The organism is Sphingomonas sp. CD22, assembly GCF_034556155.1.
GTDB lineage: Bacteria > Pseudomonadota > Alphaproteobacteria > Sphingomonadales > Sphingomonadaceae > Sphingomonas.
On record NZ_JAYDYX010000002.1, the window covers coordinates 498,937 to 556,607 of the forward strand.

Annotated in this window: 44 protein-coding genes (2 of these 44 only partly in view); 16 read left to right on the forward strand and 28 right to left on the reverse strand. The window is 69.1% G+C overall.

What is annotated here, in order from left to right; genetic code table 11:
- The 3 genes in view from SFC76_RS05720 to SFC76_RS05730 are tightly spaced (at most 5 nt apart) and all read right to left on the reverse strand, a layout consistent with a single transcriptional unit that may run on beyond the window.
- Positions 1-461: the start of a tryptophan halogenase family protein gene (locus tag SFC76_RS05720; RefSeq protein WP_322848499.1), read on the reverse strand. Its footprint begins 1,054 nt before the window's first position; only the first 461 of its 1,515 coding nucleotides appear in the window; it begins with the start codon at positions 459-461; its stop codon lies off the left edge, out of view.
- Positions 458-1,189 carry a DUF6445 family protein gene (locus SFC76_RS05725; RefSeq protein WP_322848500.1) on the reverse strand — a complete coding sequence of 244 codons (732 nt, stop codon included), beginning with the start codon at positions 1,187-1,189 and terminating at the stop codon, positions 458-460. Before SFC76_RS05725 ends, SFC76_RS05720 begins: the two co-directional genes overlap by 4 nt.
- Positions 1,190-1,194: 5 nt before the next feature.
- The gene (locus SFC76_RS05730; protein ID WP_322848501.1) at positions 1,195-1,770 is read right to left on the reverse strand and encodes a hypothetical protein; all 576 of its coding nucleotides are present in this window, start codon (positions 1,768-1,770) and stop codon (positions 1,195-1,197) included.
- 191 nt (positions 1,771-1,961) lie between these two features.
- Here SFC76_RS05730 and SFC76_RS05735 point away from each other — a divergent pair, with 191 nt between their 5' ends.
- Positions 1,962-3,362 (forward strand): family 43 glycosylhydrolase, encoded by a 1,401-nt coding sequence (locus SFC76_RS05735; protein ID WP_322848502.1) that lies wholly within the window; start codon positions 1,962-1,964, stop codon positions 3,360-3,362.
- 116 nt (positions 3,363-3,478) lie between these two features.
- Here the strand turns inward: SFC76_RS05735 and SFC76_RS05740 are convergent, their stop codons facing one another.
- Entirely contained in the window at positions 3,479-6,268 is a 2,790-nt protein-coding gene (locus SFC76_RS05740; RefSeq protein ID WP_322848503.1) for a TonB-dependent receptor, read from the reverse strand.
- Positions 6,269-6,457: 189 nt separating this feature from the next.
- Here SFC76_RS05740 and SFC76_RS05745 point away from each other — a divergent pair, with 189 nt between their 5' ends.
- The 5 genes from SFC76_RS05745 to SFC76_RS05765 all read left to right on the forward strand — a co-directional run bounded on the left by SFC76_RS05745 (position 6,458) and on the right by SFC76_RS05765 (position 12,428).
- Complete coding sequence (locus SFC76_RS05745; RefSeq protein ID WP_322848504.1) at positions 6,458-7,135, forward strand: FadR/GntR family transcriptional regulator; 678 nt, start codon at positions 6,458-6,460, stop codon at positions 7,133-7,135.
- 68 nt (positions 7,136-7,203) lie between these two features.
- A complete protein-coding gene (locus SFC76_RS05750) occupies positions 7,204-8,823 on the forward strand; it encodes a DUF5597 domain-containing protein (RefSeq protein ID WP_322848505.1) in 1,620 nt (539 codons plus the stop codon).
- Positions 8,820-9,836, forward strand: coding sequence for a glycoside hydrolase family 43 protein (locus tag SFC76_RS05755; RefSeq protein ID WP_322848506.1), 1,017 nt, complete (start codon positions 8,820-8,822; stop codon positions 9,834-9,836). Before SFC76_RS05750 ends, SFC76_RS05755 begins: the two co-directional genes overlap by 4 nt.
- Positions 9,837-9,840: 4 nt before the next feature.
- Positions 9,841-11,208 (forward strand): family 43 glycosylhydrolase, encoded by a 1,368-nt coding sequence (locus SFC76_RS05760; RefSeq protein WP_322848507.1) that lies wholly within the window; start codon positions 9,841-9,843, stop codon positions 11,206-11,208.
- Between the two features lie 503 nt (positions 11,209-11,711).
- Positions 11,712-12,428 carry an alpha/beta hydrolase gene (locus SFC76_RS05765; protein WP_322848508.1) on the forward strand — a complete coding sequence of 239 codons (717 nt, stop codon included), beginning with the start codon at positions 11,712-11,714 and terminating at the stop codon, positions 12,426-12,428.
- A gap of 132 nt (positions 12,429-12,560) precedes the next feature.
- On the opposite strand, the gene SFC76_RS05770 is transcribed toward SFC76_RS05765, so the two are convergent.
- Positions 12,561-14,036: a glycoside hydrolase gene (locus SFC76_RS05770; RefSeq protein WP_322848509.1), complete on the reverse strand. Its 1,476-nt coding sequence runs from the start codon at positions 14,034-14,036 to the stop codon at positions 12,561-12,563.
- Positions 14,033-16,444, reverse strand: a complete 2,412-nt coding sequence (locus tag SFC76_RS05775) for a glycoside hydrolase family 127 protein (protein WP_322848510.1) — start codon at positions 16,442-16,444, stop codon at positions 14,033-14,035. Before SFC76_RS05775 ends, SFC76_RS05770 begins: the two co-directional genes overlap by 4 nt.
- A 208-nt stretch (positions 16,445-16,652) precedes the next feature.
- Between SFC76_RS05775 and SFC76_RS05780 the strand changes: the two genes are divergently transcribed.
- Complete coding sequence (locus SFC76_RS05780) at positions 16,653-19,880, forward strand: glycoside hydrolase family 2 TIM barrel-domain containing protein (protein WP_322848511.1); 3,228 nt, start codon at positions 16,653-16,655, stop codon at positions 19,878-19,880.
- A gap of 243 nt (positions 19,881-20,123) precedes the next feature.
- On the opposite strand, the gene SFC76_RS05785 is transcribed toward SFC76_RS05780, so the two are convergent.
- The 4 genes from SFC76_RS05785 to SFC76_RS05800 form a co-directional block, all read right to left on the reverse strand.
- Positions 20,124-22,538 carry a TonB-dependent receptor gene (locus tag SFC76_RS05785; RefSeq protein ID WP_322848512.1) on the reverse strand — a complete coding sequence of 805 codons (2,415 nt, stop codon included), beginning with the start codon at positions 22,536-22,538 and terminating at the stop codon, positions 20,124-20,126.
- A gap of 69 nt (positions 22,539-22,607) precedes the next feature.
- On the reverse strand, positions 22,608-24,185 hold the full coding sequence (locus SFC76_RS05790) for an alkaline phosphatase D family protein (protein WP_322848513.1): 1,578 nt from the start codon (positions 24,183-24,185) through the stop codon (positions 22,608-22,610).
- Positions 24,186-24,262: 77 nt separating this feature from the next.
- A complete protein-coding gene (locus tag SFC76_RS05795; RefSeq protein WP_322848651.1) occupies positions 24,263-25,006 on the reverse strand; it encodes a hypothetical protein in 744 nt (247 codons plus the stop codon).
- Positions 25,007-25,043: 37 nt separating this feature from the next.
- Positions 25,044-25,871: a glycoside hydrolase family 16 protein gene (locus SFC76_RS05800; protein ID WP_322848514.1), complete on the reverse strand. Its 828-nt coding sequence runs from the start codon at positions 25,869-25,871 to the stop codon at positions 25,044-25,046.
- A gap of 118 nt (positions 25,872-25,989) precedes the next feature.
- Between SFC76_RS05800 and SFC76_RS05805 the strand changes: the two genes are divergently transcribed.
- The 7 genes from SFC76_RS05805 (at position 25,990) to SFC76_RS05835 (ending at position 31,965) form a co-directional block, all read left to right on the forward strand.
- Positions 25,990-26,760, forward strand: a complete 771-nt coding sequence (locus SFC76_RS05805; RefSeq protein WP_322848515.1) for an AcvB/VirJ family lysyl-phosphatidylglycerol hydrolase — start codon at positions 25,990-25,992, stop codon at positions 26,758-26,760.
- Between the two features lie 69 nt (positions 26,761-26,829).
- Positions 26,830-27,261, forward strand: a complete 432-nt coding sequence (locus tag SFC76_RS05810) for a DUF2147 domain-containing protein (protein WP_322848516.1) — start codon at positions 26,830-26,832, stop codon at positions 27,259-27,261.
- The gene (gene mprF, locus SFC76_RS05815) at positions 27,258-29,816 is read left to right on the forward strand and encodes a bifunctional lysylphosphatidylglycerol flippase/synthetase MprF (RefSeq protein ID WP_322848517.1); all 2,559 of its coding nucleotides are present in this window, start codon (positions 27,258-27,260) and stop codon (positions 29,814-29,816) included. The genes SFC76_RS05810 and mprF overlap by 4 nt, the downstream gene beginning before the upstream one ends.
- Before the next feature lie 23 nt (positions 29,817-29,839).
- Positions 29,840-30,679 carry a CoA ester lyase gene (locus SFC76_RS05820; RefSeq protein ID WP_322848518.1) on the forward strand — a complete coding sequence of 280 codons (840 nt, stop codon included), beginning with the start codon at positions 29,840-29,842 and terminating at the stop codon, positions 30,677-30,679.
- A 39-nt stretch (positions 30,680-30,718) separates the two neighbouring features.
- Positions 30,719-31,033, forward strand: coding sequence for a metalloregulator ArsR/SmtB family transcription factor (locus SFC76_RS05825; RefSeq protein WP_322848519.1), 315 nt, complete (start codon positions 30,719-30,721; stop codon positions 31,031-31,033).
- Positions 31,030-31,344, forward strand: a complete 315-nt coding sequence (locus tag SFC76_RS05830) for an SRPBCC domain-containing protein (RefSeq protein WP_322848520.1) — start codon at positions 31,030-31,032, stop codon at positions 31,342-31,344. Before SFC76_RS05825 ends, SFC76_RS05830 begins: the two co-directional genes overlap by 4 nt.
- Before the next feature lie 21 nt (positions 31,345-31,365).
- Positions 31,366-31,965, forward strand: a complete 600-nt coding sequence (locus tag SFC76_RS05835) for an ATP-dependent Clp protease proteolytic subunit (RefSeq protein ID WP_322848521.1) — start codon at positions 31,366-31,368, stop codon at positions 31,963-31,965.
- Here the strand turns inward: SFC76_RS05835 and SFC76_RS05840 are convergent.
- The 16 genes from SFC76_RS05840 to SFC76_RS05915 all read right to left on the reverse strand — a co-directional run bounded on the left by SFC76_RS05840 (position 31,962) and on the right by SFC76_RS05915 (position 52,807).
- On the reverse strand, positions 31,962-34,052 hold the full coding sequence (locus SFC76_RS05840; RefSeq protein ID WP_322848522.1) for a PAS domain-containing protein: 2,091 nt from the start codon (positions 34,050-34,052) through the stop codon (positions 31,962-31,964). The two genes, SFC76_RS05835 and SFC76_RS05840, sit on opposite strands and share 4 nt — an antisense overlap.
- A 96-nt stretch (positions 34,053-34,148) precedes the next feature.
- On the reverse strand, positions 34,149-35,513 hold the full coding sequence (locus tag SFC76_RS05845; protein WP_322848523.1) for an efflux transporter outer membrane subunit: 1,365 nt from the start codon (positions 35,511-35,513) through the stop codon (positions 34,149-34,151).
- Positions 35,514-35,899: 386 nt separating this feature from the next.
- Positions 35,900-37,060, reverse strand: a complete 1,161-nt coding sequence (locus tag SFC76_RS05850; RefSeq protein WP_322848524.1) for an HlyD family secretion protein — start codon at positions 37,058-37,060, stop codon at positions 35,900-35,902.
- The gene (locus tag SFC76_RS05855; protein ID WP_322848525.1) at positions 37,057-38,715 is read right to left on the reverse strand and encodes an MFS transporter; all 1,659 of its coding nucleotides are present in this window, start codon (positions 38,713-38,715) and stop codon (positions 37,057-37,059) included. The genes SFC76_RS05850 and SFC76_RS05855 overlap by 4 nt, the downstream gene beginning before the upstream one ends.
- A 90-nt stretch (positions 38,716-38,805) precedes the next feature.
- A complete protein-coding gene (locus SFC76_RS05860) occupies positions 38,806-39,813 on the reverse strand; it encodes a glycosyltransferase family 4 protein (protein WP_322848526.1) in 1,008 nt (335 codons plus the stop codon).
- 9 nt (positions 39,814-39,822) lie between these two features.
- Complete coding sequence (locus tag SFC76_RS05865) at positions 39,823-41,385, reverse strand: alpha-amylase family glycosyl hydrolase (protein WP_322848527.1); 1,563 nt, start codon at positions 41,383-41,385, stop codon at positions 39,823-39,825.
- Positions 41,382-42,494 carry a glycosidase gene (locus SFC76_RS05870; RefSeq protein WP_322848528.1) on the reverse strand — a complete coding sequence of 371 codons (1,113 nt, stop codon included), beginning with the start codon at positions 42,492-42,494 and terminating at the stop codon, positions 41,382-41,384. The genes SFC76_RS05865 and SFC76_RS05870 overlap by 4 nt, the downstream gene beginning before the upstream one ends.
- A gap of 174 nt (positions 42,495-42,668) precedes the next feature.
- Positions 42,669-43,514: a TorF family putative porin gene (locus SFC76_RS05875; RefSeq protein WP_322848529.1), complete on the reverse strand. Its 846-nt coding sequence runs from the start codon at positions 43,512-43,514 to the stop codon at positions 42,669-42,671.
- A 161-nt stretch (positions 43,515-43,675) separates the two neighbouring features.
- Positions 43,676-45,193, reverse strand: a complete 1,518-nt coding sequence (locus SFC76_RS05880) for a SulP family inorganic anion transporter (RefSeq protein ID WP_322848530.1) — start codon at positions 45,191-45,193, stop codon at positions 43,676-43,678.
- Positions 45,190-45,885 (reverse strand): carbonic anhydrase, encoded by a 696-nt coding sequence (locus tag SFC76_RS05885; RefSeq protein ID WP_322848531.1) that lies wholly within the window; start codon positions 45,883-45,885, stop codon positions 45,190-45,192. Before SFC76_RS05885 ends, SFC76_RS05880 begins: the two co-directional genes overlap by 4 nt.
- Positions 45,886-46,029: 144 nt before the next feature.
- Complete coding sequence (locus tag SFC76_RS05890; protein ID WP_322848532.1) at positions 46,030-47,340, reverse strand: ATP-binding protein; 1,311 nt, start codon at positions 47,338-47,340, stop codon at positions 46,030-46,032.
- Positions 47,341-47,383: 43 nt separating this feature from the next.
- Positions 47,384-48,094, reverse strand: coding sequence for a response regulator (locus SFC76_RS05895; protein ID WP_038663855.1), 711 nt, complete (start codon positions 48,092-48,094; stop codon positions 47,384-47,386).
- Positions 48,095-48,145: 51 nt separating this feature from the next.
- Positions 48,146-49,693 carry a DHA2 family efflux MFS transporter permease subunit gene (locus SFC76_RS05900; RefSeq protein WP_322848533.1) on the reverse strand — a complete coding sequence of 516 codons (1,548 nt, stop codon included), beginning with the start codon at positions 49,691-49,693 and terminating at the stop codon, positions 48,146-48,148.
- Between the two features lie 74 nt (positions 49,694-49,767).
- The gene (locus SFC76_RS05905) at positions 49,768-50,934 is read right to left on the reverse strand and encodes an efflux RND transporter periplasmic adaptor subunit (protein WP_322848534.1); all 1,167 of its coding nucleotides are present in this window, start codon (positions 50,932-50,934) and stop codon (positions 49,768-49,770) included.
- On the reverse strand, positions 50,931-52,337 hold the full coding sequence (locus SFC76_RS05910) for an efflux transporter outer membrane subunit (protein WP_322848535.1): 1,407 nt from the start codon (positions 52,335-52,337) through the stop codon (positions 50,931-50,933). The genes SFC76_RS05905 and SFC76_RS05910 overlap by 4 nt, the downstream gene beginning before the upstream one ends.
- Positions 52,334-52,807 (reverse strand): MarR family winged helix-turn-helix transcriptional regulator, encoded by a 474-nt coding sequence (locus SFC76_RS05915; RefSeq protein ID WP_322848536.1) that lies wholly within the window; start codon positions 52,805-52,807, stop codon positions 52,334-52,336. The genes SFC76_RS05910 and SFC76_RS05915 overlap by 4 nt, the downstream gene beginning before the upstream one ends.
- Before the next feature lie 257 nt (positions 52,808-53,064).
- Between SFC76_RS05915 and SFC76_RS05920 the strand changes: the two genes are divergently transcribed.
- The gene (locus SFC76_RS05920) at positions 53,065-55,551 is read left to right on the forward strand and encodes a DegT/DnrJ/EryC1/StrS family aminotransferase (protein WP_322848537.1); all 2,487 of its coding nucleotides are present in this window, start codon (positions 53,065-53,067) and stop codon (positions 55,549-55,551) included.
- Positions 55,548-56,609, forward strand: a complete 1,062-nt coding sequence (locus SFC76_RS05925) for a glycosyltransferase family 2 protein (RefSeq protein ID WP_322848538.1) — start codon at positions 55,548-55,550, stop codon at positions 56,607-56,609. The genes SFC76_RS05920 and SFC76_RS05925 overlap by 4 nt, the downstream gene beginning before the upstream one ends.
- Before the next feature lie 164 nt (positions 56,610-56,773).
- On the opposite strand, the gene mmsB is transcribed toward SFC76_RS05925, so the two are convergent.
- Together mmsB and SFC76_RS05935 are read right to left on the reverse strand one after the other, a co-directional pair.
- Positions 56,774-57,646 carry a 3-hydroxyisobutyrate dehydrogenase gene (gene mmsB / locus SFC76_RS05930; RefSeq protein WP_322848539.1) on the reverse strand — a complete coding sequence of 291 codons (873 nt, stop codon included), beginning with the start codon at positions 57,644-57,646 and terminating at the stop codon, positions 56,774-56,776.
- A gap of 9 nt (positions 57,647-57,655) precedes the next feature.
- Positions 57,656-57,671: the 3' end of an acyl-CoA dehydrogenase family protein gene (locus tag SFC76_RS05935; RefSeq protein WP_322848540.1), read on the reverse strand. 1,130 nt of this gene lie beyond the right edge of the window; the window shows 16 of its 1,146 coding nt (coding positions 1,131-1,146); its start codon lies beyond the right edge, outside the window — the gene reads right to left on this strand; it ends in the stop codon at positions 57,656-57,658.

The following is a 57,671-nucleotide window of genomic DNA, read 5'->3' on the forward strand; positions in this document are numbered from 1 at the left end:
GGCGTGTTGCCGGGCTGCGGCCGCATGAATTTGCCCGCGGCCGCGGCGGCCGCGCAGATCGAATAATCGGATAGCGGACCCGCTGCGCCCTCGGCCTGGAGCCGTCGCCACAGCGCCTCGAACGGCACCGCGCCGAGATCGATGCCGTAGACGCCGAACGGATGGAAATAGCGGTGCCCCAGCGCGCGCCAGTCGACGAATTCGATGCCGAGCTTGAACGTGCCGCCGGTCGCGCGGACGAAATCGTTCTCGTCGATACCGAGCAACGCGTTGAACGCCTGGATCGGCGGGATCGTCGCCTCGCCGACGCCGACGGTGCCGATCTCCTCCGATTCGACCAATGTGATCGCCGGACCGTGCGGGCCGAGCACGCGGGCGAGCGCCGCCGCCGCCATCCAGCCTGCGGTGCCGCCGCCGATGATCGCGATGCGGCGGATCGCGCCGTCATCCTCCCCGCTCATGCGCCCGCCCGGCATTGCAGGAATAGATTGCCGGTCAGCCGTCCGCGCCGCGGATCGGCGGCGGCGTCCGGCAAATGCGAGATTAGTCCCGAATGGAGCAGTGCCGCGCGATACAGCACGAGCCGGTCGTGGCGCGCCGCGACCGCGCCGATCCGCTCGAAGCGCGCGTCGGAGTCGATCCGGTAGCCGGGCGCCGGCGGCGCGGCGAGCTCGCGGTCGAGCGCGGCGCGATACGCCGGCAGGCGCTCGGCATCGATCGTCTCGAACCCGGTCGCGCAATGGCGGAAGAAGCCGGTGCCGTCGGCATTGTCCGACAGGAAGTGGACGGTGGCGAATTGCAGCCGGTCGGCGGTATCGACATGCGGCACGCATTGGTCGGCGCTCAGCGCCTCCGCCGGCGTGGTGACCAGCGAAAAATTACCGCGCGCCCGCGCCGGCACGACCGGGCCGGTGCCGAAATGCGCGGCGATCAGCGGCAGCACGAAGCGTACCATCGCGTCGAGATACGCGACGGGCGCGGGACCGAGCAGCCCGGGATAGCCGCTGCCCGCACGCGCCGCGGCGGTGAACGGCACGCGCGCGGCACTTTCGATCAGCGCCGCGGGATCACCGCTGGCGCCGTCGATCACCACAACCGGCTCGCGCTCCTCGCCGACGTGCAGGATCTCGATCGCGCCCGGAGCGGCGAACCAGAGCGGGGCGGGGGCGTGCGGCGCGGCGGTCGGCATCGGTCTCAGAACTCGTTGTTGATATAGAAGACGAAGCCGCGGCTGCCGTCGCCGGCATCGGCGACGAGCACCGGCCCCGGCGTATAGCCGCGGGCGAGCAGATCATGCTCGAACTGCTTGTCGCGAAAGGCGGTCACCATCGTCGCCTCCGTCTGCCCCGCCGGCAGCGGCCCCGCAACCTCGCAGGCGGTGCGCACGCAACTGACGTGGACGGGCGCGGCGGCGGCGAACACCGGCAGGCGCGCGACCGCGGCGGTCATCGCCGCCTCCACCGGAGCGGCGGCGGCGAGCGGTGGCGGCTGCGTCGTCATCACCGCCGCCATCATCCGCACGTCGCCGCCGCGGCGATCGTGCTTGGCGAGCGTCTCGACCAGCTTGCGCTCGGGCCGCTGCCGCGCCGCGGCGGGCGCGGGCGGGATATTCGGCGTGGCGATCGGCCGCACGACGGCGACCGGCGCGCTCACCACCGCGACCGCGGCGGGCGGCGAGGCCCCCCGCCGATCTTCATGCTGCACGGCATAGCCGCCGGCGAGCGCCAGCACCGCGGCGGCGGACACGGCGGTCCAGCCTTTCCTCTCCATCGTCCTCTCCCCAGGCATGATCGTTCCGCCTGTTGTCCGACATGATAGAGGATGGTCGGGGACTGTAAAGGCATCGAAATCGGCAGAAATCCTATGGTAGCGCTAGCGTCGGCGGCTGCGTCTATTCTCAACATGAAAATCATATGTCATACATAATCGCCGACGGAGATCGGCTGATGAGGAGAGGAATGATGTTCAGGAAAACTCTGGCGCTGGGCGCCGCGATGGCGGCGCTGGCGCTGCCCGCGACCGCCTGGGCGAGCGCGCAGACCGTCAACAACGGTTCGCAGTTCGTCACCACGACGGGCGGGCAGATCGACGCGCACGGTGGCGGCGTCATCAAGGTCGGCGGCTATTATTATTTCCTCGGCGAGAACCGGAACCCGGATTATTCCTTCCGCGCGGTGTCGATGTACCGGTCGACCGATCTCAAGACCTGGGAATTCCGCAACGACGTGCTAAAATCCTCGTCGGCGACCGAATTGAACGGCGCCAACATCGAACGGCCCAAGATCCTCTACAATGCCGCGACCCGCAAATACGTGCTGTGGGCGCATTGGGAGAACGGCAAGGACTATGGCGAGGCGCGCGTCGCAGTGGCGACGTCGGACACCGTCGACGGCAATTACACCTATCTCGGCAGCTTCCGCCCGCTCGACTATGATTCGCGCGACATGACGGTGTATCAGGACAGCGACGGCACCGGCTATCTGATCTCGTCGTCGAACGTGAACTACGATCTCAATGTGTACAAGCTGAGTGCCGACTATACCAAGGTCGACTCGCTGCTCACCGTGATCAAGGGCTATCACCGCGAAGCCCCCGGGCTGGTCAAACGCAACGGCGTCTATTTCCTGATCACCTCAGGCGCCACCGGCTGGAATCCCAATCGCGCCGCCTATTTCACCGCGACCAGCCTGTCGGGGCCATGGACCGGGCCGACCTATTTCGGTCACGACACCACCTACAATTCGCAATCGACCTATATCCTGCCGGTGCAGGGATCGAGCGGCACGTCCTATCTCTACATGGGCGATCGCTGGGGGCCGGCGATCGGCCAGATCGTCAACGATTCGACCTATGTCTGGCTGCCGCTGATCTTCCCGTCGAACACGTCGCTCGATTTCACCGGCACCGCGTCGCAAATCACGATCGACGCGGCGGCGGGCACGATCGCGCTCGGCTCGCCCAATACGCAATTGGTCAAGATGCAGGTCGCGCACAGCGGCCAATGCGCCAACATCAGCAACGATTCGCCTTACTATAACGGCACGGCGATCCAGTGGACCTGCGCCAACACCAGCAACGAACTGGTCGAGCGCCGCCCGATCGGCAATTACACGCAATATGTCGTGCAGCGCAGCGGGCTGTGCCTCGCCCAGGCGGACGACAATGGCAGCGGCGGCGCGGTGGTGCAGACCTCCTGCTCGATCGGCGACAAGTCGCAATGGACGTATAACGGCACGACGATCGTCAACCGCGCCTCGGGCTCCTGCCTCGACGTCAACGAAGCCTCGACCGACACCGGTACCAAGCTGATCGTCTGGCCGTGCAACGGCGGCGGCAACCAGCGCTGGACGATGATCAACTAGGCACCACGCGAACGGACCGGCCGCGGCATCCCAGCCGCGGCCGGTTTTTCATGCCTGTGCGCCGGGCGCAAAAAAGCCGGCGCGATCCGAAGACCGCGCCGGCAGTGGGGAACCGATTAATAGGTGGCGCGCAGCGACAGGCCAAAGCGGCGGTCGTTGAGCTGATATTGCAACGGCTGCGCTGCGGTGCCGATGTACGTGACGTTCATCCGGTTGGTGAGGTTCACCGCATCGGCCGACACCGCGACATGATCGGTGACGTTGACGCTGATCGACGCATCGAGCGACGCATAGGGCTTGGCATATTGCGGAATGCCGTTGGCGCCGGCGCCGGTCGTCTGGTCGAGGTAGCTCGACCGCCAATTGTAGGCGAGGCGGGCGGTCAACGGTCCCTTCTCATACAGGCCGATCAGGTTGTAATTGTGCTTCGACAGCTTCTCGAGCGGCACCTGCGTCGGGATGTTGGACCCGGCCGTGGCGAACGGGTTGCTGACGTTCGAATCGACATAGGTGTAGTTCGCCTGGATGCCGAAACCGCTGAGCAGACCCGGCAGGAAGTCGAAGAACTGCTGATAGCCGACCTCGGCGCCCTTCACCGTGCCATCGCCCGAATTCAGCACCGTGTTGACGTCGTAAGCGCGACCCTGGAAGTTCTGGACTACCACACCGCTGGCGAGGAAGCCGTCGACCTTCTTGTAGAAGAGGCCGGCGGTCAGCGATCCGGTCGGGGCGAAATACCATTCCGCGGTCAGGTCGTAATTGTCCGATTCGATCGGATTGAGACGCGGGTTGCCCGAGTTCGCGCTCGGCCGCCCGGTGATTGGGCTTACCTGATTGGGATTGTTGAGCGTCAGGTTCGTCGACAATTGGTCGAAGTTGGGCCGCGCCAAGCCCTTCGAATAAGCGAAGCGCATCTGGATTTCGTCAGTGAAGCGTGCACGCAGGTTGAAGCTGGGCAGCGCCCGCGTGTAGCTCTTGTCGATCGAGAGCGGAGAGATCGTCCCGTCCGCGTTGAAGAGCGTGCCCGACGAGACGACCTTGGTCTTCACCAAGCGGACGCCGGCACCGCCGTCGAAGCGGATGCCGCCGACATCGAAGGCGTAATCGGCGATGCCCCAGGCCGTATAGGTCTTCTCGTTCTGCAAATTGAGGTCGCCGGGCGTGAATGCGTCCTTGGTCTTGGCACCGAACAGACCATAAAGCGCTTTGGTCTGCGCCCAGACGCCGTTGCCCTGCGGGAAGGCGGGGTAGAGCAGCCCGCCGGTGACGCTGTTGCCGTCGAAGAAGTTCTTCGAAGGCCCGGGCATCGCGAGCTGTGGATTCTGGCTGAGCGGGATGAACGGCGTCCCTGCCGGAGCCGAGCAGCTGCCGTCGGGGCCGGTCTGATACAGGCAGACGCCGTTCCAGGTGCCGCGCAGATCGATCGAATTGTCCGAATAGCGTGCGCCGCCGCGCAGTTTCTTCAGGAAGCCGCCCTCAAGGTCGTATTCAAGGTCATAGGACAGAGCGAGCTGGTCGGCGTCGTTGCGCTGTAATGAATCCGCGATGAAGGTCGTCGCATATTTGCTGGGATCGGTCAGCAGCGCCTTGTTGCGCACGTCCCAGCGCGGCCGGCTGCCACGAAGATCGAAGTCGACGATCTCCTGGTTCGGCGCGTTGGCCTCGGTCTGGCCGGCAGCGGTGAACAGCGACAGCACGTTGCCGTTGCGATCGGCGCTATAATAGCTCTTGAGATATTGCGCATCGAAATGGATCTTCGCGCGATCGGTCGGGCTCCAGTCGGCACCGAAGGTGAAGTTCTGGCTCTGGCTCCACAGTTCCTGGTCGAACCGGCCGGTCTCGAACAGCTGGTTCTGCAGCGCGCCCGAGGTGGCATAACCTTCGTCGTTGAAGGTGAAGGTAGCGCCGGGCAACGGCCGCGACTGCGATCCGCCATTGACCGAATAATAATAGGCGCCGCGACGGTTGAACCAATATTTGGTATATTGATACTGACCGGTGAGGAGCAGATTGTCGGTCGCCTGCCACTGGAGGGCGCTCGCGATGCCGAGCCGGCGGCGGTCGCCGAGATCGTCATACACTTGGAAGCCGAGCGGTACCTTGGCATTCGCCGGTGCGCCCGTGATCGAACCCGCGGGAATCGGCTGCTGCTGGTTGGCGAGGATGCCGTCCTGGCGATATTGGCTCTTCGAATAGACCGCGTTCACCAGGAAGCCGATCTCGCCGATGCCGGTGTCGAAGCGGTTGCTGTAAAGACCGGAAACCGAATAGCCCGGCTTGTCGACGCGGTCGTAGTAATTGCCGCGCGCGGTGAGACTGACGACCTGCTTGTCCGAATCGAACGGCCGACGGGTGCGCAGATTGACCGCGCCGCCGACGCCGCCTTCGATGATGTTGGCAGGCGCGTTCTTGTAGACGTCGACGCCCGACAGCAGTTCCGGCGGAATGGCTTCGAGGTCGAAGGCACGACCACCGGAAGCCGAATAGACCGCACGGCCGTCGAGGAAGTTCTGCACCTGGGTGAGGCCGCGCACGGTGATCGCGGGCGAGGTACGGTGATCGAAGTCGGTCGCGCCTTCGCCGTAGCGGCGCTGGATCTGCACGCCGGTGACGCGCTGGAGCGCCTCGGTCGTGTTCACGTCGGGCAGCTTGCCGATGTCCTGCGCGCTGATCGAATCGACGATCTGATCGGAATTGCGCTTGATTGCCTGCGCCGAGCGCAAGCTGGCGCGCACGCCGGTGACGATGATGTCCTGATCGCTCGCGGGATCACTCGCCGCCTGATCGCTGGTCTGTGAAACAGTGCCGGTTGCTTGTGCGGCCGGTATCGCCGTCTGTGCCTGCGCTGCGCCGGCCAGTGCGACGAACGATGCGCCCGCGAAAAGACGCACGTATGTGCCCTTCATGGTCCCTCTCCCCAATGATACCGACATGAGTGCCGTGTAATGTCCTACATATAACCCAAGCTCTTATGCCGGACAAATGAAATTTGCAGGCCGGTCGGTTGCGGCCTATCGATGGTGCGGCGATTCTTCGCATACCCTTGGTAAGGCTCGAAAAAATTGGCGAAACGCGAACGGGTCAGGCCAGCGCACGTGACGATCGCACGGACGCTCGGCGTCGCGATCGTCACCGGCGACTATACGCCGGGCGAGACGATTCCCGGCGAATTCGACCTCGCCGATCGCTTCGGGGTGGCGCGCAACGTCATCCGCGAGGCGCTGCGGATGCTGACCGCCAAGGGGCTGATCGAAAGCCGCCGCAAGACCGGCACGCGGGTGCGCGAGCGCGTCGACTGGAACCTGCTCGATACCGAGATGCTCGGCTGGATGTTCGAGGGCGAACCGCCGGTCGGCTTCGTCAAAAGCCTGTTCGAACTGCGGCTGATCGTCGAACCCGCCGCCGCAGCGCTTGCTGCGACACACCGTACCGCGCGGCAATTGTCGCGGCTCGGCCACGCGCTGGAGCTGATGACGCACCATGGCCTGGAGAGCGTCGCCGGGCAGGCGGCGGACGAGCAATTCCACGCCGTGCTGCTCGAAGCGACCGCGAACGAGCTGCTCGGCAGCCTGTCGAGCAGCATCTCCTCGGCGGTGCGCTGGACGACGTTCTTCAAATATCGCGTCGTCGCCGATTACATCGATTCGATCCCGCAGCATCAGGCCCTGTTCGATACGATCGCCCGCGCCGACCCGGCGGCGGCGCATGCGGCGGCGACCGCGCTGATCGAACAGGCGCGGCGCGACACCGAACAGGCGATGCGGATCGCCTGATCCAAGTTGCAACTTGACCGTTTTCACGGCGCCAGTCATGTCCTACATATAGAATAGGGCAGGAGCGGATGATGGAGCGACGGTCGGTGACGCAGCGTGCCCGGACGTCCGGCATCGGTCGCGTCGCTGCCGCGCTGCTGCTCGCGGGCAGCGCGGTGGCGACGCCGCTGGCGGCGCAGGACAGCCGCTTCGTCGCTACCGCCGCGGGCAAGCCGACGCTGCGCGTCGATGGCCAGCCGTTCTTGTTGCTCGGCATCCAGCTCAACAATTCCAGTGGCTTCCCCGACGAGATGCGCCGCCTCGCGCCGGCGATCGCGCGCAGCCATGCCAATATCGTGATGGCGCCGGTCGGCTGGGAAACGGTCGAGCCCGTTGAGGGCCGGTTCAATTGGGCGGTAGTCGACGGGCTGATCGCCGAGGCGCGTCGGCAGCAGGTGCGGCTGGTGCTGTTGTGGTTCGGCACGTGGAAGAACGCGAACATGAGCTACACGCCCGCCTGGGTGAAGCGCGACACCGCGCGCTTCCCGCGGGTGGTCGGTGCCGACGGCAAGCCGGTCGAGGTGCTGTCGCCGATCGCCGCCGCCAGCCGCGACGCCGATGCGCGCGCCTTCGGGGCATTGACGGCACATCTGAAAGCCGTCGACGGGCGGCGCACCGTCGTCATGGTGCAGGTGGAGAATGAGGCGGGGACGCTCGGCGCCGATCGCGATCATTCCTCCGCCGCCGAGTCGCTGTTCCGCGCCGCGGTGCCCGCCGACATGCCGGGCGCCAGGCCCGGCGACTGGACCGCCAATTACGCCGAGCGCGCGCCCGAGGCGTTCATGGCCTATCACACCGCGCGCTATATCGGCGCGGTCGCGGCGGCGGGGAAGCGCGCCTACGACCTGCCGCTCTACGTCAACGTCTGGCCGCGCGAGCAGCCCGGTCTGCTGCGGCCGGGGGACAGTTCGCCTTCGGGCGGCGCGGTGTCGTGGCTGCTGCCGCAATGGCGCGCGCTGGCGCCGGCGATCGACGTCGTCGGCGTCGACAATTACGACACCAACGTCGCGCCTTATACCGAGATCGCGCGCGCTTATGACGTGCCGGGCAATCCGCTGTTCGTGCCCGAGACGGGCGGCAGCATGGCGCATGCCCGCCACGCCTTCTGGACGCTGGCGCAGCCCTATGCCGTCGGCATCGGCAAATTCGGCATCGGCGAGGGCTTCGGCCTCAAGGACGGGCAGCCGGCGGAGGAGCCGATCGCGCTCGACTATCGCCTATTGCGCGAGGCCGGCCCGTTCCTGCTGCCGCTGCGCGACGCGGGGCAGGTGCGCGTCGCGGTCGAGGAAGACGGTATGGCCAACGTGCCGCTCGTCTTCGGCGACGTGGATCTTGTCGCGCGCTTCGGCGAGGTGCGCGACGGCTATGGCGGGCCCCGCGGGCAGGGCAACAAGGACCTCTCCGGGCGGGTGATCGTCGCGCGCGCCGCGCCCGATCGTTTCCTGCTCACCGGGGCGAGCGCCAATGTGACGTTCGCGCCGAGGCTCGGCGCGGCCGGCAGTGTCCAGCTCGTCACCGTCGAGGAGGGACATTTCGACGGCGGTCGCTGGGTGCGCGAGCGGTTGCTCAACGGCGACGAGACCGCGTTCGGGCTGATCCTGCCGCCGGAGGGCAGATCGCTGATGGTTACCGTGCAGGAGAATCGATGATGTGGCGTGCTGTCCTGGCGCTGACGCTCGCGCTGCCCGTCGCCGCCGCGCCGGCGCCCGCCCCTGCACCGCTGACGATGCCGGCGATGCCGCTGCACGATCCGTGGATCGTCGCCGATACCGCGACGCGCACCTATTGGCTGTTCACCACCAATCAGGCGGAGATGACCGGCGACCGGCGCCTCGGCATCATGGCTTATACCAGCCACGACCTGCAGCATTGGACGCGCCCGACGATCGTCTTCACGCTGCCGGAGGGGACCTGGGCCAACGATGGCGCCTGGGCGCCCGAGGTGCATCGCTGGCGCGGCCGCTGGTATCTGTTCGCGACCTTCCACAACGAAAGCGCTGGGCTCGCCAAGCCGGGGACGCATCGCCGCGGCACCGTGCTCGCGGTGGCGGACCGGCTCGGCGGACCGTTCACGCTGCTGCGCGACGGCGACCCGATCGCGCCCAAGGAGTTGATGACGCTCGACGGCACGCTCCACGTCGATCGCGCCGGCAAGCCGTGGCTGGTCTACGCGCACGAATGGGTGCAGGCGCGCGACGGCACGATCGAGGCGCTGCCGCTCGACGCGACGCTCAAGGCGGCGGGCAAGCCGCGCTTGCTGTTCCGCGCCTCGGAGGCGCCCTGGGCATCGGGCCGGCCGCAGCAGGAGGGCGACAAGATCTACGTCACCGACGGGCCGGAGCTGTTCCGCACCCGTACCGGCCGGCTGCTGATGCTCTGGTCGAGCTATGACGATCGCGGTTCGTACGTGCAAGGCGTCGCCCGCTCGCGCAGCGGCGATCTCGCGGGCCCGTGGGAGCAATTGCCGCCGTTGGTCCGCGCCGACAGCGGCCACGGCATGATCTTCCGCCGCTTCGACGGCGGCCTGATGATGGTGCTGCACCGCCCGTTCCACAATGCGCGCGGCAAATTGTACGAGATGCGCGACACCGGCGACAGCGTCGCGGTGGTGCGCGAGGCGAGCGAACTCGATGGCGAGACGCACCCCACCCATGGAGGCTGACCCGATGACGATCCGATCCCTCGTCGCACGCGCGCTGCTGCCCGCCGCGGCCTTGCTGGTCATGGCGGCGGACGCGCCGGCGCGCTGGGACGCACCGGGGGCGGGCAATCCGCTGCTGCCCGGCTATTTCGCCGATCCGTCGATCGTCCACGATCGTGGCCGCTGGTACGTCTTCGCGACGATCGATCCGTGGGGCGGCGATACGCTGGGGCTGTGGACCTCGGACAATGGCCGCGACTGGACCTTTTCGCAGCCGAACTGGCCGACCAAACGCGCGGCGACCAGCCCGACCTCGGGCGATTCCAAGGTCTGGGCGCCGTCGGTAGTCAAGGCGGCGAACGGCCGCTGGTATATGTACGTCTCGGTCGGCAGCGAGATCTGGGTCGGCAGCGCGCCCGCGCCGGCCGGGCCTTGGGCCGACGCCAATGGCGGCAAGCCGCTGGTCGCCAAGGATTTCGCCCCCGCATATCATATGATCGATGCCGAGGCGTTCATCGACACCGACGGGCAGGCGTATCTCTATTGGGGATCGGGGCTCAACTGGACCAACGGCCATTGCTTCGTCGGCAAACTGAAGCCCGACATGGTGACCTTCGACGGTACGCCCCGCGACGTCACCCCCGCGAACTATTTCGAGGGGCCGTTCATGGTGAAGGCGGGCAGGCGCTATGCGCTGACCTATAGCGACGGCAACACCACCAAGGACACCTACAAGGTCCGCTATGCGATCGGCGACACGCCGTTCGGCCCGTTCAGGGAGGCGGCGGACAGCCCGATCCTGAGCACCGACGCCAGCCGCGACATCATCAGCCCCGGCCATCATGCGGTGTTCCGCAGCGGCGGGCAGGCGTATATCCTCTATCATCGTCAGGCCTTGCCGTGGCCGCGCGGCGGCGAGGAGGTGTTGCGCCAGGTCGCAGTCGATCCGCTGCGCATCGGCGCCGACGGCGCGCTGGCGCGGGTGGCGCCGTCGCATGGCGGCGCCGTGACCGGCTTCGCCCCGGCGCGGGCGCGGGGCCTGCGCTGGCAGGCGTCGGGGACGCGCGGCGACGCGGCTTATGGCCCGGCGCGCGCGGCGGACGACAATTACACGACCTTGTGGCGTGGCGGCGGCAAGGGGCCGGCGACGCTGGTCGCCGATCTCGGCGCGGTCCGCGCGGTGACGGGCAGTCGGCTGCGACCGGAATATGCGACGCAGGCCTATACGATCGGGATCGAGGCGTCCGACGACGGCCGGACGTGGCGCACGGTGGTGCCGACGGCGGCCCGCTCGGGCTCCCCGATCGCGCTCCCGCACGCGCTGCGCACGCGCTACCTGCGGCTGACGACGGGCAGCGGCAAGGACGGTTATTGGGAGTGGACGATCGAGTGAAAAGCGCTTGCGCGAGGGGAAAAGCATTAGGGGACGCATTTAGGAAGGACGGCCCCTCGTGGGGTATCGCCTAGATTGACGTGGTGACTTTCCCGGTACCCGTTCCAAAACTGGAAGGCACTGGTTGCACGGTAAGATCCAACCGTTACGGTTCGCTTCTGCAATCAGACCGACGCTCGAATGGATTGCGCTCTCGCAGCAGGAGGTGAGCTTTGTCGCGGTTCCAGTTTGTTGTGCCCATCCTCCTTGCAGCCGGAATCGCTAGCGTAGCGTGCGGTCAGATTGGCAAAGTTGATAGTTCGTCAGCGAACGAACCCTTGCCGAAGAATGAGCGGGCGGGCGTCTGGCGATCTACGCAGGGTGGAGTTCAAATACCGCTCTGGCCGGCAAGCATGCCGCTCGTGAAGCCAGATTCTGGCGACCGTCCCGAAGGGATCGGCAACGGGACAGGCCTTGTCGGGGGACGTAAATGGCATTGGTCGAGCTATGTTACTCGACCGACGATGACAGTTTATCGGCCCAAGGGTCGCAACGTCGGAAGCGCTATGCTTGTCCTGCCTGGCGGTGGGTTTGAAGTAGTCGCGCTTGATCTGGAGGGCACCGAAATCTGCGAGTGGGCGGTGCTGCAGGGCATGACTTGCGCCGTACTGAAATATCGCGTGCCGCAGGTATGGCCGAGGGAGAACGATAAGCAGAAGCGGCCCAAGGTGCTATTGGGATTGGAGGATGCACAACGCGCGATGGGGCTGCTCCGACAGCAAGCCTCATCCTATGAACTCGACCCCCATAAGATCGGTGTCATTGGCTTTTCGGCAGGTGCATACCTTGCAGCGAACATGAGCAACACCGAAGAGCGCACCTATCCAATTACAGACGCGGCTGATCGGCAATCTCCACGGCCCGACTTCGCGATCATCGCCTACACAGCCCGCATGTTGGACGACAGCAAGGGTAGGAACAGCCTCGAATTAAAGCCGTGGGTGACGATCAGCGGCAAGGCGCCACCAACACTGATCCTCCACGCCATGAACGACCCCACGGACCCGGTTCGGCAGCCGCTGGCCTATGCTCTGGCGCTCAACGATGCGGGTGTGCCAGTCGATATGCGCATCTATGCCAAGGGGGGGCATGCTTTTGGGATGCGTCCAACTGCCGATCCGATCTCCCGCGAGTGGCCCGGACAGGTCAAACAATGGTTGCACAACCTCGGCATGCTATGACGGTGCAGCGACGCTGACTTTCCCAATTCGCCCCTTTGCGGGAAGGGAGATATTGCTTTCGCTATGCTGACGCGCTGCCTCGGTTCGCGCCGCGATGGCGAGTCGCATTGACCGGACCCACCAAGCCGCCCTTCACCCCGCCGGACACGCCGCCGCCGCCCGCCCGCGCGTCAGCACCAGCGTCACCACCGACTGCGCCGGCGCGGCCACCCCTGCCACGCAGCGCGCATCGTGCGTCGCATCGGTCAGCACCGCCTGCGCGCGCCAGCCCTGTGGCACCGCCAGCCGTCGCGGCGTCACCCCGCCGTTGACGTGGACCAGCACCAGCGTCTTGCCATCCGGCGACAGCGCGCCCGCGGTGTCGAGATCGTCGACCGGCACCAGTCGATAGCCCGGCCGGATATAGCGGCTGAACTGCGCCATCGCCCAATATTTGCGGGTGACGTGGATCGCATGCGGCCCCGCCGCCGGTGCCGCCAGATCGGCCTTGATCAGCCCCCAGTTCGAGGTCGGCTTGCCGTTGCCGCCCGACAGGTTCTCCACCGCCTGCCAGAACACCCAGGCCGCCGGCTCGAGCTTCTTGAGGTCGGCGACGACGTGATCGGCGAAGGCGAGCGCCGAGGGCATGCCGTCGAAATTCTCGCGGTCGCCGTCGAGCGGCGTATCGTTCTCGCTCATCCACAGCCGGATGCCCGCCGCGCGCGCGGCGTCGCGCACCCCCGTCTGGTAGAGCGTGCCGTAGCTGTGGACGTTGAGCTGCCCGACGCGCGCCAGCGTCGCGGGCGGATAGGCCGCGATATCGGCGAGGAACAGCCGCGCATTGGTCTCGTCCGGTGCCGAGACGACCGTCGCCAGCCCGCGCTTCTTCAGCGCCGCATCGCTTGCGTCGATCATCGCCGCCTGCCGCGCCGGGCTCCAGTGCGCGCCCTCCTGCGTGTTGGCGGCATACCAATAATCGGTGTTGGGCTCGTTGACCGGCGACAGCGTGCGGAAGGCGATATGATGCCGCCGCTGCAATTCCTCCACGCTGCGCGCGAGATACTCGGCAAAGGCCCGTTCGGCGCCCGGCCGCAGATTGTCGTCCGTCCGCTTCTCCGCGCCGGAGACCTTGCCAGAGACGGTCATGAACCACGGCGGCGAGTTGGAGAAGGCCTCGAAGATCGCGCCCGGCGCGCGCGCGTGGATCGCGTCGAGCCACCAGCGCTGGTTGGCGTCCTGCGACCAGTCCCACATCCGCGGATCGTCGGCACGCCAGTCGTCGGCCTGCGTGCCGGGTGGCAGCCGCCAGAAGCCCGGCACCGCGGCGCCGGTGCGCAGATAGGGCTTGGCGTCCGCGGCATTGCCGCCGCCGATATTGTAGCGCGCGATCGTCCAGCCGAGCCCCTGCGGCGTGTAGAACAGATCGGCGAGCCGGCTGCGCTCCGCCTCCGGCCAGCCGCCGGTGACGTTGGCGAACCAGGCGAGCGCCGTTCCCCAGCCCTCGAATACCGTCGACGGCCGCTCCACCGCCGGGCGCAATACAACGGTCACCGGCTGCGTCACCGACGGCGCAGGTGCCGCGGCGGTGCCGAGCAGCAGCGCCGCCAGCAGCACGCCGGGCCGCGTCACGCCACCGAACCCGGCGCCGTGGTCGGAGCGGCGAGCATGCGGACCTCGTAGATGTCGACCTCGCCGCGTTTGCCGGTGAAGACCACCTTCGCCGCGGCCTTGCCCTGTTCGCCCGCGCTGTGCAGCGGATAATCGATCGCGACGAAGCCCTCCTGCGCCTTGGCCTCGCGCGCGTCGGTGGCGAGCGGCGTGCCGTCGACGCTGATCGCCAGCTCGCGATTGCCGACGTCGCCGCCCCAATAGACGACGCGCAGCACCGCGGGGCCGGGGCGGCGTTGCAGCGTCACCGCGATCGTCTCGCCGGCGCGCAGCTTGCGCGCCGAACGGCCGTGGAGCTGCACCGTCTCGGGCTTGCTCGCGGTGAAGGCGTGGTCGCGCTCGGGCTGCATCTCGCCCAGATAGGCGACGTCGGCGGTGCGGCGGGCGAGCGCCTGCCGCTCCTGCTGCGCCCGCAGATAATCGGGCTTGGCGGTCGCCCAGGATGCCGCGGTGAAGGTCGGGAAATAGACCGCGGTGCGCCGCTCATATTGCGCGTAGAAGGGGCTGAGCTGGAGCGGCTCGCCCAGCGCCGAGCGCGCGGTGAAGCGATGCGGCCCGGCCGCGGCGCTGAGCGCGGCGGTCACCGGCCCGTCGACGGTGAGCGCCGGGCCGAGCCCGTCGAACGCCTCCGCCGCCGCACCCATGTCGGCGGCGAGCACCAGCGGGCCGTGGGTGAAGGCGACCATATTGGGATCGTCCGGCGTCGGTTCGGCCTGCAGGCGCATCGGCAGCGTCACGCGGATGCGGTCGCCCGCCTGCCAGCGCCGGTCGAGCACCGCATAACCGTCGCGCATCGTCGCCGGCGCGGGCTTGCCGTTGAGTTCGACGCGCGCGTCCTGCGCCCAGCCGGGGATGCGCAGGGCGATCGGCCGCGCGCCACGGCCGGCACGGCGGACGGTCAGCGTCGCCTCGCCCTCGGTCGGCATGCGCGTGTCGAGGTCGAGCGCCAGTCCCTGCCAGTCGAGGCTGCTCGGGATGTAGAGATTGACGTAGAGCGTCCCCGCGCTACCCGCGTCGTGCCAGTATATCGAATCGGCATGCTTGGCGTGGCTTTCCATCCCCGAACCGACGCAGCACCAGAAGCTCTCCTCCGCGGTCGAATAGCTGCGCCGTGCGCCTGCCGACAGCGGCATGAAATAGACGAACTGGCCGGTATCGGGCCGCTGGTGCGCGAGGATATGGTTGAGCTGGACGCGCTCGTAATAGTCGAACCATTGCGCCTTGGGCTCCCAGGCATAGAGGTGCCGGGTGAGCTTCAGCATATTGTAGCTGTTGCACGCCTCGCACGTCGCCTCGGTGATCCGCTTCGACAATTGGTCGGGCTGGCCGAAATGCTCGCGCTCCGAATTGCCGCCGATGACATAGCTATGATGGTGGGTGACGCGGTCGTGGAAGAAGCGCGCCGCGCTGGCATGCGCGGGATCGCCGGTCAGTTCGTACAGGCGGGCGAGGCCGATCAGCTTGGGGATCTGCGTATTGGCGTGCAGCCCGGCGAGCTGGTCGCGACCCGCGGTGAGCGGGTCGAGCACCGCTTTGTGGCGGATCTTCTGCGCCATCCGCAGCCAGCGCGGATCGCCGGTCAGCGCATAGGTTTCGGCATAGGTCTCGTTGAGCCCGCCATGTTCGGCGCGCAGCACCTGCTGCATCTGCGCGTCGCTCAAGGGTTCGAACACGCCCGCCAGATAACCGGCGAGCGCCACCGCGATCCCCAGCGCGCGGGGGTTGCCCGCGAGGGTATGCGCGTCGAGCAGCCCGGCATGCACCTTGTGCCACGTATAGAGCGGCACCCAGCCGCCGTTGAGGTCGAATCCGCCGGTGCGGATGTCGCCGCGGCGCACCTCCTCGAACACGATCTTGCCGTCGATCGTCTTGCCGTCGCGCTCGACGGTGGTGCCGCCGCAATAGCCGTCGCCATGCGCCGCCTGGATGCGCGCCATCTCGGCGAGTGCATGGTCGAGCGTCGCGGCGACCTGGCGATCGCCGGTGTTGGCGACGACCAGCGCACAGGCCGACAGCCAATGGCCGAGCGAATGGCCGGCGATCCCCTGCGCCTCCCAGCCGGCATAGACCGGCTTGGGCGCGGGCAGTTTCGCCGACACGTAGAAATTGTGCAGCAGCCGTTCGGGATCGAGCGACAGCAGATAGCGGCGGTTGGCGGCGAAGGCGTCGGCGAAATGCGACGGCTTGAGCCGGACGTTGCGCATCGGCACCGGCTCGACCTTGGTCGCCGTGTCGACGGGCAGCGCCGCGGCGAACGCCGGCCCGGCGAGCACCAGCGCGCTGGCCCCGCCGAGCAATGTGCGGCGGGTGACCCCCGGGGATGCGCAGCGGTGGCGATGCTGCGTGTCTGCCTCTGTCGATCCCGTCATCGTCCCTCCAAAGGCATCGCTGCCGCGCCGGTATCCGGCCTATGATTTGTCAGACTAGAGACGGCGATTTTGCACGTCAACGCGGCTGTGGTCGCGGCGTCGGGCGAGGCGGCGTGCGGCGGCATACGCTCGCACCGTCGCGCCTTGCGCAGCCCGAATAAGCCGATATGTCTGACAACAACGAAGGCAATTACAGGGAGCGGAAACCATGCGGCACACGTGGCTGTGGGCGGGAATCATCGGCAGCGTCGTGGCGAGCGCGGCGCTGGCACAGGACGGCGCGCCGCAGGTGCAGCCGGTACAGGTCGACCCGGCCCGCCCCGATTGGGAGAATCCCGCGGTGTTCGCGCGCGGCAAGCTGCCCGCCAGCGCCACCGGCTTCCCGTTCGAAAGCCGTGCCAAGGCGCTCGCCGGCGACGAGGCGGCGTCCGCGCGCCACGTCTCGCTCGACGGCACCTGGCGCTTCGCTTTCTCCCCCGACGCCGACCGGCTGCCCGCCGGGTTCGAGCGGCCCGACTATGACGTGTCGGCGTGGAAGCAGATCAAGGTGCCCGCCGACTGGCAGACGCAGGGTTTCGACCAGCCGCGCTACAACAACATCACTTATCCCTTCCCCGCCAACCGCCCGCTGATCCCGCATGCGACCAACCCGGTCGGCTCCTATCGCCGCGACGTCACTCTGCCCGCCGGCTGGAGCGGGCAGGACGTCATCCTCCACATCGGCGCGGCGGGGTCGGCTTATTATGTCTGGGTGAACGGCGAGAAGGTCGGCTATTCCGAAGACAGCAAGCTGCCAAGCGAGTTCGACGTCACCCGCTGGGTCAGACCGGGCAGGAACACGGTCGCGATCCAGATCTTCCGCTGGTCGGACGGCAGCTATCTGGAGGATCAGGATTTCTGGCGTGTCTCGGGGATCGAGCGCTCGGTCTATCTGATGGCGGCGCCCAAGTTGCGCGTGCGCGACGTGTTCGTCCACGCCGGGCTCGACGCGGCCGATCGCGACGGCCGGCTCGCCGTCGACGTCGCGGTGACGCCGGGCAATGCGGCTAGCGTGCGGCTGGTGCTGCTCGACGGCGCGCGGCAGGTGCTCACCCGGACGCAGCCAGTCGCCGCCGCCGCGGCGGAGCGCACGCTGACGCTGACCGCCGACGTACCCGCGGTGAAGCCGTGGACCGCGGAGACGCCCAATCTCTACACGCTCGTCACCGAACTGGTCGACGCGCGCGGCGCGCTGCTGCAATCCACCGCCCGGTCGATCGGCTTCCGCACCGTGGCGATCAGAAACGGGCAGGTCACCGTCAACGGCAAGCCGATCACGATCCGCGGCGTCAACCGCCACGAGCACGATCCCGAGACCTTCCACGTCGTCAGCCGCGCATCGATGGAGCGCGACATCCAGTTGATGAAGCAGAACAACATCAACGCGATCCGCACCTCGCATTATCCCAACGACCCGTATCTCTACGATCTCGCCGATCGCTACGGCCTGTACGTCATGGACGAGGCGAATATCGAGAGCCACGCTTATATGGACTATGCCAATCGCGTCCCCGACGAGCGCGCCAAATATCAGATCGGCTTCGATCCCGCCTGGAAGGACGCGCACGTCAGCCGCGTCGCCAATATGGTCGAGCGCGACAAGAACCACCCCTCGGTGATCTTCTGGTCGCTCGGCAACGAGGCGGGGATCGGCCCCAATTTCCGTGCCGCCGCCGAAGCCGCGAAGACGCGCGATCCGGGGCGGCTCATCTCCTATCTCGGCTGGGGGACGTTCGGCGGCATCCACGATCACCGCCCCAACGATTTCGCCGACATCTACGCGCCGATGTACGATCCGGCGGTGCGGATGGCGGACTATGCCGCCAACTGGAACTTCAAACAGCCGATGATCCAGTGCGAATATGCGCATATGATGGGCAATTCGGGCGGCAACCTGAAGGAATATTGGGACACGATCTACGCCCATCCCGACAAGTTGCAGGGCGGGTTCGCCTGGGATTGGGTCGACCAGTCGATGTACCGTTATACCGGGGACGGGCGGCGCTATTGGGGGGATGGCGGCGAATACGGCCCCAATCCGGGCGGCGACATTGAATTCGGCGACGGCCTGCTACAATCCGATCGCACCCCCAATCCGCAATTGTTCGAGCTGCGCAAGGTCTATGCGCCGGTGCAGTTCGACGGCTTCGATCCGGCGAGCGGGCGCGTCACCGTGCGCAACCGCCACGACTTCCGCGATCTCTCCGGCTTCGACTTCGACTGGGAGCTGGCGGAGAATGGCGTCGTCGTCGCGCAGGGGGCGCTGCCGCCGCAGAGCGTCGGGCCGCGTGCCGCGGGCACGATGGTGCTGCCGGTCGCAACCTATGCGCGCAAGGCCGATGCCGAATATTTCGTGACGGTGCGCGTGCGCGCTAAGGCCGGTGCGGTGCCCGCGGTGGCAGGCGGCGCGACCGTCGGCTTCGAGCAATTCGCGCTCGGCGCGGCACCGGTGGTCGCGGTGGCGGCGGCGGCGGGCAAGGTCGACGTGCGCCAGTCGGGCGGCACGATCACGCTCGCCGCCGGACCGGCGAGCCTGGAGATCGACCGCGCCACCGGACTGGTGCGTCGCTACGTCGCCGACGGCCGCGAACTCGCCTCGGGCGGCGCGCCGCATTTCTGGCGTGCGGTCACCGACAACGACCTCGGCATCGGCACCGCCGAACAGCTCAAGGTGTGGAAGACGATGAGCGACACGCGCCGCGTTACCGCGATACGCGCGGCGAAGACCGACGCCGGCGCGAGCGTGACGGTCGATTACGCACTCGGCGACGGCGATGCGACCTTCACCAGCGTCTACACGATGGCGGGCGACGGCACGGTCGACGTATCCGGCGCGCTGACCCCGGTGAAGACCAAGCTGCCGCCGCCGTTCCGCGTCGGCCTCGCCTTCGCGATGCCGACCGACGTCACGACGGTCGAATGGTATGGCCGCGGCCCGCACGAAAGCTATGTCGATCGCAAGACCTCGGCGCCGATCGGCCTGTGGCGCGGTGCGATCGCCGAGCAGAACCACGACTACATCCGCCCGCAGGAGACCGGCAACAAGGTCGACGTCCGCTGGATGGAACTCTCGGGGGCCGGCCGCGGGCTGCGCGTACAGGGTGCGACGCCGCTGATGATCAACGCGCTGGCCTTCCCTTACGCCGATCTCGACCGCCACGAGCCCGGCACCTGGAAATCGACCGACGTCGTCCCCCACGGCCAGGTGACCCTGTTGATCGACTCCGCGCAATGGGGCGTCGGCGGTGACACGCAGTGGAGCGAATTCGGCAAGCCGCTGCCGCAATATCGGGTGCCGCTCGCGCCGGCCCGCGTCGCCTTCCGCCTTGCGCCGTTCACCGGCGACGGGACGACGCCCGACAAGGCGCGCCCGGCGACCGCGACGGACAACGACTGACGCGGCGACGGGCGGCCACTCTCGTTGTCGCCGGGCGATCGTGATGTACCCCGGCGAAGGCCGGGGCGCAGTTGGGAAGGCCGCGGTAAGTCACCACGACCCTTCACCCAAATGGACCCCGGCCGCCGCCGGGATACGGCTGTGGCGTGTAGCGACCGAATATCCGCAGACGTCTCGGCCTGATGAGGGAAAGCCGTACGAACCTCGCTCCCGCAACCTTCTGTGACGACCCGGCCCGCCCCGTCAGAAGCGAACGCGCACCGTGCCGCCATAGGTGCGCGGATTGCCGGGATAGCCCTGGATGATGCCGGTCGACTTCGTGTAGCCGAGCAGGTTGATGAAATAGGCCTTGTCGAACAGGTTCTCGACCCAGAGCTGCATCTCGAGCCGCTCGTTGTCGAGCAGCACGCCGACCCGCGCGCTGGCGAGCGCATAAGCCGGGATCTCCGCCGAGGGATCGAGCGTGATCGTTGTATTCTGCTTCGAGCGCCAATTGACGTCGACCAGACCATAGGCCTTGGTCGTGTCGTCGAGCCGCTGCGTATAATCGACGGTCAGGTCGCTGGTCCACGCCGGCGCCCAAGCGACCTGCCGCCCGGTGAGGTCGCAGGTCAGCGCGGTGAACTGGCCGGGGCAGACCGAATTGGCGAAGGAGGAATAGGTCGCCTTGTCATAGGCGATGAACCCCTTGGTATGCAGGCCCGGCACCAGCCACGTCTCATTCTCCAGCTCGATGCCGCGCGAGGTCAGCGAACCGACGTTGGCGAGGAACTTCAGCGCGGTATTGCCGACGCCGACCGACTGGTTCGCCTGATAGTTGCGCACCTTGGTGTGGAAGGCGGTGAGGTTGAACAGGATGCGATGGTCGAGGAAGGTCGATTTGATCCCCGCCTCGAAATTGTCCGCGGTCTCGCCCTTCACCGTCTGGCCGGTCCCCGGCGGCAGCGCGGCGCCGGCATCGAACGGCAACAGGTTGAACCCGGCCGATTTGTTGCCGCGGGCATATTTGCCGTAGACGAATACGTCGGGCGTCACGCGATAATTGGCGCCGATCTCGCCCGACAGCGCGCTGTCCTTCAGGCTGGTGTCGACATGGCCGAGCTGCGCATTGGCACCGGCGGCCGACAGGACGGCGATCTGCGCGGCGTTGAGCGCACCGGGATTGGACGCGACGGCACCGTCGTACAATTGGCTGCGCCGCTCCCACGTCTGGCGCAGGCCGGCGTCGATCGCCAGCCGGCGCGATGCCTCGGGATGCCAAGTGACGTTGCCGAACACCGCGTCGGTGTCGGTGTGGAAGATCGCCTGGCTGCGGATGCCGAAGCCGGCGACGCGCGCGGCATAGGCGCCCTGCGCCCAGCTGCGGCCGCCGATCGCGGGGAAGGCGCTGGCCGAGGGATTGGCCGCCCAGATATAATATTGCCGGCCAAAGCGGACCCGCGAATCGACCTGCAGCTTCTGGCGGCTGAGGAAGCCGCCGAAGGTCGCCTCGATCGGCCGGTCGCGCGGCGTCGCCCAGCGCAGCTCCTGTGAAAACTGCTTCTCGACGTTGCACGATCCGTAATCGCTGATCGCGTCGAGCTGCGTGTAATCATTGTCGTTGTTGGTGAAGCAGCTCCACCGCTGCCACGCGGTGATCGCGGTGAAGGTGCCGAGATCGGCGGGCGACCAGTCGATCTGCCCGCTCGCGCTGTCGAGGCTGGTGCGCGCGTCGAGCCGGCCGTCGATGTTGACGTAGCGATCGCGCGCGTTGCTGGTCAGCAGGGGATAGCCCGCCGCCGCCATCCGCGCCTGCAACGCCGCAGGGTTGTAGACCGACAGGATCACCGGCGAGATCGTCGGGAAATATTGGCGCGCGTGCGTGCCGATCAGCCGGATGGCGAGATCGTCGGTCGGCGTCGCCAGCAACTGGCCGCGCACGCCGATACCCTGCCGCGCGTTCTGATATTGGTTGTTGTAGAGGTTCTTATAGGTGCCGTCGCGGTTGCTGTAGAAGCTCGACAGGCGGATCGCGAGCTTGTCGGCGATCAGCGGTCCGGTGACGCTGCCCTTCGCCTCGGTGAGGCCGAAATTGCCGGTGCTCGCCTCGGCCGTGCCGCCCAGTGTGAAGCTGGGTTTCAGCGTGTTGATCAGCACCGCGCCGGCGGTGGTGTTCTTGCCGAACAGCGTCCCCTGCGGCCCGCGCAGCACCTCGACGTCGGCGAGGTCGTTGAAGTCGTTCGACACCATGCCCTGGCGGCCGGTGTAGACGCCGTCGACGAACACGCCGACCGACCCGTCGATACCGTCGGTGTTGAAGCCGTTGTTGCCGATGCCGCGGATGCCGAGGTTGAGCTGCTTCGGATTGGTCAGATAGACCGAGAAGGCGGGCAGCTTGAACTGGAAGTTGGTGAAATTGGTGAGGTTCTGCCGGGTCAGCGTCGCGGCGCCGATGACCGTGATCGGGATCGGCACGCGCTGCGCATTCTCGCTGGTCTTGCGCGCGACGACGGTGATCTCGCGATCCTCGACCTCCTCCGCGGCGGCGGTATCGGCCGTGCCGGGATTGTCGGGCGTCGCGGTCTGCGCGTGCGCCGGCAGTGCGGCAAAAAGTGCCGAACTTGCCAGCCAGGCGAGCGTCATCCGGCGGCGCCAGGTCGCATCCCGTTCGATCGTCATGATTGTTCCCCCAGAACCAATCCACCGGGGCTAGACATGCTTCGTTACGCGGCTGTTACAATCCCGACATCACCTGCGCTGGTCGCGGATGCCGGGGCGGCCGGGTTCGAGCGCGAAGCGGACGAGGTCGCGGATGCCCGATTGCGGATCGCGCGCGTCGTCGAGCCCGCGGAAGGTGACGCGGCCCTCCTTCGCGGTCAGGTCCACGAGGCCATAGCCGCGCACCTCGTTCTCGGCGAAGACGAGGCCGTTCGCCGCTGCCTGCTGCTTGAAGCTGGCGTCGTGGAACAGCGAGGTGATCGATCCGCCGACGAACTCTGCCGCGATCGGCGCCGCATCGGGCCGCGCGGGGTCGTGGACGTCGGCGGCGGCGAAGGCGTGGATGTCGCCGCCCAGCGCCACCGGGTTCGACGTGCCCGCCGCCGCCCAGCGCCGGTAGATGCGATCGCGCGCGGCGGGATAGCCCGACCAATTGTCCGCCGAATATTGTACGCCGCGTTCGGGATGCTCGGCGTCGATCCGGCCCTGCTGGTGCATCAGCGTCTGCTGCGCGAGCAGATTCCATTGCGCGCGGCTGTCGCCCAGCGCCTGCATCAGCCAGCGTTCCTGCGCGTCGCCGAGCATCGTACGGTCGGCGGCGTAAAGATCGGGGCAGGGCTCGATCAGCGTGCGATAGCGCGCGTGCGCCGCGACCAGCCCCGGCGGCTGGCAGGCGCGGGCGCCGCGATACTGGCGGTCGTCGACGATCTGGAACTGCGCCAGCCGGCCCCAGTCGAGCGTGTGGTAGATGCGCATCGCCGGCCCCAGCGGCGGCGCGGCGCGGACCGGCTGATGCTCGTACCACGCCTGATAGGCGGCGGCGCGGCGCAGCAGGAAGGCGGCGGGGTCGGTGTTGTTCTGGTCGAGCGCGGCGGCATAGTCGTTGGCGACCTCGTGATCGTCCCAGGTCAGCACCCACGGCGCGGCATGATGCGCCGCCTGGAGCAGGGGATCGCTCTTGTAGGTCGCATAGCGGATGCGATAGCCGGCGAGGTCCTTGGGCTCCGGATTCCGGTGCAGGCGCACCGCATCCTTGGCCGTCGGCGCGCCCTCGTAGATGTAATCGCCGAGGAACAGCACGAAATCCGGGTCCTCGGCGACCAGATGCCGATAGGCGGCGTAGAAGCCCGATTCGTATTTCTGGCACGATCCGTAGGCGAGCCGCAGCCGCTCGACCGCTGCCCCCGCCGCCGGCGCGGTGCGCGTGCGTCCGACCGGACTCGTCTCGCCGCCGGCGAGGAAGCGGTAGAAATAGCGGCTGGCCGGCCGCAGCCCGCGCACGTCGACATGGACGCTATGCCCCCAGCGCGGCTCGGCGCGTGCCTCGCCCGTGCGTACGACATGCGCGAAGGCCTCGTCGGTCGCGACCTGCCAGCGCACCGGCACCGCGACCGGCGGCATGCCGCCCGCCGCGTCGAGCGGCTGCGGCGCGAGCCGCGTCCACAGGATCACCGAATCGGGCAGCGGATCGCCCGAGGCGACGCCGAGCGTGAACAATCCGGCCGGCAGCCGTTCCGCCCCGCGCGCCGCGACGGTCAGCAGCGCGGCGGAACCGCCGATCATCGCGCGCCGGCTCAGCACCAGCGCGGTCTTGCTCGTCTCAACCATCGATAAGGTCCCGCATCGCCGCGCTATCCCGTCGCGATGCGCGGCGATGATGACAATGTGATGACGCCCGCCGCGGCTCAGCTTGGCTTGAGCTGCGCCGAATCGATGTGCCAGCGCAACTGGCCGGGGCTGGCGCCGTCGACGTCGTTGACGCGGCGCACGACATAGCGGCCGCGGAAGCGCTGGTGGCGCCCGTCGTCGAGCGTTGCATCGACGGTGACCGGCACCGGCTGGTACAGCGATCCCGCCCCGGCATCGCCCGGCGGCAGCGCGCCGATCGTCACCCGCGTCGTGCGGGTATGCGCGAAGCCGCGCGCGAACGCGGCATAGGTCTGTCCGGGGCGGCCGTCGTCGCCCCATTGCTGCCAGGCGGTGCCGTAATCGCCCGCGTCGATCGCGGCATAATAACGCCGCACCACCCCCGCGGCGGCGGCGGCGCTCTTGGGCGGCGGCGTACAGCCCGCGATCGGCGCACCCTTGCCGTCGAACAGCGCGCAACTCCGCGCGATCTCGTCGTCGATCAGCGCGCAGCTGTTGACAGCGTTGCACGGCGGATGCGTCGCCGGCGAGACGTTGCGGCAGATCGCGACACGGCGCGCGGCCGCGGCGGCACCGATCTCCGCGGCGCACGATCGCGGCTGGCTGCGTCGCGGCGTCGCCGCTGCGACCGGAGCGGCGGCGGCGGCGGACGGTCGCGGCGCCGGTGCGGCAGTCGCGGTGGCGCCGCCGCCCTCGGCCCGCTCGGCCCGGCCATCGGCGGTGCCGCAGCCGGCGAGCAGCAACGGCGCGCACCACGATGCCGCCGCGATCCATCTGTGCATCATAGGGTATCTGCCTCCATCACCGTGGTTTCCGCCGCTATTGCTGCTGCCAGAAACGCACATAGTCCACCGTCATCCGCTGCGGCAGTGCCGCTTCGTCCACCCCTTTGGCGCCGCCCCAGTCGCCGCCGATCGCGAGGTTGAGGATCAGCTGATACGGCCGCGTGAACGGCCACGCCGCCGCGCCGCCGGGAGCATCGTTGGCGACGCGCATATAGGCGCGTCCGTCGACGCCGATCAGGATCGCATCGCGCCGCCAGTCGAGCTGATACCGATGATAGGCGGTGCACGCGGTCGGCACCGTCACCTGCGCGCCGCGCTGCGTGCCCTTGACGTGATTGTACGCCGCGCTGTGCACCGTCGCATGGACGACGTTCGGGTCCCAGCCGACCATCTCCATCACGTCGATCTCGCCCATCGCCGGCCACTTGCCCGACGAGGGCAGCAGCCAGATCGCCGGCCACGTCCCCCGCCCGCAGGGCAGCCGCGCGCGGATCTCGTAGAAGCCGTAGCCGAAGGCGCGGCGGCTGACGAGCTTGGCCGAGGTATAGGCCTGGCCGCCGGCGTCCGGCGCGGTCGCCCGCTCGGCGCGCGCCTCGATCTCCAGCGCGCCGTCGCGGATGCGGGCGTTGTCGGGGCCGTAATATTGCTGCTCGTGGTTGAACCAGCCGGCCGTGTTCCGGGCCATGTCGAACCGCCACAGGCGTAAGTCGATGCGCGGACCGTCGAATTCGTCGGCGACGTCGGGCGGGCGCGTGGGGGCGGCGATCGGCTGGTCGACGCGCTGGTCGGTCGCGCCAAGCGTCGCCGGCGGGGCGACCGCGGCCTGCGCGGCGAGCAACAAGGGAAGCAGGATCGGCGACATGGCGGCACCCTCGATATCCGAAATTTCTATCAGCCTATCAGTGTCTTGCCATATCAGGTGACGAAAAGTTCATGATCGCGCCATCACCGGGACAGCGCAGCGCGTGCAGGACGGCGCGATGGCATCGCAACGCTCCCGATCGCTGCGGTGGCGGCTCGCCTGGATCGGCGGCATCGCCGGCGGCGTGCTCGCGCTCCTCGCCGGGATCGCCGCCAGCGCCGGCTTCTTCGATCGCGACGCCGCGCATCTGTTCGGCGCGCAGGGCACGCCGCGGCCGATCGGCGTGCTCTACATGTCGGGCGACATGGGGCTGCGCTACGGCCCCAATCCGCACACCGTGCGCGCCTTGGCCGAACAGGGATTCCCGGTTGTCGCCTTGAGTTCGCCGGCCTTGTTCGGCCTGCGCCGGACGCGCGCCCAGGTCGACCGGATCGTCGCCGACGGCGTACGCCGCGCGCTGGCGATGACCGGCGCGGCGCGGCTGATGCTGATCGGCCAATCCTATGGCGCCGACGTCCTTCAGACCGGGCTCGCCGATCTGCCGGTGGCGCTGCGCGCGCATGTCGCGGGCGTGGTGCTGGTGGTGCCGGGCGAGACCGTGTTCTTCCGCGCCGACCCGTCCGGCCTCGTCTATCGCGGCACCCCCGACAGCGAGAGCCGCACGACGCTTTCCCGGCTCGGCTGGACGCACCTCACCTGCATCTACGGCGCGACCGAGGTCGACAGCGCCTGCCCCGACCTGCTGGCGGGGCGCCGGGCAGGGCGCGCGGGGTCGGCGACGGTGGTGGCGATGCCCGGCGGCCATGTCCTCAACGACGACCGTGCCGGTCTGTTCGCGCACATCCTCGTGGCGATCCGTCACGCCGCGCCCGACGCCTTCGCGCAATGATTTGAAATGATGCTGCGGTTCCGGGGCATGCGTGCCGTCTATGATCGTATGATGGTGGGGGATACGATCATGGCGATGGCACGAATCACGACGGTGTTGGCGGGGATGCTGACGGTCGCGGCGGGGGCGTCGGCGGCGCAGGCCAATGTGCGCCCGGGCGCGCCGGCGGTGATCGGCCGCTGGGCCAATCCGCGCGGCACGCTGGCGGTGCAGACCGGGCGCTGCGCCGACGGCGCCTTGTGCGGCCAGATCGTCTGGGCCAGCCCGCAGGCCCGCGCCGAGGCGCGCGGCGCCGGCCTGCCCGATCTCGTCGGCACGCAATTGCTGCGCGGCTACCGCCGCAACAAATCGGGCGCCTGGGAGGGCCGGGTGTTCGTGCCCGACATGGGCCGCACCTTCTCCTCGCGCATCCACCAGACCTCGCCCGCGACGCTGACCATCACCGGCTGCGTCGTCGGCACCTTCCTGTGCAAATCGCAGATCTGGCATCGGGTGGCGTGACGACCGGCCGTCTGGATGCGGTGATGGCGCGCGCGCAGCATCACCGCCGCAGCCTGACGGTCGCCGCGGTGCTGCTCGTCGCGGGCATCGGCTTCGCCGCGTTGCGCCTGGTGCTGCGCGAGGTGCATCTCAGCGACGTGCGCAAGGCGCTCGCCGCGATCCCCGATGTGCGGATCGCCGCCAGCCTCGCGCTGACCACCGCCAGCTATCTGCTGCTCACCGGGCTCGACTGGGTGGCGCTGCGCGCGATCGGCCGGCCGTTGCCGTGGCGGGTCGCCGCGGCGGGGTCGTTCACTTCGTACACGCTCAGCCACAATCTTGGCCTGTCGCTGATCACCGGCGGCTCGGCACGATTGCGGCTGTACGGCGCCGCCGGACTCGCATTCGGCGAGATCGCGCAGGTCGCCGGCATCTGCGCGATCGCCTTCTGGGCGGGCGTCGCCGGGGCGGCGGGGATCGGGCTGGTCACCGGCGACGGCATCGTCCTCGGCCCGGTGACGCTGTCGCCGTTCGCGGCGCGGTCGCTCGGCGCGGTGCTGCTCGCGCTGCTCGCGGTGCTGCCGGTGCTGCGGCTGCGCGGGGCGACGACGCTCGGCCCGGCGCGGTTCGGCATCGCACTGCCGAGTTTGCGCCAGATGGGTGCGCTCGCCGGCCTGTCGCTCGCCGATCTCACCATGGCCTCGGCCGCGCTCTTCGTGCTGGTGCCGGGCGCCGCGCCGGCTGCCTTTCCCGGCTTCGTCGTCGCTTATGCGGTGGCCGTGGTCGTCGCGCTGCTGCTGCACGTGCCGGGCGGGCTCGGCGTGTTCGAAACGGTGGTGCTGGCCACCGTGCCCGGCGACCGTCCGACGCTGTTCGCCGCGCTGCTGCTCTACCGGCTGATCTATTATCTGCTGCCGCTGCTCGTCGCCGCGATCGGCATCGCCGCGAGCGAGGGCTGGCGGCTGCGCCACCCGATCCGTCGCGGCCTCTCCTATGTCGATCGCGCCGGGCAGTTGCTGGCGCCGAGCGCGGTCACCGTGCTGGTCTTCGTCGCCGGCTTCGTGCTGCTCGTCTCGGGCGCTTTGCCGGGGGTGAAGGGGCGGCTGACCGAGCTGACCGATCTGGTGCCGCTGCCGTTCATCGAGGGCTCGCACATGGCGGGCAGCCTGATCGGCACCGCGATGCTGCTCGTCGCGCCGGCGCTCACCGCGCGGCTGCGCTCCGGCTGGGCGGCGGCGCGCATACTGCTCGTCGGCGGCGCGATCTTCTCGCTGCTCAAGGGCCTCGATTACGAGGAGGCGTCGCTCCAGCTCATCGTCGCGGGCGTGCTGCAATATTGCAAGGCGAGCTTCTATCGCGAAGGCGGCATCCTCACCGACCGGCCGCGCTGGCCGTGGCTGGTCGCCGCCGCCGCGGCGCTGGGGCTCAGCATCTGGGCGGGCTTCTTCGCCTATAAGCGCACGCCGTACAGCGACGAATTGTGGTGGCGGTTCGCGCTCGATGCCAATGCGCCGCGTTTCCTGCGCGCCAGTTTCGCCGCCGGCGTGCTGCTCACCGCGGTTTCGGCGTGGCAATTGCTCACCGCCAGCCGGACGCGGACGATGCCCGACGCCTTGCCGCCCGAACCGGTGCTGGCGGCGGCGATGGCGCATTGTCCGCGCACCGACGCCGCGCTCGCCTTCACCGGCGACAAGAGCTTCGTTGTCTCCGCCGCCGGCGATGCCTTCCTGATGTACCGCGTGCAGGGGCGCAGCTGGGTGGTGATGGGCGATCCGGTCGGCCCGGCGGCGGCGTGGAGCGAATTGGTGTGGAGCATCCGCCGCGCCTGCGACGCGCGCGCCGGGCGCTTGTGCTTCTATCAGGCGAGCGAGCGGATGCTGCCGCTGTTCGTCGAACTCGGGTTGCAGGCGATCAAATATGGCGAGGAGGCGCATGTCGTGCTCGCCGATTTCACCACCGCCGGTCCGCGCGGCAAGCCGCTGCGGCACGCGGTGCGGCGGACCGAGGCGGCGGGCGGCCGCTTCTCGGTCGAACCGGCGAGCGCGGTGCCGGGGCTGATGGCCGAACTGGGCGAGGTCTCCGCGGCCTGGCTCGCCGCCAAGGCGGGGCGCGAGAAGCGCTTCAGTCTCGGGGCATTCGATGCCGCCTATCTGACGCGCTTTCCGATCGCTCTGGTGCGGGTCGAGGGACGGATCGTCGCCTTCGCCAACATCTGGGTCTCGGGCGACGGCGACGAAGCCTCGGTCGATCTGATGCGTCACCATCCCGACGCGCCTTATGGCACGATGGAGATGATGCTGGTGCGCATGATCGAATGGGCCCGCGCGGAAGGATACGAACGCTTCAACCTCGGCATGGCGCCGCTGTCGGGCATGCCGAGCGGGCGGCTCGCGCCGGTGTGGGCGCGGCTCGGCCACGCTTTGTTCGCCAATGGCGAGCGGCTTTACGGTTTCGCCGGGCTGCGCGCGTTCAAGGCCAAATTCGGCCCGGTCTGGGTGTCGCGCTACGTCGCCACGCCCACCGGGGCGGCGATGCCGCGCGCGCTGATCGACCTTGCACGGCTGGTGAGCGCCTGATCGCTGCTTTAAGGGTCGGCAAGATGAGCGACAACCCTCCCACCAGCCGCCGGCGCAGCGTGTTGTACATGCCCGCTTCCAACCCCCGCGCAATCACCAAGGCGCGCGACCTCGCCTGCGACGCGGTAATCCTCGACCTCGAAGACGCGGTCGCGCCTGATGCCAAGGCGGACGCCCGCGGCGCGGCGGTCGCGGCGGCGGCGGCGGGGTTCGGGACGCGCGCCTGTGCGGTGCGCATCAACGCGCTCGACACGCCTTGGGGGCAGGACGATGCCGCCGCGATGCGCGGCGTCGCCGCCGTGGTCGTGCCGAAGGTGGCGAGCGCGGCGGATCTGGTCGCGGTCCGCGCCGTGCTGGGCGCGGACGGCCCGCCGATCTGGGCGATGATCGAGACCTGCGGCGCGATCCTGCGCCTCGCCGAGATCGCGGGTGCCGCGGCGGCGACGCGCACCGCGCTGCTGATCGCCGGCACCAACGATCTCGCCAAGGAGATGCGCTGCCGCACCGACGCCGATCGTACCCCGCTGCTGCCGGCGCTGACGCAAGTGGTGATCGCGGCGCGTGCGGCGGGGCTGGTCGTGCTCGACGGCGTTTGCAACGCGATCGGCGATCCCGACCGGCTCGCCGCCGAATGCGCGCAGGGTGCGATGCTCGGCTTCGACGGCAAGACGCTGATCCACCCCGCGCAGATCGACCCCGCCAACGCCGCATTCGGCCCCAGCGCGGAGCAATTGGCCTGGGCGCAAGCCGTCGTCGCCGCCTTCGCCGCCCCCGACGCGGCGGGCAGGGGAGCGATCCGGCTCGACGGCGCCATGGTCGAACGCCTCCACCTCGCCGAGGCGCAACGCATCCTCGCCGGTTAGCCGCTTGCGAATCACATAAGCTTGCGCTTATGTATCGCCATGACCGAGACCCAGATCTTCAAGGCCCTCGCCGACCCCACCCGTCGCGCGATCTTTGCGAAGTTAGCGTCGGGCGGGATGAACGCCAGCGCGCTGCGATCGGGCATGACGATCAGCCAACCCGCGATGTCGCAGCACCTGTCGGTCCTCCGCCACGCCCGGCTGGTGCGCGAGCAGCGGCAGGGCCGCTTCGTCCGTTACGAGGTGGATCCCGACGGCCTCGCCGTCGTCGTCGACTGGCTCGCCCGCTACCGCGCCTATTGGCCCGTTCGCATCGACACCCTCAAGACGCTGCTGAAGGACATGGACCTATGACCGACGCCGACGCCCTCATCCTCGAATACGACCTCGACGCCCCACCGGCGAAGGTCTGGCGTGCGATCAGCCTCCCGGCGCTTCGCGACCGATGGCTGCCTGCCGCCGCCCTGCTCGACTCCGAGGGGGTCGCGGTGACGCCGGGGCAGGAGGTCCGCTACCGGATGCGCGACGCGGCGCCGCCATTCATCGAGAGCCACGTCACCTTCCATATCGCGCCAACCGAGGATGGCGGCACCCGGCTGCGCATCGTCCACCGGCCGGCACGCATCGCCAACGACAACGGCCACACCCTCATGCGCGCCGCCTGACGCGGCAGACCGGAGCGTCCGATGCAACTCGTCCCCATGGTCATCGAGCAGTCCAGCCGCGGCGAACGCTCGTTCGACATCTACTCCCGCCTGCTGCACGAACGGATCGTCTTCCTCAACGGCGAGGTCAACGATGGCGTCGCGGCGCTGCTCTGTGCGCAGCTGCTGTTCCTCGAATCGGAAAACCCGCGCAAACCGATCAACCTCTACATCAATTCGCCCGGCGGCGTGGTGACCAGCGGCCTCGCCATCTACGACACGATGCGCCACATCCGCGCACCGGTGCATACGCTGTGCATGGGGACGGCGCGGTCGATGGGGTCGTTCCTGCTGATGGCGGGCGAACCGGGCGAGCGCGCGGCGCTGCCCAATGCCAGCATCCTCATCCACCAGCCCTCGGGCGGCTATCAAGGCCAGGCGTCGGACGTCCTGATCCACGCCGAGGAAACCCAACGCGTCAAGCGGCGGATGATCCGCCTCTACGCCGAGCATTGCGGCGGCAGCTACGAGGCGTTCGAACGCGCGATGGATCGCGACCGGTTCCTCACCGCCGAGGACGCGCTCGACTGGGGATTGATCGACCGCATCCTGACGCCGCACGCGCTCGACGCGGCGGCCTAGCCTTCCAGCATCGCGCGGATGCGGTCGGTGATCGCGTCCATCGCGAAGGGCTTGGTGACCAGCGCCATATTGGGGGCGAGCGGGCCGTTGCCGATCACCGCATTCTCGGCATAGCCGGTGATGAACAGCACTTTCAGCGCCGGCAGATGGACGAGCGCGGCGTCGGCGACCTGACGGCCGTTCATCTGGCCGGGCAGGCCGACGTCGGTGATCAGCAGGTCGATCTGCGCACCGGTGCCCAGCAGGCGCAGCGCCGCGGCGCCGTCGCCCGCTTCGAGCACAATATGGCCCATGTCTTGGAGGATCTCTACTATGAGCATGCGGATCGTCGGTTCGTCGTCGACGACCATGACGGTATGTCGGCCCTCGCTTGCCGTCGGCACGGTCTCCGCGGCGGTTTCGCCCTCGATCTCCGCCTCGCCGTAATGGCGCGGCAGGTAGATGCACATCGTCGTGCCCTGGCCGAGTTCCGAATAGATGCGCACCTGCCCGCCCGACTGGCGGGCGAAGCCGTAGATCATCGACAGGCCAAGCCCCGTACCTTCGCCCATCGGCTTTGTGGTGTAGAAGGGGTCGAAGGCGCGCGACTGTACCTCGGGCGTCATGCCGGTCCCGGTGTCGGTGACGCACAGCGAGAGATATTGGCCCGGTTCGAGGTCGCGTTCGCGCGCCGCGCGCTCGTCGAGCCAGCGGTTGGCGGTTTCCACGGTGATGCGGCCACCCTCCGGCATCGCATCGCGCGCGTTTATGCAGAGGTTGAGGAGCGCATTTTCGAGTTGGTTGGGATCGACCATCGCCGGCCACAATCCGCCGGCGCCGACCACCTCGATCGTCACGCCGGGGCCGACGGTGCGCTGGATCAGGTCGCGCAGGCCGTCGATCAGCCGGTTGATGTCGGTCGGCCTGGGATCGAGCGTCTGGCGCCGCGAGAAGGCGAGCAGCCGGTGGGTGAGCGCCGCCGCACGCCGCGCCGCACCCTGCGCGGCATTGGCATATCGATCGATCTCGTCGGCGCGGCCCTGGCGGATGCGCACCTGCATCATCTCGATCGCCCCCGAGATGCCGGTGAGCATATTGTTGAAATCGTGCGCCAGCCCGCCGGTGAGCTGCCCGACCGCCTCCATCTTCTGCGCCTGACGCAGATGCGCCTCCGCGGTCATCAGCTCGCGGGTGCGCGCCTCGACCTGCTGTTCGAGCGAGGCGGTGAGCGCGGCGAGTTCGTGCTCGACGCGGCGGCGTTCGACCGCGTCGCGGGTCCGCTCGGCGACGTCGCGGACGAAGGCGATCTCCTCGGCCAGCCAGCGGCGCGGCTGCGCGTTGTTGAGGTAGAGCAAGGCGACGAAGCCGCCCTGTTCGGTCACCGGCATGTTGATGAACGACAGTGCGGCGAGGCTCCGCAATCCCTCGGCGGTGGCGGCGGTGCGCGGATCGTCGTGGACGTCGTCGATCGCCACCGTCTCGCCGCGCTTCAGGTCCTCGATATACGAGCCATAATCGCGGAAATGCAGGATGCCGGGCAGCGGCGCGATGCCGGGTGCGCACCACGCGCGTTCGGTGACGATCGTCTCCGTCGCACGGTCGATCGTGCCATAGCCGCAGCGGCTGACGTCGAACAGGCGGCCGAGGATCTCGGATGCGGCATAAGCGAGGTCGGCGGGGTCGCCCGGATCGCGCAGCCGGTCGTTGAGCTGGACCAAGGCCGTGAGGCGCAGTTCGGCGGATTTGCGCGCATCGATGTCGAAGCTGATGCCGGGGAAGCGCAGCGGCCGCCCGTCGGCATCGTAGGTGACGCGGCCGCGTGCCGCGACCCAGCGCGCGCGGCCGTCGGGCTGTTGCAGGCGATAGTCGCTTTCGAACGGATCGCCGCTGGCGAGCGCCGCGGCGATCTCCGCCTGCACCCGCGGCCGATCGTCCGGGTGCATCGCGGTGAAGAACCGGTCCAGTCGCGCGCCGGCCTGCGCCTCGGCGGGGTCGACACCGTAGAGGCGGGCGAATTCAGGGTCGGCGGTGACGCGGTCGGCGACCACGTCCCAATCCCAACTGCCGACGCTGATCTGGCCGGTGGTCTTCAAATCGTCGTCGGCCATCGGCGGCAGAGGGTTCCCGGTTGCAACATGGGTTGCACAAACGCGCTGCGGCCGGGAGCGATCCGGCGCGAGGCTATATTGCGACGCAATGCCAACTCAGCGTTGCGTCGCGGCCACATCGTCGCGCGACCAGCCGCCGCCCATCGCCTGGTAGAGCGCGACATAAGCGGTGATCCGATCGGCGCGTGCCTGCACCAGCGCCAGCTCGGCGGTGAGCAGGCCGCGCTGCGCATCGAGCTGTTCGATGTAGGAGGTGTAGCCGGCGCGATAGCGGTTGCTGGCGTTGCGCAACGCCGCGGCGAGCGCATCGACCTGCAACCCGAGCGCGACCGCCTGTTCGCCCGAACGCTGCACCCCGGCGAGCGCATTGTCGACGTCCTGAAAGGCGATCAGCGCGGTGCGGCGATAGGCATAAGCGGCCTGGTCGCGGCGTGCGGTGGCGATATCGGTCTGCGCGCGCAGGCGGCCGCCGTCGAAGATCGGCGAGAGGACGCTGGCGCCGATCGAGAAGACACCGATCGGATTGGCGAGCGCGGTCGACAGCACGACGCCCGCCGAGCCGGTGAGCGCGAGATTGGGCAGCATCGCCGCGCGCGCGCTGTCGAGCGTGCGGTCGGCGGCGACCAATGTCTGTTCGGCCTGGAACAGGTCGGGGCGGCGGCGCAGAAGGTCGGCGGGCAGGCCGTCGGGAATCGCGGGGGCGAGCAGCCGGTCGAGCGGCAAACCGCGCGGGATCGGGCCGGGGCTGGTGCCGAGCAGCAGGCTAAGCGCATTCTCCTGCCGGCTGATCGCCAGCTGCGCGGCGGGGACGAGCTGTTGCGTGGCGCGATATTCGGCTTCGGCCTGATGCAGTTCGAGGTTGGAGGTATAGCCCGCCTCGGCGCGGCGGCGGGCGATGCGCAGCGCCTCGCTGCGCGCGGCGAGCGTCTGTTGCGCGACGGCGAGGCGCAGGTCGAGCGCGCGCAGCGTGACGTAGTTGGTCGCGACGCCGCTGGCGATGGCGAGGCGGACGGTGTCGCGCGCGCCCGCGCTGGCGAGCAATTGCGCCTGCGCGGCGCGGCTCGCCTGGCGCAGGCGGCCGAACAGGTCGAGATCGTAGCTGGCGGTGACCGAAGGCTGCGCGCCGATCGCGTCGCTGGGAGTACCGAACGGGCTGACCGTCTGGCCGGTGGTGCTCGGCGCACTGCCGCCGAGCGTCGGCGTCTGCTGCGCGCGGGCGAGGCGGGCGGCGGCGCGGGCCTCGTCGATCCGCGATATTGCGGCGGCGAGGTCGACGTTGTCGGCGAGCGCGCGGTCGACGAGCCGGGTGAGGACGGGGTCGCCGAACGCGTTCCACCAGTCGGCGCGGATCGGCTCGCCGTTGCCGAGCGCGGTGCGCCACGCGGGCGGCGGGACGATCGCGCTGGCGCTGGGGGTTTGCGGGCGAGGGCCGATACAGGCGGCCAGCGTGAGGCAGAGCAAGGTGGTGCACGCGAAGGCGCGAAGGCGCGAAGGGGGTGCGTTTGCGGCGGTCGTGGTCCTGTTATCGCGGCGGGTGATGGAACGGGTTGCGACTGCCGGAAGCGCAACATCTTTGCGCCTTCGCGCCTTCGCGCGATCATCATCGGCGCTTTCGGAGAAAGGTCGGATATTGGTTCGCGCAGAGGCGCAGAGGCGCAGAGGTGCTGCGCTTAGAGCGGATGCTCGATCAAAATCCTCCCCCGCCAGGGGGAGGTGGCACGGCGGAGCCGTGACGGAGGGGGAGGATACGGCGAACTGAGTCGTATGCGGAGACGCCCCCTCCACCACGGCCTGCGGCCGCGGTCCCCCTCCCCCGCTGACGCGAGGGAGGAATTTTCGGTAGCCCATCACTTCACCACCGGGCCGGTGGTGGTGTCGACGCGTGCCTGTACCGACATGCCGGGGCGGAGCCGCGCGGCGAGTTGCTGGCCGGGGTCGATGCGGATGCGCACCGCGATGCGTTGCGGGACCTTGGTGAAATTGCCCGTCGCATTGTCGGCCTTGAGCACCGCGAATTCCGATCCCGCTGCGGGCGAGATGCGTTCGATATGACCGGTCAGCCGCGCGTTGGCGAGGCCGTCGACGGTGAAGCTCGCGGGCTGGCCGACCGTCATCCGCGCGGTCTGCGCTTCCTTGAAATTGGCGATCACCCAGGTTTCGGGCGGCACCAGGAACATGAGCTGCGATCCGGCGGTGACATATTGGCCGACGCGCACGCCGACCTCGCTCAGCCGGCCGCGCTCGGGCGCGCGGATGACGGTGTTGGCGAGGTCGATCTGGGCGAGGCGCAATGCCGCCTCGGCGCCCGAGACGCCGGCCTGCTGGCCGCCGCGGCCGACCTGGACGGTGCGGATGTCCTGTCGCGCGATCTCGCGCGCGGCGCGCGCCTGCTGCACCGCCGCCTGCGCCTGGCGCAATGCGGCGAGCGTCTGGTCGCGTTCGCGCAAAGAGACCGAACCATCGGTGACGAGGTCGTTGACGCGGTTCATGTCGGCCTGCGCCCGCATCAGCTGCGCCTCGGCGTTGGCGACCGCGGCGGTCTGCGCGGCGAGGCTGGCGGTGCGGCTGCGCTCGGTCTGGCGGGCGTTGGCGAGCGTCGCCGCCTGCGCATCGACCTGCGCCTGCGCCTGATCGACGCGCTGGCGATAGATGCGGTCGTCGATCTGCACCAAGGGCTGTCCCGGCGTCACGTCCATGAAGTCGCGGACGAACACCTGCGTGACATAGCCCGACACCTGCGGCGCGATCACCGTGGTGCGGCCGCGGACATAGGCATTGTCGGTCGACTGGTTGGCGTTGGCGAAGGGCGGCAGCCGCCATGCCGCGAGCACCGCGAGCACGCCGCCGAGCGCCAGCGCGACGATGACGATCAGCGCGGTGCGGCTGGGCGGCTGCGGCCGCCAGCCCGACCCGACCGGGGCGGCGGAGGGCGGCACCGGTGCGGTGGCGGCGGCCCGTGCCTCCTCGGTGGCGGGGGCGGGATCGACGGGGCTGCGGCTATCGGTCATGCGGGACTCTGGTTGAGCGCGGCACGGCGTTCGCGGCGCGCCCGGCGGATCATGAGGAACAGGAGATAACAGAAGGTGAGCGCGGCGAGCACCGCGATCAGCCGGAAGACATCGTCGAACGCCAGGACGTTGGCTTCGCGCGTCGCGGTCTGCGACAGGATCGCGCCGCCTTCGGCGCTGCGCAACGCCGGATCGCCGACGACGCGCGACACCGCCGCGCCGCCCGCCTGCAAGCGTTGTGCGACGATCGGATCGGTGAGGTCGATCGCCTGCACCAAGGCGGCGCTGTTCGTCTTCTCGCGGATCTGTTGATAGCTGCCGAGCAAGGCGGTGCCGGCGAGGCCACCGATCGAATTGATCATCCCGAACAACGCGATGAAGCTGATGATATGGCCCGACCCCTGTTGCAGCGCGCGGGTCATGCCGAACAGCAGGGCGGGGCCGAGGAAATAGGTGGCGGCGAAGGCGATCAGCGCCTGGCTGGCGTACATCTGCGGCGCGCGGGTGAGGCTGGTCGCGTGGCTGTCGGCGAAGGCGGCGATCGCGACGAGGCCGATCGCGAGCATGATCGGATGCGCCGGGCGGTCGACGTCGAGCGTCACCGCGCTCAACACCACGCCGGCGACCGAGGCGAGGAAGATGATCGTGAAGAACGGCACGAGCTGGTCGTTGTTCTGGCCGAGCACGGTGAGCAGGCCGACCGAGGCATAGGTCTGTTCCGACAGGACGATGCGCGCCATGATCGTGACGACCGTGAAGCGGACGATGTCGGCGCTGCCCAGCCAGCGCGTGTTGAGCAGCGGATTGACGCGGTGATGCTCGATCGCGAGCGCTGCCGCCAGCATCAGGATCGCCGCGATCAGCGCCCAGCCGAGCCACGGCGCGTTGGTCCACCAGACGTAGCGCCCCTGGCCGAGCACCGCGGCGAACAGCGCCATCGCGCCGGCGAACAGCACGAAGGTGACGAAATCGAGCCGCTCGAACGCCTTCGATCGCGTCGTCGGCGGCAGGCGGAGGAAGGCGACCGCAGCGAGGCTGAGCATCGCCAGCCCGAGTTCGAACAGATAGAGCGTGCGCCATTGCGACATCGCCAGCAGATCGGGCGAAAAGAGCCGCGCAAGCGGCGTCGCGCATTGCGGGATGCCGATGCCGATCACAACCGCCTTCAGCCGCCATTTCGCGGGCAGCGCCTGCATCATGTAATAGAGGCACAGGCTGGAGACGGCGGCGCCCGCCATGCCGCTCGCCGCGCGGACGAGGATCGCGGTGTCGAAGCCGCGGACGAACAGATGCGCGAAGGTCAGCGCCGCATAGACGCCGAGGAATATCATCGCGAACGGCCGGAGGCCGAATTGCGCGCGGAACTTGATGAGCAGCAGGTTGATGCTGACGTTGGTCATCACATAGACCGTCGGCAGCCACGCGATCTCGGCGGGATCGAGGCCGAGCGCGCCCTGCAGCGTATAGGTGTTGGCGGAGATCAGCGCGTTGCCGAAGCCGCCGGTCAGGCCGAGCAGCACCGAGATGACGCCATAAGCGATGCGATGGCGCGTGCGATGCTCGACCGTACCCGGCGAGCCGGGGAGCACGGGCAGTTCGTGCGGCGCGAAGGTCCAGTCTTCCTCCGACAGGAAGCGGCGCAGGCGGGCGATCATGACCTGCTTATACGCGCGATCGGGGCGGGCGGTTCAACCGGGGCGATGTGCCGCGCCACGCGGGACGGTGACAAGCAATCGCCGGGTCGCTCAGCCACCCAGAATGTCGCGGTAGAGCGCGATATAGGCGTCCGCCATCCGCTCGACGGTGAAGCGTGCCGCCACCGCGGCGCGGCAGGCGGCGCGGTCGATCTCGGGCAGGCGCGCGACCGCCGCGATCGCCTCGTCGACGCTGTCGACCAGAAAGCCGGTGACGCCGTGCTCGATCAGCTCGGGCATCGAGCCGCGGCGGATCGCGATCACCGGCGTGCCGCAGGCCATCGCCTCGATCACCGACAGGCCGAAGGGCTCGTCGAAATTGATGAGGTGGAGCAGCGCCGCCGCCTTGCCGAGCGCGGCGGTGCGGGCGTCGCCGCCGACCGCGCCGGGGTGGCGGATACGCTCGCCGAGATGCGGGACGACCGACCGCTCGTAATAGCCCTGATCCTGGACGATGCCGTACATGGCGAGGTCGCGAGCCGTCGCCTGCGCGACCGCGATCGCCTCGGCGGCGCCCTTGTCGGGGTGCATGCGGCCGAAGAACAGCAGGTCGTCGCTCCCCTCCGCATCGAAGGGGAAATCGTCGAGGACGATGCCGTGGTGGATCGTCGCGGCGTAGCGCAGCTGCGGCGCGCGATCGGCGTCGCTGATCGCGACATAGTGCACGCGGTCCTGATAGGGCTGGTACATCGGCAGGATACGGTCCGACGAAAAGCCGTGGATCGTCGTGACCATCGGCGTGGCCACCAGATGCGAAAAGGCATGGGCGGGGAAATCCGCCTGGTTGTGGATCAGGTCGAACTCGCCGGCGCGCGCGAACAGATGCGCGAGGTGGCGGAATTCCCAGACCTTGGCGTCGATGCTCGGATCTTCGGAATAAGGCGCCGGCACCACGGCGCTAAGGGTCCCGGCGGTGAGGCTGTCCTGCGTCGCGAACAGCGTGACGTCGACGCCGCGCGCGACGAGCGCTTCGGTGAGCAGGCTGGTGACCAATTCCCACGGGCCGTAATGGCGCGGCGGGGTGCGCCACGAAATGGGGGCGAGCATCGCGATCTTCATGACGCGGACTTAGCGGGTTACGCGCAGGATGATAGCTTCGTCGGGACGCAGCACGCCGGGATCGCCGGTGCCGGACAGCGTCGTCAGCAGGATCTCGCCGGCGGGCAGGATCACCGGTTGCGGCGTCGCGCCGAGGTTGAGCGCGACGACGATCCGCTCGTCGCCGTCGTGCCGTTCGTAGGCGAGCACGTCGCCCTCCGCGTCGATCAGCGCGAAGGCACCGATCGCCAGCGCGTCATGCTTGCGACGCAGGTTGAGCAGGTCGCGGTGCAGCGCCAGCATCGATCGCGGATCGCCGCCCTGCGCCGCGACGTTGCGCGTCGGCCAGTCGGGGTTGAGCGGCAGCCACGGCTCGGCGGTCGAGAAGCCGGCATGGGCGCTGGCGTTCCACGGCATCGGCGTGCGCACCGGATCGCGGCCGAGGCCGAGGCCGGGTTCGCGCAGTTCGCGCGGGTCCTGCACGCGGGCCGCGGGGATGGCGACGTCGGCGAGGCCCAGTTCGTCGCCGTAATAGAGCGTCGGCGTACCGCGCAGCGTCATCAGCAGGACGGCGGCGACGCGCGCCTGCGCCGCACCGACGCGGGTGGCGATGCGCGGGCGATCGTGGTTGCCCAGCACCCAGTTGGGCCAGCCGCCCGCCGGCAAGGCCGCTTCATACTCCGCGATCAGCGCGGCGAGGTGGCGCGCATCCCATCGCGCGTCGATCAACTGGAAGTTGAAGGGGAGATGCACCTCTGGCGTTTCCCGGCCATAATAATGCATCAGCCGTTCGACCGGCAGGTAGATCTCGCCGATCAGCACGCGGTCGCCGGGGTAGGAATCCGCGATGCCACGCATCTCTGCGGCGATGGCGTGGACCTCGGGCTGGTCGGTCGAGTGGAGCTGGAGCACGGCGTGCATCTCGCCCATCTCGAAGCGATAGTCGGGGTTGGCGGGATTGTCGGGGAAGTCGGCGTGTTTGACCATGTGCCAGAGCACGTCGATGCGAAAGCCGTCGACGCCGCGGTCGAACCAGAAGCGCAGGGCGTCCATCATCGCACGCCGCAGATCCGGATTGCGCCAGTTGAGGTCGGCCTGTTCCTTCAGGAAGGCGTGGTAATAATATTGGCCGGTGGCGGCGTCATATTCCCATGCCGAGCCGCCGAAATCGCTGATCCAGTTATTAGGCGGGCCGCCGTCGGGGGCGGGATCGCGCCAGATGTACCAGTCGCGCTTGGGATTGTCGCGCGACGACCGGCTCTCCTGAAACCACGGATGATCGGTCGAGCTGTGGTTGGGGACGAAATCGAGCAGCAGCTTGAGCCCGCGCGCATGCGCGGCGGCGAGCAGGCTGTCGAAATCGGCGAGCGTGCCGAAGCGCGGATCGATGCCGCAATAATCGGCCACGTCATAGCCGAAGTCGCGCATCGGCGAGGGGAAGATCGGCGAAATCCACACCGCATCGACGCCGAGCGCGACGAGATGGTCGAGCCGCGCCTCGATCCCTTTGAGGTCGCCGACGCCGTCGCCATCGCTGTCCTGAAACGAGCGCGGGTAGATCTGGTAGATCGTCCCCGAACGCCACCATGTCATGCGAACATCCCCTTCGGCAGCCGGGTCATGCGGCAGGCGAGGTCGGCCTCGCCGCTGGCGACCAGATAGTCGTCGCCGGTATCGACCAGACCGGTCGAGAACACCACCGGGGTCGGCAGGTACATCTGATGCGCGATCGGCGCGGTGAGCGCCGGGTCGGCCTCGATCAGCGGCGTCTCGTCCTCGATCCGCAGGATGTGCGCGGGATCGTCGCGGTCGAGCAGCGCCCAGAAGCTGCGATAGATGCCGACGCTCTCGCGCGCCTCGACGCCGTGATAGATCATCAGCCAGCCCTGCCGGGTCAGCACCGGCTGGGTGCCGCCGCCGATCTTCATCGCCGATTGCGATCCCTTGCGAGCGCGCAGCCCAGGGGCGTCGAGCGGCTTCCAGTGGAGCGCATCGGGGCTCTGCGCGAAATTGATCGACGGCCCGCCGACATAGGGGCTGTCGGGCGGATAGGCGAAATAGACCTCGCCGAGCGGGCGGGTGAGCGCCATGAATTTGTCGCCGACCAGCCCCTCGAACAGGATCATGTCCTTGTTCTGGTGATCGAGGACGATCCCCTCAAGCCGATAGCGCAGCCCGTCGCGCGATATGTGGAGCGTGGTGCAATGGCGCTCGGCGCCGACCGAGCAGGTCGTCATGTACCAGATGTCGCCGATGCGCGTGATGCGGGCATCCTCGACGCCATAGCATTGATAGCCGGCGGCGGGTTCGATCGCCGCGTCGTAATGGACGGCGACGATCCGCTCGCCCGCGGGATCGAGTTCGACCGGGAGCAGCCAGGACAGCGAGGTGAGCGCGAGAATGCGGTGGCGGCTGCCCTTGAGTTCGAACTGGCGCGGGTCGGTCATGTCGACGCGATCGAGCGGCCAGGCGTCTAGGACATAGCCCGCCGGCGTCCAGCGGATCGCGTGGACGTGGCCGTCGCGCACCGGCTCGGACAGCGCCTCGGCGATGCGCACCATCAGCAGCAGATTGCCGTTGGGCAGCCGCGTGAAGCCGGGGTTGAACGCGCCGAGCACATAGGTCGGCTCGGCGATCCCGCGGCGCAGCGGCGAGCGGGTGAGATCGACATGGTCGGGGGTGAAGATCAGCGCGTCGTGCATGCTGGCGTTAGCGCCGGGACGGGGGAGTGGTTCCATTCCTCCCCGGTACGGGGAGGGGGACCGCCCGGCATAGCCGGGTGGTGGAGGGGGGCTTCCGCGGGCGGGCGGGATGTGGAGGCCCCCCTCCGTCACGCCTTCGGCGTGCCACCTCCCCGTGCCGGGGAGGAATTTACGTCAGAACGCCGCGGTTACCGCGAACACGACCTGGCTCGCCGCGATGCTGCTGCCGTTCTTGGTCGAGGAGAAGTTCGGCTGGAGATACGCCGCCTGCCGCTTGGTGATGTCGGTATCGACATAAGCGATGCCGAGCGTCAGCGGCGTGCCCTTGACCGCATAGTCGGCACCGACCAGCCAGTCCCAATATTCGCCGGTCGGCGCCGCCGAGGTGCCGTTGGGGCCGAGGCCCGAATTGCCCTTCGAATAGCCAATGTGCGCCTTGGCGGTCAGCGGCGTGGTCGGGATCGCGCTGGCGAAATCGCCCCACAGATAGAGGTTGTCGTTCTTCTTGCCGGGATTGTCGTAGATGCCGGTCTGCGCCGAGGCGCCGCTGTTGTAATATTTGCCCAGCGCCTGCTGCTTGGGCGCGTAGGCGACGCCGGCGAGCAGGTTGACCGGGCCGATCGTGCCCGACAATTTGGCATAGGGTTCGGCGAAGTCGGTCTTCGACGCGCCGCCCGGATACATGTACCACGTCAGGCCGACGTCGATCGCGCCGCCGCCGATCGCATGTTTGTAGCCGCCGATCAGGTCAAGCTCCATGTTCGAGCCGCCGAACGTGCCCCAGCCGGCGAGGTTCGACGCCCAGACGCCGCCGTACAGGCCGCTTTCATGCGCGACGGTGATACCGCCCTGGACGGCCATCTCCTTGTCGGTCTGCGAAACGCCACGCAGGCGATAGTCGGACACGAGCGCGACGCTGCCGGTGACGGTGACCGGCTTGGGCGGTGCGGTCTCCTGCGCGGCGGCGGGGAGCGCGGTGACGGCAGCGAGCGTCGCGGCCGCGAGCAGAGTATATTTCATGGGACCCCTTTCGACTGGATGGGTCCCTCCTGCGTCCGGGCCGCCGGCGCGCTCGCTCCGCGGTGGCGGACGGGCACCAGTCTTTCCCTGACGCCCATTCGCTACCGCAGCATTATGGCCAAAAAGCTTCTTTTATGTAACGAAACATTGCTGGACCGGGTTCAGTGGGCGAGTGCGGCAGTCTTGCCACGCGCGCCGAGCAGCTCGACGACGTCGCCCGCCGCGCGGCGGCGCTGGAACCAGTCCTTGATCAGTTCGGCGCAAGTATGGTCGACGGTCGACAGATCGGTGACGTCGAGCCGCACCGGCGTGCCGGCGGGCGCGCGCTCCAGCGTGTCCGACAATTTGGGCAGCGACACGAAGGTCGCCGCACCCGACAGGTTGATCGCATGCGCGCCGCCCTGCGGCCCCTCCGAGACCCTGAGGCCGAGCCGCTTGAGATGCGGCACCAGTTCGAGCATCGAAAGGCCGATACCGACCAGCACGCCGGTGAGCAGGTCCTCAACCACCACGGTGACGAGCGTCGCCAGCCAGATCAGCGCGGGCAGCGGCCCGTAATGCGACAGCAGATGGCGGGCATGGGCGAGGCTGACCAGCCGCCAGCCGGTGATGACGAGGATCGCGCCGAGCGCCGCCATCGGGATTTCGCGCAGCACCCAGGGGAGCAGTGCGACGAAGCCGAGGATCCAGATGCCGTGGAAGATCGTCGACAGGCGCGTGGTCGCGCCCGCCTGGACGTTCGCCGACGAGCGGACGATGACGCCGGTCATCGGCAGCGCGCCGGCGAGGCCGCAGAGCAGATTGCCGATCCCCTGCGCGCGCAATTCCTTGTTGTAGTTGGTGCGGGCGCCGTCGTGCATCCGGTCGACCGCGGCTGCGGACAGCAGCGTCTCGGCGCTGGCGATGAAGGCGATGGCGAGCGCGGCGGCGATGATCGACGGATCCGCCCATTTGGCGACCATGCCGATGCCGGGGAAGCTGACCGCACCGGCGATCGATGCCGGCACGTTGACGCGCGCCACGTCGAGATCGAAGGCGAGCGCGAGGATGGTGCCGGTCAGCACCCCGACCAGCGCACCGGGGACGAGGCGCAGCGAGGCGGGACGGAATTTCTCCCAGCCGAGCATCGCTGCGATGGTCAGCATGCCGATGCCGAAGGCGATTTCGGTCGCGGCGATGTTGCTGGGCGACAGGCCGAACAGCCGGCCGGGCGCGGCGGCGAGGTTCTGGAGGCCGCTCGGCAGCGGCTTGGCGTCGAACAGCACGTGGAACTGGCCGACGACGATCAGCACGCCGATGCCGGCGAGCATGCCGTGGACGACCGCGGGCGAGATGGCGCGGAACCAGCCGCCGAGCCGCGCGATGCCGGCGACGACCTGGATCAGCCCGGCGAGGACGAGGATCGGGCCGAGCGCGGACAGGCCCTGATCGCGGACCAGTTCGAAGACGACGACGGCGAGGCCGGCGGCGGGGCCGCTGACCTGCAACGGCGATCCGGCGAGCGCGCCGACGACGATGCCGCCGATGATGCCGGTGATCAGGCCCTTTTCGGCCGGGACGCCGGACGCGACCGCGATCCCCATGCACAAAGGCATCGCGACAAGGAAGACGACGATCGAGGCGGTGAGGTCGCGCGTGACGACCGGGCCGCTCGGCAGCAGGGCGCGGAGACGGCTCATTCCGCCGCCGCCAGGAATTCGACGTCGGAGGCCTGACGCGGCGCGGCGGGCTGGGCGACGGGGAAATCCTCGCCTTCGTTGAGCGGGCGGAAGCGGCCGGTCTCGCCATCGAGCGCCAGCACCGTGCCGTCGTGGATGTCGACGAACCAGCCGTGCAGCGCGATCTTGCCCTGCGCGATGCCCGCGGCGACCGACGGGTGGGTGCGCAGATGCGCGAGCTGGGCGACGACATTCTCCAGGCTGAGCGCGCGGATACGCTCGGCATCGGTGAGGTCGGGATAGGTCTGGTCGACAATCTGGCGCGCGGCGGCGCCGTGTTTCAGCCAGTTGGCGACGGTGGGGATCGCGGCGAGCGCGGCGGGATCGCCGGCAAGGCCCTTCATCGCGCCGCAATCGGAATGGCCGCAGACGATGATGTCGTGCACGCCGAGCACCGCGACGGCATATTCGACCGTGGCGGAGACGCCGCCGGTCTGGAGCGCGAACGGGGGCACGATGTTGCCGGCATTGCGGCAGACGAACAGATCGCCCGGCTGCGCCTGCATGATATGTTCCGGCACGATCCGCGAATCGGCGCAGGAGATCATCAGCGCTTTCGGACTCTGCCCCTGCGCCAGCGTCGAATAAAGCGCATGCTGGCCGTGGAAGACCGTTTTGCCGAAACTGACGACGCGTCCGAGCAATTCGTTCACGGGGGTGATCCTCCCGGCCGCGGCGGAAGCCGGACCATCGGGAACACTACCGAAACGAATTTGCCGGGACGCGGCGGGGATGTTTTAAAGTGTTGCCGGGGAACGCTTTTGCAAAGGTTCGCCGGGATGACGAAGCAAGTGCGATCACCGCGGCAGGAAGATCGCGGCGCGCAGTCCGCCCTCCGGCCGGTTGGAGAGGGTCAGCACGCCGCCTTCCGCCTCGACGATGCGACCGACGATCGGCAGGCCGAGCCCGAAGCCGACGGTATCGCGCGGCCGCGCCGTGTCGAGCCGGACGAAGGGTTCGAGGACGCTGCGCAACTGATCCTCGGGGATGCCGGCGCCGTCGTCCTCGACGATCATCGTGACGCCTTTGCGGTCGCTCTCCAGCCGCACCACGACGTTGCCGGCATAGTGCAGCGCGTTCTCGATCAGATTGCCGAGCGCGCGCTTGAGCGCGACCGGGCGGACGGTGACCTCGCAATGCGCCGGGCCATCGTAGGTGCCGGGCAGGTCGCGATCCTCGACATCGTCGATCAGCGTCGCGCAGAGCACCGCGACGTCGGTCAGCACCGGCGTCTCGGGATCGCTGCCGCCGCCGAGGAAGGCGAGCAGCGAATTCACCATCGCCTCCATCTCGCCGATATCGCGCTGGATCGCGGCGCGGGTCGTCTCGTCCTCGACCGCGTCGGCGCGCAGCCGCAGCCGGTGCAGCGGCGTGCGCAGATCGTGGCCGACCGCGGCGAGCGCCTGGGTGCGGTCGACGATCAGCCGCTGGATGCGCGCCGCCATCCGGTTGAACGCCGCGACGACGCGGCGCACCTCGCCCGGGCCGGCCTCGGGAATCGGGTCGTGTTCGGCATCGCCGAGCGTGTCGGCGGCGATCGCGAGCTGGCGCATCGGCCGCAGCGCGCGGCGGATCAGCAGCCCGCCGATCACCATCAGCGCCAGCGCCGGGATCAGCGCGAGCAGGATGCGCTCGGTGGCGAGTTCGAGATTGTGCAGCGGTTCGAGCGTGCGGAAATACAGCCAGCTATCGTCGGGCAGCCGCAGCCCGCCGGTGACCACCGAGCTGCGCCCCGGCGAGGTGAGCTTGAGCCGCAGGTCGCTGGCGGCGAGCGACGGCTCCCATTCGACCACCTGATGCCGCATGCCGTCGAGCGCCGGGGCGATCGGCGGCGGCGGCGGCAGGTTGCGCTGCCAATGCAGCGCATAGCGTTCGGTGGTGAGGTCCTCCGCCATCGCGTCGCGCCGCTCGGGCGGCTGTTCGGCGACGAGGCGGCGCGCGATGACGAGATGTTCGGCGAGCCGGCGCGCCTCGTCGTCGCGGACCGCGAACTGGCTGGCGCGTTCGTAGAGGATCGTGCTGACGCCGAATTCGATCACCATCGTCAGCAGCAGGATGGCGACGATCTGGCCGATCAGGCCGATCGAGGGGCGGACGAAGCGTCTCATGGATGGGTGCGGAAGGATCGGGCCGTCCGCGCCGCGCGCGCCGTCACCGGCGCGTCACCTCGGTGTTGAGCATATAGCCGACGCCGCGGACGGTGATGATCGGCGCGTCCTTGCCGGCGCTCGACAATTTGCGGCGCAGGCGGCTGATCAGCACGTCGATGCTGCGGTCGGAGCTGTCGCCGAGCCGGGTGCGCGACAGCTCGATCAGCCGTTCGCGCGCGATGACGCGGCCGGCATGTTCGGCGAGGCTGACGAGCAGGTCGAACTCCGCACCGGTCAGGTCGACGACCGCGCCGGTCGGCGAGGTCAGCTCGCGCCGCGGCAGCGTCACCTGCCAGCCGTCGAAGGTCAGCACGCCCTCCTCGCGCTCGCCGGGGCGGCGTTCGAGCTGGCCGCGGCGCAGCACCGCGCGGATGCGCGCGATCAGCTCGCGGCTGCCGAACGGCTTGGCGATATAATCGTCGGCGCCGAGTTCGAGCCCGACGACGCGGTCGGTCTCGCTGCCCTTGGCGCTGATGAAGATGATCGGGACTTCGCTCTTCTGGCGCAGCGCGCGGCACAGATCGATGCCGCTGGTGCCGGGGAGCATGATGTCGAGCAGGATGAGGTCGACCGGCCCGGCCTCCAGCGCGAGCCACATCTCGGGCGCGGCGGAGGCGGGACGGACGAGATAACCGTTTTCCTGCAACGCTCTGGTGGTCAGGGTGCGGAGGGCGGGATCGTCCTCTACCAGGAGGATGGTGGGGGCGGTCATGGCGCGAGAGGTAGGCAAGCGGGCCGGGGTGGTCAACCGCGGCCCGGCCGATCAGTCCGCCGCGACGGGTCCGTGGCCCCCCTTGGGCCGGCGCGTGAACCACACGATCACCACCATCGCCGCGCACAGCCACGCCGAGACGCGGAACAGGTCGGTGGAGGCGAGCAGATAGGCCTGGCCCACCATCTGCCGGGTGACCGCGGCGGCGGCCTGCGTCGAGCTGGCGCCCATTTTCTGCAATGCCTCGCTCGCCATCTGCAACGGCATGCCCTGGCCGACCGCCTCGGCGAGGCGGCTCTGGTGGAGCGCCTCGCGCCGGTCCCAGGCGGTGGTGATGATCGACGCGGCGAACGAGCCGGCGACGATCCGCGCGAAGTTCGAGATGCCCGTCGCCGAGGGGATGCGCGGCGGCGCGATGCCGTCGAGCAGGATCGTCACCATCGCGAGGAAGAAGATGCTCATCGCGATCCCCTGCACCAGCAGCGGCAGCATGAAGTCGAACACCGTCGCGCCGGTGACGAGATTGGAGCGCATCCAGTAGGAGACGGCGAAGGCGAGGAACGAGATGGTGGCGAGGATGCGCGCGTCGACCTTGCCCGACAGCCGCGCGGCGAGCGGCGAGATGACGACCGCCACGACGCCGCTCGGCGCGGCGATGAGGCCCGCCCAGGTCGCGGTATAGCCGAGCTGCGTCTGCAACCAGAGCGGCAGGATCAGCGTGTTGGCGAAGAACACCGCATAGCCGAGGCAGAAGGCGAGCGTGCCGATCGCGAAATTGCGGTTGGCGAACAGCGACAGGTCGACCGCGGGATTGGCGTCGGTCAGCTCCCACAGGATCCACGCGACGAAGCCGACCGCGGCGACGACCGCGAGCACGCAGATCGCCGGATCGTTGAACCAGTCGGCGTTCTTGCCGAGATCGAGCATGATCTGCAGCGATCCGACCCAGACGACGAGCAGCATCAGCCCCATGGTGTCGATCGGCAGCTTGCGCGTCGGCGTCTCGCGGCTCTTGAGCCCGTTCCAGCAGATCAGCGTGGTGAAGATGCCGAACGGGATGTTGATCAGGAAGATCCAGCTCCAATGATAATTGTCGCTGATATAGCCGCCCAGGATCGGCCCCATCACCGGCCCGACCAGCGTGGTCATCGACCAGACGCCGAGCGCGGTCGAGCGCTTGTCCGCCGGGAAGATCGAGATCAGCAACGCCTGGCTGCCCGGCATCATCGGCCCGGCGCAGGCGCCCTGCAGGATGCGGAAGGCGATCAACGAGGGCAGGTCCCAGGCGATTCCGCACAGGAAGGAGGCGACGGTGAACGCCGCCACCGCGGTGCAGAAGGTGCGCACGACGCCGAACCGCCCCATCAGCCAGCCGGTCAGCGGCACCGCGACGCCGTTGGCGACCGCGAAGGCGGTGATCACCCAGGTCGAATTGTCGGACGAGACGCCGAGATTGCCCGCGATCGTCGGCAGCGACACGTTGGCGATCGTGCTGTCGAGCACCATCATGAACGTGCCGAGCGCGAGCGCGAAGGCGATCAGCGCGCGTTGCCCGCCGACGAGCGGGGCGGGGCCTTGAGCTTGGGTGGGGGCGGCCATCAGCGTATCTTCCGGGATATCGGTTCGTCCTCACCCTTCGCCGCAGGCGGCTAGGGGTGAGGACGACGCGGGCGTCAACGATTGGCGGCGATGATCTGGCGGATATGCGCCTCGACCGCGGGATCGCTGCCGTCGCCGGGGCGGCCGGCATAGGCCTGCGCCGCGGGCTTGCCGAGCAGCGCGCCCTGACGGTTGGCGGTATCCACCGTCGTGTTGACCGACAGGCCGACGCGCAGCGGATTGCGGGTCAGCTCGCGCGGATCGAGGCCGATGCGCACCGGCACGCGCTGGACGATCTTGATCCAGTTGCCGCTGGCGTTCTGCGGCGGCAGCAATGCGAAGGCGTTGCCCGAGCCGGCGCCGACGCCGATGACATGGCCGTGGAAGACGATGTCGTCGCCATACATGTCGGCGGTGACCGTGGCAGGCTGGCCGATGCGCAGGTCCTTGAGCTGCGTCTCGCGGAAATTGGCGTCGACCCATACCTTGGCCAGCGGCACCACCGCCATCAGCGGCGTACCGGCGGCGACCTGCTGGCCGATCTGCACGGTGCGCTGCGCGACGACGCCGTCGATCGGGGCGACGATGTGCATGTGGCTGCGGGTGATGGCGGCGCGGCGATAGGCGGCGACCGCGGCGAGCACCGCCGGGTTGGTGCTGGTGTTGGTGCCCTGTACGGTCGAGCGCGATTGCGCCTGCTGGCTTTGGGCGAGGTTGAGGTTGGCGCGCGCGACCTTTACCGCGTCGGCGGCATGCGCGAGCTCCTCGCCCGAGATCGCGCCCTGTGCCGCGGCACCCTGGCGACGGGCGTAATCGGCGGTGGCGGCGGACAGCTGCGCCTGCGCCTGGACGACCGCGGCGCCGCTCTCGCTGACCTTGCTGATGTCGGCGCGGGTCGAACGGACCGCACGGGCCAGCTCCGCCTCGGCCGAGGCGAGCGCGACGTCGGCGGTGGCGGGATCGAGGTCGAGCAGCGGCGCGCCGGCCTTCACCGTCTGGGTGTTGTCGGCGTAGATCGCGGTGATCTGGCCGGGATCGCGCGCGGTGATCGCGACGACGTCGCCGGCGACATAGGCGTCGTCGGTCTCCTGTTCGGGCTTGGCGAGCAGGAAGTGGAACACCGCCCAGACGATCAGCGCGATGACGACGAGGACGGCGAGGATCAGGAAGCCGCGACGGCGCGCGCGCGGCTTGCCGCCTGCGCTCGCGGGTTGGGGCGTGGGGGCTTGCGTGTCGGTCATCGGCGGGGTTCCTGGGCGGCGGAGAAGCCGCCGCCGAGCGCCAGCACCAGCGCGACGCGCTGGCGGGCCGCATCGGCGGCGAGATTGGCTTGCGTCAGCTCGGCATCGAGCAGGCGCACGTCGTTGTCGACGAGGTCGAGCTTGCTATCGAGCCCGCTCGACACGCGGATCGCATTGAGGCGGTTGGTCTCGCCGAAGCCGCGGACGACCTCGGCGGTGCGGGCGCGCTGTTCGCCGAGATTGGCGACGAGCGCGATCGCGTCCGCCGCGTCGCGGACCGCGCCGATGACGCGATCGTTGTAATCGGCCGTGGCGAGGTCGAGCGCCGCGGTGGCGCCGGCGAGGTCGGCCTTCAGGCGGCCGTTGTCGAACAGCGGCAGGTGGATCGCGGGACCCGCGCCGGCGGTGCCGGCGTCGAGGCTGACCAGATTGCCGAGCCCGATCGCCTGGAAGCCGGCGAGCGCGGTGAGGTTGACGTTGGGATAGAAGGCGCGGCGCGCGACCTGGCGACCGGCGGCGGCGGCCTCGATCCGCGCCTGCGCCGCGGCGATGTCCGGGCGGCGGGCGAGGAGGTCGGCGGGGACCTGCGCGGGCAGCGGCAGGACGGCGTCGAGACGCAGCGTCGCCGGGCGGATCGCCGCGGCGTAATCGGGGCCGCGACCGGCGAGCGCGGCGAGCGCATTGGTCGCGAGCGCGCGCGCGCCGTCGGCGCGGACCAAGGCGGTCTGCGCCTGTGCCAGCAACGTCTGCGCGGCGGTCGCCTGCAGGTTGCTGGCGAGGCGATTGCGGATGCGGATGTTGACGAGGCGCAGCGAGTCCTGTCGCGTCGCGATGGTGCGCCGCGCGATCTTCGCCTCCGCCTCGGCACGGGCGAGGTCGATATAGGTCTGTGCGACCGAGCCGGCGATCGCGAGGCGCGCGGCGGCGAGGTCGAGCGCGGCGGCGCGGGCGGAGGCGCGGGCGCCCTCGATCGCGGCCTTCTGCCGGCCGAACAGGTCGAGGTTCCAGGTGAGGTTGGCCTGGGTCTGTCCGACGAAGCGGACCGAGCCGCCGTAGGGCGGCGGGATGATGTAGCGGCCGGACAGGCGCTGGAGCTGCTCGTTGGCGTCGAGCGTCACGTCGGGGCCGGTGTCGGCGCGGCGACTCGACAGGACCGCCTGCGCCTGGGCGATGCGGGCGAGCGCGGCGGCGAGCGTCGGGTTGCCGCCGGTCGCGTCGGCGACGATCCGGTCGAGCTGCGGGTCGCCGAAGCCGGTCCACCAATCGTCGGCGACGACCGGGGCCGCAGCGCCGGTGAGGCCGAGCGACGCGGGCGCGACGGGCGCGACCGCGGGCGGGCTGGCGGGAATGGCGCAGCCGCCGAGGAGCAGCAGCGCGGCAGGGGATATATTCGCTATCTTCACGCAAAGACGCCTTCGTCGGGGGCCTGTTGGACGGTGTCGCGGAGCCGTTGGAGGAGGCGGATCAAATCCGTAATATCCTTCTCATTCCAATCGCTTAACCAATGGTTCCAGACGCGGATCACGGCATCGCGGACGGTGCCGGCGATGCCTTCGCCGGCGGGCGTCAGGGTGAGCCGGACGACGCGGCGATCCTCGCCGCCGTCGCGATCGCGCATCACCCAGCCGCGCTCCTCGAGCGTGTCCACCAGCCGGGTGGTCGCACCCTTGTCGTGACAGAGGTCGCGCGCGATCTCGGCGCAGGTCGACGCGCGGTTGAAGTGCAGGGCGGCGAGCGCGCTCCACTGCGTCTTGGTGATACCGGCGGCGACGAAGATCGGTTCGAGCACCGCCGAGCCGAGCTGCTCCGAGCGGCGCAGGAGATAGCCGATCGAGTTTTCCGGATTGAAGTTCGATTCGGAATAATAGGCCATGTCGTTGCCATGGCAATGGTTGCCTAAGCAGTCAATAGAATGTTGCGAAGTGTTTCCCTGCGGGGCGTTTCGGCTGATACGACGCCGTACCCCGGCGGAGGCGGGGGCGAAGTTGGGTGACGGTTTGGAATGACGTACAACGGCCTTCCCAACCGGGCTCCGGCCTTCGCCGGCGTACAGCGGCGGTTTTCCGGATGCTAACCGGTTCTTAGGGGGGATGGCCTACTTCCGCGGTTCGACTGTCAGGACGACATTTCATGGAATATCCGTTGATCGCGCCACGACCGCCGCGGCTGAGCGAGCTTGGCGACGGATTGCGCCGGATCGAGGCGTCGGGCGTGTTCAGCAACAACGGGCCGGAAGTGCGCGCGTTCGAGGCGGAGGCGACCGAGCGGTTGTTCGGCGGCGCCGGCGCCTGCCTAGCGGTCGGCAATGCGACGCTGGGGTTGATCGTCGCCTTGCGGCAGGCGGCGGGCAATCTCGCCGCCGGGATGCAGCTGCGACCGGGGACGCTGGCGCTGATGCCCGCGCTGACCTTTGCGGCGACCGCGCAGGCGGCGTTGTGGGCGGGGCTGACGCCGCTGATCTGCGACATCGAACCCGACGGCTGGACCGCCGATCCGCGGCAGGAGGAGGCATTGCTCGCGCGGTACGGCGCGCGGATCGGCGTCATCGTGCCCTATGCGACGTTCGGCACCGCGATCGACCTCGACCGCTACGCCTGGCTCGCCGACCGCTATCGGGTTGGCGTGGTGATCGATGCGGCGGCGTCGCTCGGCACGCGCGATGCCGACGGGCGCGGGTTCGGCAGCGGGGCGCCGTTCACGCTCGTCTATTCGATGCATGCCACCAAGACCTTCTCGGTCGCGGAGGGCGGGCTGATCCACAGCGGCGACGTCGCCAGGATCGACCAGTTGCGCGGCATGATCAATTTCGGCTTCGAACGGGGGCGCAGCGCGACGCTGCCCGGCATCAACGCCAAATTGCCCGAGGTGATCGCGCTGATGGCCCGCGCCAAGCTCGCCGAGATCGATGCGGTGTGCGACCATCGCGCCGCAATCGACGCCGCTTATCGTGCCGCGCTGCCCGGCTTCGCGATGCAGCGGCCGTCGGGGCAGCGGCAGGCGACGCAGTTCATGCCGGTGCTGCTGCCGCCCGAACTGGCGGCGCAACGCGACGCGATCGTCGCGGCGCTCGCCGCGGACGGCGTCGGCGTCGGTCAATATTTCAGCCCGCATCTCGGCGAGCAGCCGCTGTTCCGCGACACCGCGCTGATCGAGCCGACACCGGTCGCCGACGCGATCGGCGGCCGCATGCTGAGCCTGCCGATCACCGATGCGATGACCCCCGCCGACGCGCCGGTGATCGCCGCGCGAATGGCACGCGCGGTCGCACGGCTGACCGCGGGCAACAGGGAGACGGCGATGCAGGATCTGACGACGGTGGTGATCGGCGGCGGCCCGGCCGGCACCGCGATGCTGACCTCGGCGAGCAAACAGGGCAAATTGGCGCCGCTGGTCGAGGCGGGGTTCGCGATCGTCGAACAGCGCGCGCGGATGGGCGCGGGCGAACTCGGCTCCTATGCGATCCGTTCGGACACCACCGCCGAGACCTTCCTGTCGGCGGTGAAGAACAATCCGCATCCCGAACTCGCCGAACTGGAGCATCACCCCGCGGGGCAGTTGATGGGCCGCTACGTCGCCGAACTCGGCGCGCCGCTGGTCGATACCGCGCCGCTGCTCTCGGCGACCGCGGACCGGCTGCGCGACATCGTCGTGCGGCACGGCGGCGCGGTGCTGACCGGTCATGCCGCGCAGCGCGTGCAGCGCACTTCCGATGGCCGCTGGCAGACGACGGTCAGCGACGGTGCGGGCGTCACGCGCGCATTGGTGTCGCGCAACGTCGTGGTCGCGACCGGCGGGGTGCAGACCGACGAACAGGTCGCAGCCAAGCGCGTTGCCGGCGTCGCGCTCGGCGAGCTGGCAGGCGAACGGCTGATCCGTTCCGACACGGTGCTGCGGCTCGGCGGGGTCGAGCAGGTGCACGAACGGCTGCGCGACATCCCGTCGCCGCGGGTCGCGATCATCGGCGCCTCGACCAGCGCGATCGCCGCGGCGGTGCTGCTGCTCAAGAGCCAGCCGGGCTTCGCCTTCGGCGGGGGGGCGGTGACGCTGCTGCATCGCCAGCCGCTCAAGCCCTTCTATCCCACGATCGCCGCGGCGCATGCCGACGGCTTCCACGATTTCGACGACGACGACATCTGCCCGGTCAGCGGCTTCGTGCTGCGGCTCGCCGGGCTGCGGCTCGAATCGCGCGAGCTGGTGCTGCGCATGCTGTCGCTCGGCGGGCGCACGCCCGATCCGCGCGTCGCCTCGCACCGCATCGCCGGCGACGACGATGCGGCGGCGCGGACGATCATCGCGGAGGCGGATCTGGTGATCGGCGCGCTCGGCTACCGGCCGCGCGCGGTGCCGCTGCTCGGCGTCGACGGCGCGCCGCTGGCGCTGGCGCATCATGCCGGCCGGCCGATGGTTGATCGCCATTGCCGCATCCTCGACGCGCAGGACCGGCCGGTGCCCGGCGCCTATGGCATCGGCCTGTCGGCGGGGTTCGTGCCATGGGGCCGGCTGGGCGGCGAGGCGAGCTTCCGCGGTCAGGCCAACGGCCTGTGGCTATGGCAGAACGACGTCGGCCAGATGATCGTCGACCAGTTGCTCGAGCGGGAGGCACAGGCGGCGGCATGACCGGCGGCTCGCGCGCGCCGATCGTCTCGGTCGTCATCCCCGGCTATAACGGCGAGGCGTTCATCGGCGAGACGCTCGAGTCGCTCGCCGCGCAGACGCTGGCGGACTGGGAGGCGATCGTCGTCGACGACCGGTCGAGCGACGGCACCCGCGAGCTGGTGCGCGGCTGGCGCGATCCGCGCGTGCGGCTGATCGAGAACGACGTCAACGGCGGCCCGGTGCGGACGCGCAACCGCGGCGTCGCCGCGGCGCGCGGGCGGTTCGTCGCCGGGCTCGACCAGGACGACCTCTGCCTGCCCGAGCGGCTGGCGCGGCAGGTCGCCTATCTCGACGCGCATCCCGACGTGGTGCTGGTCGGCACGCAGGCGGAGCAGTTGCGCGACGGCAAGGTCTCGGCAATGCATTATGCGCCGCACACCACGCCCGAGCTGATCGCCTGGCTGAGCTGGATCGAGAATCCGCTGGTCTGGTCGACGGTGATGGTGCGTGCCGAGGTGGCGCGGACGCTCGATCCGTTCACCCGGCCCGAGATCCTCTATGCCGAGGATTTCGACCTCTATCACCGCGTCGGCGCGTTCGGGCGGATCGCGCGGATCGACGTGCCGCTGCTGCGCTATCGCCAGCATGCCGGCGGCGCCTCGAAACGGTTCACCGACACGATGCGCGATTCGGCGATGCGGGTGCTGGCGGAGCGGCATGCCGGGGTGCTCGGCGTCGAGGAGGCGGCGACGATGGCGCGGCTGCTGGTGCTGCACAATATGGGCGGCGTGCCGGTGCCCGACCGCGCGACGCTACAGCGGCTCGGGGCGGGAATCGCGACGTTGCAGGCGGCGTTCCTCGCGCAGGAGCGACCCGATGCGGAGAGTCGCAAGCTGATCCGCTGGGAAACGGCGCGGCGCTGGGCGCGGATCGGGCGCGCGGGGTTGCGCTCGGGCTCGGTGCGGCTGCGCGACGTGCTGGCGGCGCGGCCGGCGCACCTCGGCCTCGGCTATGCGGGGGTCGAGACGTTGCTGTGGTCCGCCGCGGTGGGCGCGGTGCGGCGGCGGCAGGCGGGGTGAGGGGGAAGTGCAGAGGCACCTCCCTCTTTCGTCATCCCGGCGCAGGCCGGGACCCATGGTCGCGGTGTAGCCGATGGCGCGCGCTGCCATCCGCCGCGCGTGTCCATGGGTCCCGGCTTTCGCCGGGATGACGATAGGGGCGGGGGGCCGCCGCCCCTCGCGTATCACAGCGTGCGGATGATCCCCGAGAAGTCCGTCCCGCCGTTGCCCGCCGCGACGAACGCCTCGTACACCTGCGTCGCATGCGCGCCCAACGGCGTCGTCGCGCCGGCGCCTTCGGCGGCCTGCATCGCGAGGCGCAGATCCTTGAGCATCAGCGCAGCGGCGAAACCGCCCTGATAATCGTGATCCGCGGGCGTCTCCGGGCCGACGCCGGGGACGGGGCAATAGCTCGTCATCGACCAGCTCTGGCCCGAGCTGACCGACGAGATGTCGTAGAAGGTCTGCGCATCGAGCCCCAGCCGTTCGGCGAGCTTGAACGCCTCGCAGGTCGCGATCATCGTCGCGCCGAGCAGCATGTTGTTGGCCATCTTGGCGGCCTGTCCGGCGCCGCTCGCCCCGGCGTGGATCACCGCCTTGCCCATGTCGGCGAGGAAGGGGCGCGCGCGGTCGAACGCGTCCTGCGCGCCGCCGACCATGAAGGTGAGCGTGCCGGCGTTCGCCGCGCCGATCCCGCCCGACACCGGCGCGTCGACCGCGGCGAGGCCCTTGGCGCCTGCGGTCTCGGCGACGCGGCGCGCGGTGGCGACGTCGATCGTCGAGCAATCGATCAGGATCGCCGAGGGTTCGGCCCGGCCGAACACCGCATCGGCATAGACGCTTTCGACGTGGCTGCCGGCGGGGAGCATGGTGACGATCGCCTCGGCGTCGACGACCGCCTCGGCGGCGGTGGCGACTGGCAGGCAGCCCGCACCCTGCGCCTTGTCGAGCGCCGCGGCGCTGAGATCGAAGGCGCGGACGTCGTGGCCGTGCTTCGCGAGGTTGGCGGCCATGCCGCCGCCCATGTTGCCGAGGCCGATGAAGGCGACGCGTGCCATGTCTCTCTCCTATTGCCGGATCAGG

Coding starts and splice junctions, on each gene's coding strand:
- SFC76_RS05795 (WP_322848651.1), bottom strand. CDS start 25,006: ATGCACAGATGGATCGCGGCGGCATCGTGGTGCGCGCCGTTGCTGCTC.
- SFC76_RS05810 (WP_322848516.1), top strand. CDS start 26,830: ATGGCGATGGCACGAATCACGACGGTGTTGGCGGGGATGCTGACGGTC.
- SFC76_RS05725 (WP_322848500.1), bottom strand. CDS start 1,189: ATGCCGACCGCCGCGCCGCACGCCCCCGCCCCGCTCTGGTTCGCCGCT.
- SFC76_RS05835 (WP_322848521.1), top strand. CDS start 31,366: ATGCAACTCGTCCCCATGGTCATCGAGCAGTCCAGCCGCGGCGAACGC.
- SFC76_RS05800 (WP_322848514.1), bottom strand. CDS start 25,871: ATGTCGCCGATCCTGCTTCCCTTGTTGCTCGCCGCGCAGGCCGCGGTC.
- SFC76_RS05780 (WP_322848511.1), top strand. CDS start 16,653: ATGCGGCACACGTGGCTGTGGGCGGGAATCATCGGCAGCGTCGTGGCG.
- SFC76_RS05820 (WP_322848518.1), top strand. CDS start 29,840: ATGAGCGACAACCCTCCCACCAGCCGCCGGCGCAGCGTGTTGTACATG.
- SFC76_RS05840 (WP_322848522.1), bottom strand. CDS start 34,052: ATGGCCGACGACGATTTGAAGACCACCGGCCAGATCAGCGTCGGCAGT.
- SFC76_RS05805 (WP_322848515.1), top strand. CDS start 25,990: ATGGCATCGCAACGCTCCCGATCGCTGCGGTGGCGGCTCGCCTGGATC.
- SFC76_RS05750 (WP_322848505.1), top strand. CDS start 7,204: ATGATGGAGCGACGGTCGGTGACGCAGCGTGCCCGGACGTCCGGCATC.
- SFC76_RS05785 (WP_322848512.1), bottom strand. CDS start 22,538: ATGACGATCGAACGGGATGCGACCTGGCGCCGCCGGATGACGCTCGCC.
- SFC76_RS05850 (WP_322848524.1), bottom strand. CDS start 37,060: ATGACCGATAGCCGCAGCCCCGTCGATCCCGCCCCCGCCACCGAGGAG.
- SFC76_RS05775 (WP_322848510.1), bottom strand. CDS start 16,444: ATGACGGGATCGACAGAGGCAGACACGCAGCATCGCCACCGCTGCGCA.
- SFC76_RS05730 (WP_322848501.1), bottom strand. CDS start 1,770: ATGGAGAGGAAAGGCTGGACCGCCGTGTCCGCCGCCGCGGTGCTGGCG.
- SFC76_RS05855 (WP_322848525.1), bottom strand. CDS start 38,715: ATGATCGCCCGCCTGCGCCGCTTCCTGTCGGAGGAAGACTGGACCTTC.
- SFC76_RS05755 (WP_322848506.1), top strand. CDS start 8,820: ATGATGTGGCGTGCTGTCCTGGCGCTGACGCTCGCGCTGCCCGTCGCC.
- SFC76_RS05825 (WP_322848519.1), top strand. CDS start 30,719: ATGACCGAGACCCAGATCTTCAAGGCCCTCGCCGACCCCACCCGTCGC.
- SFC76_RS05760 (WP_322848507.1), top strand. CDS start 9,841: ATGACGATCCGATCCCTCGTCGCACGCGCGCTGCTGCCCGCCGCGGCC.
- SFC76_RS05740 (WP_322848503.1), bottom strand. CDS start 6,268: ATGAAGGGCACATACGTGCGTCTTTTCGCGGGCGCATCGTTCGTCGCA.
- SFC76_RS05880 (WP_322848530.1), bottom strand. CDS start 45,193: ATGAGCCGTCTCCGCGCCCTGCTGCCGAGCGGCCCGGTCGTCACGCGC.
- SFC76_RS05865 (WP_322848527.1), bottom strand. CDS start 41,385: ATGACATGGTGGCGTTCGGGGACGATCTACCAGATCTACCCGCGCTCG.
- SFC76_RS05890 (WP_322848532.1), bottom strand. CDS start 47,340: ATGAGACGCTTCGTCCGCCCCTCGATCGGCCTGATCGGCCAGATCGTC.
- SFC76_RS05870 (WP_322848528.1), bottom strand. CDS start 42,494: ATGCACGACGCGCTGATCTTCACCCCCGACCATGTCGATCTCACCCGC.
- SFC76_RS05905 (WP_322848534.1), bottom strand. CDS start 50,934: ATGACCGACACGCAAGCCCCCACGCCCCAACCCGCGAGCGCAGGCGGC.
- SFC76_RS05875 (WP_322848529.1), bottom strand. CDS start 43,514: ATGAAATATACTCTGCTCGCGGCCGCGACGCTCGCTGCCGTCACCGCG.
- SFC76_RS05860 (WP_322848526.1), bottom strand. CDS start 39,813: ATGAAGATCGCGATGCTCGCCCCCATTTCGTGGCGCACCCCGCCGCGC.
- SFC76_RS05830 (WP_322848520.1), top strand. CDS start 31,030: ATGACCGACGCCGACGCCCTCATCCTCGAATACGACCTCGACGCCCCA.
- SFC76_RS05765 (WP_322848508.1), top strand. CDS start 11,712: ATGACAGTTTATCGGCCCAAGGGTCGCAACGTCGGAAGCGCTATGCTT.
- SFC76_RS05915 (WP_322848536.1), bottom strand. CDS start 52,807: ATGGCCTATTATTCCGAATCGAACTTCAATCCGGAAAACTCGATCGGC.
- SFC76_RS05895 (WP_038663855.1), bottom strand. CDS start 48,094: ATGACCGCCCCCACCATCCTCCTGGTAGAGGACGATCCCGCCCTCCGC.
- SFC76_RS05920 (WP_322848537.1), top strand. CDS start 53,065: ATGGAATATCCGTTGATCGCGCCACGACCGCCGCGGCTGAGCGAGCTT.
- SFC76_RS05925 (WP_322848538.1), top strand. CDS start 55,548: ATGACCGGCGGCTCGCGCGCGCCGATCGTCTCGGTCGTCATCCCCGGC.
- mmsB (WP_322848539.1), bottom strand. CDS start 57,646: ATGGCACGCGTCGCCTTCATCGGCCTCGGCAACATGGGCGGCGGCATG.
- SFC76_RS05735 (WP_322848502.1), top strand. CDS start 1,962: ATGTTCAGGAAAACTCTGGCGCTGGGCGCCGCGATGGCGGCGCTGGCG.
- SFC76_RS05790 (WP_322848513.1), bottom strand. CDS start 24,185: ATGGTTGAGACGAGCAAGACCGCGCTGGTGCTGAGCCGGCGCGCGATG.
- SFC76_RS05900 (WP_322848533.1), bottom strand. CDS start 49,693: ATGGCCGCCCCCACCCAAGCTCAAGGCCCCGCCCCGCTCGTCGGCGGG.